Annotated in this window: 40 protein-coding genes and 2 pseudogenes (2 of these 42 only partly in view); 15 read left to right on the top strand and 27 right to left on the bottom strand. The window is 36.9% G+C overall.

The genetic code is table 11. The features are described 5' to 3' along the window. The 3 genes from AC06G9_RS21825 to AC06G9_RS21815 form a co-directional block, all read right to left on the bottom strand. On the bottom strand, nt 1–629 hold the 5' portion of the coding sequence (locus tag AC06G9_RS21825; RefSeq protein WP_031503813.1) for a (Fe-S)-binding protein. Its footprint begins 121 nt before the window's first position; the window shows 629 of its 750 coding nt (coding positions 1–629); it begins with the start codon at nt 627–629; its stop codon lies off the left edge, out of view. A gap of 178 nt (nt 630–807) precedes the next feature. Next, nucleotides 808–1551: a 3-oxoacyl-[acyl-carrier-protein] reductase gene (gene fabG / locus AC06G9_RS21820; protein WP_123249374.1), complete on the bottom strand. Its 744-nt coding sequence runs from the start codon at nt 1549–1551 to the stop codon at nt 808–810. A gap of 130 nt (nt 1552–1681) precedes the next feature. Next, nucleotides 1682–2320, bottom strand: coding sequence for an HdeD family acid-resistance protein (locus tag AC06G9_RS21815; protein WP_112375813.1), 639 nt, complete (start codon nt 2318–2320; stop codon nt 1682–1684). Between the two features lie 272 nt (nt 2321–2592). Between AC06G9_RS21815 and AC06G9_RS21810 the strand changes: the two genes are divergently transcribed. After that, nucleotides 2593–2976 carry an ISL3 family transposase gene (locus AC06G9_RS21810; protein ID WP_480957239.1) on the top strand — a complete coding sequence of 128 codons (384 nt, stop codon included), beginning with the start codon at nt 2593–2595 and terminating at the stop codon, nt 2974–2976. Between the two features lie 324 nt (nt 2977–3300). Here AC06G9_RS21810 and AC06G9_RS21805 read toward each other — a convergent pair whose 3' ends face one another. The 6 genes from AC06G9_RS21805 to AC06G9_RS21780 form a co-directional block, all read right to left on the bottom strand. Continuing rightward, nucleotides 3301–5811, bottom strand: coding sequence for a glycoside hydrolase family 31 protein (locus AC06G9_RS21805; protein WP_480957238.1), 2511 nt, complete (start codon nt 5809–5811; stop codon nt 3301–3303). Further along, entirely contained in the window at nt 5811–7568 is a 1758-nt protein-coding gene (locus AC06G9_RS21800) for an endo-dextranase (protein ID WP_480957237.1), read from the bottom strand. The genes AC06G9_RS21805 and AC06G9_RS21800 overlap by 1 nt, the downstream gene beginning before the upstream one ends. Nucleotides 7569–7576: 8 nt before the next feature. Further along, nucleotides 7577–9037 (bottom strand): SusE domain-containing protein, encoded by a 1461-nt coding sequence (locus tag AC06G9_RS21795; RefSeq protein WP_480957236.1) that lies wholly within the window; start codon nt 9035–9037, stop codon nt 7577–7579. 99 nt (nt 9038–9136) lie between these two features. Then, the gene (locus AC06G9_RS21790) at nt 9137–10624 is read right to left on the bottom strand and encodes a RagB/SusD family nutrient uptake outer membrane protein (RefSeq protein WP_480957235.1); all 1488 of its coding nucleotides are present in this window, start codon (nt 10622–10624) and stop codon (nt 9137–9139) included. Between the two features lie 18 nt (nt 10625–10642). Next, entirely contained in the window at nt 10643–13636 is a 2994-nt protein-coding gene (locus AC06G9_RS21785; RefSeq protein ID WP_480957234.1) for a SusC/RagA family TonB-linked outer membrane protein, read from the bottom strand. 210 nt (nt 13637–13846) lie between these two features. After that, nucleotides 13847–15520 carry a DUF6377 domain-containing protein gene (locus AC06G9_RS21780; protein ID WP_480957233.1) on the bottom strand — a complete coding sequence of 558 codons (1674 nt, stop codon included), beginning with the start codon at nt 15518–15520 and terminating at the stop codon, nt 13847–13849. A 1029-nt stretch (nt 15521–16549) separates the two neighbouring features. On the opposite strand from AC06G9_RS21780, the gene AC06G9_RS21775 reads away from it, so the two are divergent. Both AC06G9_RS21775 and AC06G9_RS21770 read left to right on the top strand, forming a co-directional pair. Continuing rightward, a complete protein-coding gene (locus AC06G9_RS21775; RefSeq protein WP_480957232.1) occupies nt 16550–16870 on the top strand; it encodes a transposase in 321 nt (106 codons plus the stop codon). 355 nt (nt 16871–17225) lie between these two features. After that, entirely contained in the window at nt 17226–17771 is a 546-nt protein-coding gene (locus AC06G9_RS21770) for a hypothetical protein (protein WP_480957231.1), read from the top strand. Nucleotides 17772–17853: 82 nt separating this feature from the next. On the opposite strand, the gene AC06G9_RS21765 is transcribed toward AC06G9_RS21770, so the two are convergent. From AC06G9_RS21765 to AC06G9_RS21755, 3 genes are all read right to left on the bottom strand, one after another. After that, nucleotides 17854–17982, bottom strand: a complete 129-nt coding sequence (locus AC06G9_RS21765) for a transposase (protein WP_480957230.1) — start codon at nt 17980–17982, stop codon at nt 17854–17856. A gap of 1041 nt (nt 17983–19023) precedes the next feature. After that, entirely contained in the window at nt 19024–19899 is an 876-nt protein-coding gene (locus tag AC06G9_RS21760; protein ID WP_480957229.1) for an AraC family transcriptional regulator, read from the bottom strand. Next, nucleotides 19877–20449 (bottom strand): FUSC family protein, encoded by a 573-nt coding sequence (locus tag AC06G9_RS21755; protein WP_480957228.1) that lies wholly within the window; start codon nt 20447–20449, stop codon nt 19877–19879. The genes AC06G9_RS21760 and AC06G9_RS21755 overlap by 23 nt, the downstream gene beginning before the upstream one ends. 117 nt (nt 20450–20566) lie before the next feature. On the opposite strand from AC06G9_RS21755, the gene AC06G9_RS21750 reads away from it, so the two are divergent. The 10 genes and pseudogenes from AC06G9_RS21750 to AC06G9_RS21705 all read left to right on the top strand — a co-directional run bounded on the left by AC06G9_RS21750 (nt 20567) and on the right by AC06G9_RS21705 (nt 33171). Then, the gene (locus AC06G9_RS21750; protein ID WP_480957227.1) at nt 20567–21481 is read left to right on the top strand and encodes an AEC family transporter; all 915 of its coding nucleotides are present in this window, start codon (nt 20567–20569) and stop codon (nt 21479–21481) included. Nucleotides 21482–21602: 121 nt separating this feature from the next. Then, entirely contained in the window at nt 21603–22382 is a 780-nt protein-coding gene (locus AC06G9_RS21745; protein WP_480957226.1) for an SDR family NAD(P)-dependent oxidoreductase, read from the top strand. Between the two features lie 39 nt (nt 22383–22421). Next, on the top strand, nt 22422–22895 hold the full coding sequence (locus AC06G9_RS21740; RefSeq protein WP_480957225.1) for a Dps family protein: 474 nt from the start codon (nt 22422–22424) through the stop codon (nt 22893–22895). A 61-nt stretch (nt 22896–22956) separates the two neighbouring features. After that, on the top strand, nt 22957–23271 hold the full coding sequence (locus AC06G9_RS21735; protein WP_480957224.1) for a hypothetical protein: 315 nt from the start codon (nt 22957–22959) through the stop codon (nt 23269–23271). Then, nucleotides 23246–23610, top strand: a pseudogene (locus AC06G9_RS21730) (glycoside hydrolase family protein); the annotation flags it as partial. The gene AC06G9_RS21735 and the pseudogene AC06G9_RS21730, both read left to right, overlap by 26 nt. Nucleotides 23611–23733: 123 nt before the next feature. Beyond that, a complete protein-coding gene (locus AC06G9_RS21725; RefSeq protein WP_480958203.1) occupies nt 23734–24156 on the top strand; it encodes a glycoside hydrolase family 32 C-terminal domain-containing protein in 423 nt (140 codons plus the stop codon). A gap of 600 nt (nt 24157–24756) precedes the next feature. Beyond that, nucleotides 24757–27699: a SusC/RagA family TonB-linked outer membrane protein gene (locus tag AC06G9_RS21720; RefSeq protein ID WP_480957223.1), complete on the top strand. Its 2943-nt coding sequence runs from the start codon at nt 24757–24759 to the stop codon at nt 27697–27699. A 19-nt stretch (nt 27700–27718) separates the two neighbouring features. Continuing rightward, nucleotides 27719–29428, top strand: coding sequence for a RagB/SusD family nutrient uptake outer membrane protein (locus AC06G9_RS21715; protein ID WP_480957222.1), 1710 nt, complete (start codon nt 27719–27721; stop codon nt 29426–29428). A gap of 30 nt (nt 29429–29458) precedes the next feature. After that, the gene (locus tag AC06G9_RS21710; RefSeq protein ID WP_480957221.1) at nt 29459–31663 is read left to right on the top strand and encodes a glycoside hydrolase family 97 protein; all 2205 of its coding nucleotides are present in this window, start codon (nt 29459–29461) and stop codon (nt 31661–31663) included. A 347-nt stretch (nt 31664–32010) separates the two neighbouring features. Then, a complete protein-coding gene (locus tag AC06G9_RS21705; protein WP_480957220.1) occupies nt 32011–33171 on the top strand; it encodes an MFS transporter in 1161 nt (386 codons plus the stop codon). A 553-nt stretch (nt 33172–33724) separates the two neighbouring features. On the opposite strand, the gene AC06G9_RS21700 is transcribed toward AC06G9_RS21705, so the two are convergent. The 5 genes from AC06G9_RS21700 to AC06G9_RS21680 all read right to left on the bottom strand — a co-directional run bounded on the left by AC06G9_RS21700 (nt 33725) and on the right by AC06G9_RS21680 (nt 41867). Then, entirely contained in the window at nt 33725–34621 is an 897-nt protein-coding gene (locus AC06G9_RS21700) for a glycerophosphodiester phosphodiesterase family protein (RefSeq protein WP_480957219.1), read from the bottom strand. Nucleotides 34622–34683: 62 nt separating this feature from the next. Continuing rightward, nucleotides 34684–36225 carry a calcineurin-like phosphoesterase C-terminal domain-containing protein gene (locus AC06G9_RS21695; RefSeq protein ID WP_480957218.1) on the bottom strand — a complete coding sequence of 514 codons (1542 nt, stop codon included), beginning with the start codon at nt 36223–36225 and terminating at the stop codon, nt 34684–34686. A gap of 480 nt (nt 36226–36705) precedes the next feature. Beyond that, complete coding sequence (locus tag AC06G9_RS21690; RefSeq protein ID WP_480957217.1) at nt 36706–37425, bottom strand: 3-keto-disaccharide hydrolase; 720 nt, start codon at nt 37423–37425, stop codon at nt 36706–36708. A gap of 216 nt (nt 37426–37641) precedes the next feature. Beyond that, nucleotides 37642–39327, bottom strand: coding sequence for a RagB/SusD family nutrient uptake outer membrane protein (locus tag AC06G9_RS21685; protein WP_480957216.1), 1686 nt, complete (start codon nt 39325–39327; stop codon nt 37642–37644). A gap of 863 nt (nt 39328–40190) precedes the next feature. Beyond that, nucleotides 40191–41867, bottom strand: a complete 1677-nt coding sequence (locus AC06G9_RS21680; protein WP_480957215.1) for a DUF6377 domain-containing protein — start codon at nt 41865–41867, stop codon at nt 40191–40193. Nucleotides 41868–42150: 283 nt separating this feature from the next. Between AC06G9_RS21680 and AC06G9_RS21675 the strand changes: the two genes are divergently transcribed. Both AC06G9_RS21675 and AC06G9_RS21670 read left to right on the top strand, forming a co-directional pair. Then, entirely contained in the window at nt 42151–42621 is a 471-nt protein-coding gene (locus AC06G9_RS21675) for a DUF4372 domain-containing protein (RefSeq protein ID WP_480957214.1), read from the top strand. Continuing rightward, nucleotides 42570–43043, top strand: coding sequence for an IS4 family transposase (locus tag AC06G9_RS21670; RefSeq protein WP_480957213.1), 474 nt, complete (start codon nt 42570–42572; stop codon nt 43041–43043). The genes AC06G9_RS21675 and AC06G9_RS21670 overlap by 52 nt, the downstream gene beginning before the upstream one ends. A 491-nt stretch (nt 43044–43534) precedes the next feature. Here the strand turns inward: AC06G9_RS21670 and AC06G9_RS21665 are convergent. From AC06G9_RS21665 to AC06G9_RS21620, 10 genes and pseudogenes are all read right to left on the bottom strand, one after another. Next, nucleotides 43535–43687, bottom strand: a pseudogene (locus AC06G9_RS21665) (transposase); the annotation flags it as partial. A gap of 934 nt (nt 43688–44621) precedes the next feature. Next, nucleotides 44622–45623 (bottom strand): metallophosphoesterase family protein, encoded by a 1002-nt coding sequence (locus tag AC06G9_RS21660; protein ID WP_480957212.1) that lies wholly within the window; start codon nt 45621–45623, stop codon nt 44622–44624. A gap of 411 nt (nt 45624–46034) precedes the next feature. After that, nucleotides 46035–46697: a gluconate 2-dehydrogenase subunit 3 family protein gene (locus tag AC06G9_RS21655; RefSeq protein WP_480957211.1), complete on the bottom strand. Its 663-nt coding sequence runs from the start codon at nt 46695–46697 to the stop codon at nt 46035–46037. 6 nt (nt 46698–46703) lie between these two features. Continuing rightward, a complete protein-coding gene (locus AC06G9_RS21650) occupies nt 46704–48134 on the bottom strand; it encodes a Gfo/Idh/MocA family protein (protein WP_480957210.1) in 1431 nt (476 codons plus the stop codon). 34 nt (nt 48135–48168) lie between these two features. Continuing rightward, nucleotides 48169–49854 (bottom strand): GMC oxidoreductase, encoded by a 1686-nt coding sequence (locus AC06G9_RS21645; RefSeq protein WP_480957209.1) that lies wholly within the window; start codon nt 49852–49854, stop codon nt 48169–48171. A 3-nt stretch (nt 49855–49857) separates the two neighbouring features. Next, nucleotides 49858–50571 (bottom strand): 3-keto-disaccharide hydrolase, encoded by a 714-nt coding sequence (locus AC06G9_RS21640; RefSeq protein WP_480957208.1) that lies wholly within the window; start codon nt 50569–50571, stop codon nt 49858–49860. A 68-nt stretch (nt 50572–50639) separates the two neighbouring features. Then, nucleotides 50640–51608 (bottom strand): family 43 glycosylhydrolase, encoded by a 969-nt coding sequence (locus tag AC06G9_RS21635; protein ID WP_480957207.1) that lies wholly within the window; start codon nt 51606–51608, stop codon nt 50640–50642. A gap of 78 nt (nt 51609–51686) precedes the next feature. Next, entirely contained in the window at nt 51687–52685 is a 999-nt protein-coding gene (locus AC06G9_RS21630) for a DUF4973 domain-containing protein (RefSeq protein WP_480957206.1), read from the bottom strand. Nucleotides 52686–52712: 27 nt separating this feature from the next. After that, a complete protein-coding gene (locus AC06G9_RS21625; RefSeq protein ID WP_480957205.1) occupies nt 52713–54719 on the bottom strand; it encodes a RagB/SusD family nutrient uptake outer membrane protein in 2007 nt (668 codons plus the stop codon). 10 nt (nt 54720–54729) lie between these two features. Then, nucleotides 54730–57671: the 3' portion of a SusC/RagA family TonB-linked outer membrane protein gene (locus tag AC06G9_RS21620; protein WP_480957204.1), read on the bottom strand. It continues 163 nt past the right edge of the window; only the last 2942 of its 3105 coding nucleotides appear in the window; its start codon lies beyond the right edge, outside the window — the gene reads right to left on this strand; its stop codon occupies nt 54730–54732.

Here is a 57671-nt window from a genome sequence, read left to right as displayed (position 1 = left end):
ACCTGATGTCTTGTATAATCAGCAACTTTGTCCTGCCCCATCTTGGCACTCACCGCTTCATCGGTTACACAAAACGTCCCACCAAAGCCACAGCATTCTTGTGGCCTGTCAATCGTTTCTACTTTAACTCCTGACACCTTCTTTAACAGATCTTCGGTTTTATTAAAGTAAGGTTCCTGCCACTCAAAACGGGATGCAATGTGTAAGCCGCGGATAGAACTGCAGGAATTATGGATAGCCACCGTATGCTGGAAATCTGCCCAAGGGAATTCTTCTATCTTGAGAACATCGTGTAAAAACTCTACTAATTCTATGGTTTTGTGACGGATTTCTGTAACAGTTTCGGTTTGAGGAATTGCATCCATATGGAGCTTGACGTGCTTGACACAACTCCCTGCCGGCCCAACGATATAATCAAAATTCAAATCCTTAAAATTTTCACAAAACTGAGTTTCTGTCCTTATAGAATGTTTCTGATCGCCCTCATTGGCCATAGGCTGTCCACAACAAGTCTGCTGCAAAGGTACTGTGACCTCTACGCCCAATCGCTCCAAAAGCTCAAGTGTGGCAATACCGACTTTGGGGTAAATCAGATCTATATAACAGGGGATAAATAGTGCTACTTTCATTACAAAATTTTATAGAAACTCTAAATTAGCACTTTTTCTTCTTTTCCTGATTAGGCTTAGGATGAAAAAAGCCTATACGAGAGGTTATTTATATTGAGTAAAAATAATTTACCTGGCATTAAGACAATAAAAAAGACCTTTGAAATCAAAAGTCTTTTTTATTGAATATTAAATTCTATTATGTCAGCATTCCGCCGTCAACATTCAGAACCTGGCCGGTGATGTAGGAAGACATATTACTTGCTAAGAAAACGCAGGCATTAGCCACGTCTTCCGGCTGTCCACCCCGTTTCAACGGGATACCATCTCTCCATCCCTGTACGGTTTTCTCATCAAGGGCGGCCGTCATTTCGGTTTCTATAAAACCTGGTGCCACGGCATTGCAACGGATATTTCTGGATCCTAATTCTAATGCAATCGACTTAGAAAAACCAATAACACCAGCTTTAGAAGCCGCATAATTGGCCTGCCCCGCATTCCCTTTAACGCCTACTACAGAAGTCATATTGATAATTGAGCCCGATTTGGCCTTCATCATTGGCTTGATAACCGCTTTGGTCAGGTTAAAAACAGAATCCAAATTAACTTTGATAATCGTATCCCAATCGTCTTTGGACATTCTTAACATCAGATTATCTCTGGTAATCCCGGCATTGTTTACCAGAATATCAATCGTCCCAAACTCTGCCAATACATCTTCTACCAGCTTTTGGGCAGCATCATAATCCGACGCATCGGACTGATAGCCTTTGATTTCTGTAATATTACTTAATTCTGATTCTAATGCTTTTGCTTTGTCTACAGAACCGGCGTAGGTGAATGCTATTTTTGCGCCTTCTTTGGCAAAAACTTCTGCAATACCTTTCCCGATACCTCTTGTTGCGCCTGTAATGATGGCAACTTTACCTTGTAATAATCCAATTTGAAATGTTAGATAAATTAATCTTTAAAAGACAAATATATGAAATCGCCATGATTTGGAAACCAATCACCCATGAAGAGGCGATTGTGCATGACTTCAGAAAAAATATAAATATGCCTATGAAAAAGTTTTATTTATTAAGTTCATTATGATATTCATTTTTAAGTGATTCAATTTTGTCTTTCAACTCTTTGCTGATTTTGTTTGGATAGTTTTTCAGTTTTTTGAGATTGAATGCAAGAATTATTGCAGAGATACCTGAAAAAATAAATGCCACAGCTGTTATAACAACCAGAGAAATTCCGGCTAAAACAGGATTAAGAATAAGAATAACAGACCCGATAAGGCCAAGAAAACTGATCAGCGCCAGATTCCCCCACTGCAAAACGCCATAGCTTTTGAGATCAAAGGCAAAACCAATCCCCTGTACAGAACGGAACATCAATGAAAATCCAATAAAATAGGGCAAAGCAACAAATGCCACCTGCGGCTGAAAAAATAATATAATCCCTACAAAAAGATCCAGCAAAGCACCTACCAGATACCAGCCCCAATTGTCCAGATTATCCTTGTTTTGTATTGCAAATACAAGTTCCATAATCCCGAAAACCAAAAATGACGCACTGAAAAACAGCACCAGAGACAGGTAAGTGGCTTGTGGAATGCTAAACATGTACAATCCCATAATCACCAGTAAAATACCTACAATTAAAGGTAAATACCAATACTTAACTGTGTTTTTGATAGTTTTAAAAAATGTTGTTCCCATAATAATATGTTTTTGAAATTAAATTAACTCGTAGTGCATTATAAAAGGTTATTCATAATACGAAAAAAAATCGTATATTGTATTGACTACCAATCGAACACACTATGAATAACCTAGATGCAATTTACGATTTTATTTTAAACCTATTAAACTAAAATTGAGTGATTTAGAACTTATTGCCATAAATATTTCTGCAGAATATTTATCATTAGACTCAGAATATCAGTTATTTAGATATCTTTCAAATTCAAAACTAAAAGGAATGACACCTCTTGTTCAAGCATCCCAGCCGATGGTCAGAAAGCCAGAAAAACCGGACTGAATTGCTGTTCATGCGGTTTCCCAAACTAAAGCTGGCTTATGACCTTGGAATTGCCCTGGGGGACATATTCAATAAATGCAGGGACAAAAAGATAGCATTTACCAAGCTGGGACTGTGGCATAATCAGGTTGAGAATGCGGGCATCGCCTCTTTTGAGAGCGTAGCAAGATCCATTGCGGCACATCATCAATATATCCTACACTACTTCGACAACAGAAGCACTAATGCTTCAGCAGAATCTTTCAATGCAAAGCTCAAAGCTTTCAGGAGCGTCTTCCGTGGCGTTAGGGACACAACATTCTTCCTGTACAGAGTGATGAAATTGTATGCTTAAAAATCTTTACCCCCCAAACTTTCGGTATGATCCCTTAAAAACTTTACCCCCCAAACTTTCGGTATGATCCCGAATAATTGAATGAATCAGGATGCTGTAAAAAACAAAAAGCCTGCAAACGTTTAATTTGCAGGCTTTTGTATGTTTTGACTTCAAGATGTGTAGCCCGTAGGGGAATCGAACCCCACCTACATCAATCTATTTATCAGTAACTTACTACCTCCCCATTTCTCTACTCACCGAATAACTCATTATTTTGACATACGTTTTAGCTGCAAGTGCTATCTTACTAAGATACAAAATTATTGTGATGTAAGGATAAAATTATTGAATATTGACCTTGAGATTACTTCTGTTATCGATTGTTTTGACCAGACATACTTGCTGGTCGGCATCCCACATCCAAACCGCATCGCCATATTTTGAAGCCAACAGATCATTCACTGAAAATCCTTTTACTTCTTTACAGATCTCATCTCCTATCGAGACTTGAGCAGGTTTAGTTTCCAAATGATAATAGACATATAACCCTCTACCTTTTGTGGGGCTATATCCTTGATCCAAAACCGAAATTTCTGTTTCCAATCCTGTCGTGGTAGTTGTACAAACAAATATCGTTGTCGAAAAAATATCTTTTTTATAGTTCAAGCTCTCTCCATCATCTTCATATAAGGTAAAACTCGCTTTTTCATCTTCATAATTAGGAAAAATATGAACCATTATTGGATAGCTTACGTCTTCATGAATATACTGCATGACAGGCATCATCGGTACGATCGACCCTTTCTTGACAAATATTGGAATGGTACTTAAAGGAGCACGATAAGTGACGAATTGTCCACCTAAATATATTGTTTTTTTGTCGTTAAAATCATACCATTCGCCATCTGGCAAATAAAGTTTTTTAACGCGCTCTCCTTTTTTCAAAACAGGAGCAACTAATAATTTCTCTCCAAACATAAATTGATCATCAATTTTACTGGCCTGTACATCCTGTGGATATTCCATAAATAATCCGCGCATAATTGGGATCCCTATATCGTGAGCAATTCGACCATAAGAATACAAATACGGGAAAAGCTGATATTTCAGTTCAATCGCTGCTTTCGCATTTTTCTCGGCGGCTTCACCGAACAGCCAAGGCTCTACCGCATTATCACCTTCATGGTGCGCACGGCTCAAGGGATTAAATATGCCAAACTGCATCCAGCGAGTATATAACTCGGACATAGCCGGATAGTCCGTAATATCGCCACAATACCCTGAAATATCTGTTGTCCAAAACGGTATTCCACCCAAGCCCGCAGAGATCCCTACTTGAACTTGATTTGCCAATTGTCCCCATCCTTCGCGTACATCTGCTCCATTGCCGCTATCTCCAGACCAACCAAAACTATAGCGTTGCAGACCTGCATAGGCTGCTCTGGTCATTTGAAAAACTCGTTTGTTGGGATTTCGTTTTTCAAATTGCTCTTTCACGACCTTATCCCATGTGTGACCATATACATTATGAATTTCATCGTGCATACCCGCATGGTGCTTCATATAAAGACGATCTACATCTTCTTCATTACTCCAAGCTGGTTCCCCCATATCTGTCCAAAATCCATGTGCTCCATCTGAAATGGGTTTTTGCTGCAATTGCCCCCACCAGTCTGCCACAGCTGGTATTGTAAAATCAACAACACCACAATTTCCTCCCCAGGGCCAAGGCATATCGTATGCCTTACCCGTACGGCTATCCTGCACGAAAAAATGTTTTTCATTGGCTTGTTCCCACTGTTTCTTATTTGCTTGCGCAATCACTGGATCTTGGGATAAGATCATCTTAAAGCCGTCACTTCTCAACTTTTGCAACATCGACTTCGGATCTTTATAATTTCCTTTTCGCCACTCAAAATCCTGCAGATTTTGAGTCCACCCAATGTCTTGATAAATGATATCCAAGGGAATTTTTCTTTGACGAAATTGCGCAGCAATTTCCAATGCCTGATCCTCTTTGGTATACATCCCGCGACTTTGTGCAAAACCAAAAGCCCACTTTGGAGGCATAATTGGTTTTCCCGTCAACCCAATATATTGGCTTTGAATTTCCTTATAATCCTTACCAAAAATAAAATAATATATAAATGCACCATTTGGAGCTTCAAAAGAATAAGATTCTGTTGATTCTGTACCAAATTTAAACTCAGTTTTATATGTATTATCCAAGAAAATACCATAGTTATAATTACTCATAAAAAAGGGTATACTTTTATACAATGGGTCTTCTTGGGTACTATAGCACGGCTTATCACTATTCCACATTTTATAAGAACGCCCACGTCTATTGAGAGGCCCTGTTTTTTCACCAAGACCATAAAACTGCTCATCACTACGCATTGATTTATTAGCAATTATATGGTTGCCCCGATGGATATAACCTTGATCTTTATAATCACTAAAAATGAGCTTCTGCCATTTGTCATAAATAAGAAGCTGCATCGGACTCTTATTCAGTCGTATGCGCAATTTAGAGGTATAAATCTCAAAACTAGCTGGTTCATCGTTTACATGGATTGTCCCTACATCTTCTAAATGTTCTTCAAAAACTGCAAAAGAAGGATTGCTCCTTTGCAGCTTCCCTGTCGGATCAAACCAAACCCTTACAACCGAGTGACTATTAAACTGTAACTGTAGTTTTGCTCCCGCATCGCAGTTAAATGTAACGATATCGTGTGCTATCGTATAACTATTGCATCCTTTACCTGATTGTTTTTCTTGTGCAAATGTACTATGTAAAACTCCGAAGCTCCATAGTAATATCTGTAAAATTATTTTTATATTTTTCTGCATTATTCATAGTCTAAGACAACCATATCCCAGTATTTAAGACTAGGCAATGTGATGGTCAATTCATTTCCATTTTGATTCAAAGGCAATTCAATAGCGGCTCCGACATTTATATCTGGCGAAGCCATCCATACTCTTTTTACGGTTTTAGAAACTGGAATATGAATAATAAAATCTCTCAATACATTCGGTTCTTTTTGTGTACCATTTGTATCGCGCCATTCCATGGTCGTAGCATCTTTGAAATTGACAAAATGAATCACATCTCTATTGGCCAATTTTCGCCCGTAAGTACTGATTCGTCCTTGTACAGCACTTCCATTTATAATCGAAAAGTCCGCATGCTCCCCCTTCACTTCATATTGAAAAGCTTGTCCAGCATCACGAAGCAGATTTTGATACCCAACCATAAAATCATAATATGTAATAAGCTTATCTTTCAATGTTCCTTTTAACTGTAGATTGTTATTAGGAAAATATTCATTCGTCAGATAATGCTCCCCAATCTCTAAATGTGCACCTCCATTAGCAAAAATCACCGCATTGGTCAATAAGATACCTGGTTCATTGACAAATCCAACTTGATTTGATCGCCCATAATTCATATAAGCTGCTAATACGCTATTTTTTTTATAGTTGCTGTAACGGTAATTATCCCGAATGATCCCCACTAATTGATCGAAAGAATTAAAAGGATCCCAGACCTCAGTATAAAGAAAATCAACTCCTGTTTTGGAAATGCTATTTTCCTGCCCATAATTAGTCACCGCATTCATGACGTGAAATTTTTTAGGAAATGCCGCAATTGAAGCCTCGATAAAAGAAGAATAAGATTGATCGAGTTTGACTTCATGTCCATTATAATCATATACTTTTCCTCGGTCTCCCAATTGATCAATATGAAATCCATCGAAATTGAACACATCATATACGTCCTTATGCCGATTATTTAAGTAGTGCTGCCAGCTGACATTTGCCGGATTGGTCAGGTATATGCTACTGCGAAAAGGAAGACCCAGTGGATGCATGTCTTTTTCCTGATGTTTTTGATCCTTAAAAATATACCACTCTTCGCTGACACCATCACTAAATGCATGGTCCAATGCTCCAAAAAGCAAATTGTAAAACATCGCTTTCATTCCCTTATCGTGAATCGCCTTGATGTAACCATCAACAGTAGATTTATAATTAATACGTCCGATCAAGTCCGGCCAACTTGCTGCCGGATTTTGTGGCGTTCCAGCCAGTGGCTTTTGATGATCGTATTTCCAATCATAAAACTGAACACCGTTGATATGAAAGCGACTCAGGTTTTCAATGTTTTGTTCAATCGCATCTGGCGACATTTTATCATATTTGGAAACAAAACCATATCTTGGAAATTTGGTCCATTTTGATGAAACATCAACAGCAATGCTATAAAGTGGGATTTTTTCCGCATCATCACTTTTATAAACATACACCAAATAGCCCTTAAAATCATCTGAAGGTGGTGTCCAGACCCAACTTGTGTTGGACAAACTTTCTTCGTTTAGCACTTTACCCAAATGACTGTAACACACCATCAGGTTTTTTGTCGTCTTATCTTCTAAAGTAAACTTTACCTGATCTCCAGGCTTATACACAGACATATCTGTTTTTAAAGCTGATTTGAAGTATGTATTTCCATAAGTAATCGGATCCCGTTGTACATCATCATTATCTTTACAGCCTGCTATAATGCTCGTACATATCAATAAATAGCCAATTATCTTTTTCATATTTTTATTTATTGTTTTTCTATAACTATTGTTTCTTTCAACTGATCCAATGTGATGACATAGTTACCCGCTGATTTGATCTTCCATTTATTATCTGGATTAGAACCAGGGTTGCTAAACAAGACTTGCTCGACTTGCCCCGTTGGTTCAAGACCATTTTGGGTAGGTAAAAACCAAGCACCATTCCAATCGGATTGTTTATCGCAACTCAGTTTAAATTCTCCTTCTTTAAGTGGTCCCTCCCAGGTAAATAGATATGCGGTATTACCTTTCATCATAGCAGTTGCACTACCTATATTCCAACCACTTGACACCGCGTCTCCTACCAAATACATATTTTCAAAGGGTTTAAAGGGTGCAATATCCATCGTATTGGTACGTAGATCAAGCCTAATTTTGTATATTCCCGTGTTTATTTTCCATTTATTGTCCTGCTGATTTTCATTCTCAGACCATTTCAAGACTTTCTGATTCATGCCAATACCTTGATTATTATTTTCAGGACGTAAGAAGACTACATCCTTGTTAAAATCAGGAAGAGTTGCAATTTTAAATTCATCAGTCGAATTACTGGAATTCAAAACAGCATGGTAACGAAAGACAAAAGGATCGTTGGCATCTCTAATCATAGGCTGAAATGACCATCCAGAGAAACCTCCCACAAACCACAGATCACTGTACGCTGCCTCATCTGTTGCCAAAATATCAATCGTTAAAGTAATCAAGTTGACCTTGATCTGATAAACTCCCGTTTTGCTGATCCGGAAAGGTTCATCAAAAGTATCTTCAGAAGAAGCTCGGAAATAAAGCTTTTTATCATCTAATCGATTGTAAGAAGGCGCAAAATTCTTTAAGGTGGTGATAAACTTAAATTCGCCAGGATTCATAACCCCTTGCCAAACAAATGTCCCCGGACTACCCTGCACGACGTTTAATTTGGTCGCATGATCCGCATCCCAACCATTTGGCGTAGCACTTCCAATAAGATACAACGTGTTTGTAATGGCTTTATATGTCTTTACTTTTACATAAATGATCTCCGATACCTGAGGTGCAACTCCTTCTCCTGCTACTTGCGCAGAGACACGGGCGACCAATTCAGCTTCATCACCAGGACTGACGCCAAGTGTCTGTAGAACAAGCGTATTCAATTCCGCTGTACGGTAATTGACCGAGGTGTTACCTTTATCTAATTTTTCAACTATTTTTTTTTCAAAATTACTTCCTTTCAAAGCCAATTCAAACGTATAATGAATCGCGTCATTTGAGCCATAATTCGACCCTGGTGTCCAGTTAAACCTAACAGCATCATTTTGAGCGGTGGCCACACTTAGAATAATATTTGATTCACTTGTACGCAACACCAAGGCACTATCTGGATATTGAAGTTGTTCCAAATCATCTTTACATGATGAAAATATCAGCGGTAGTATGAAACAAAAACTGATGATTTGATAAATCTTTTTCATGATCATATTTTTTATCTTTTGTAAGCTTTCAGTAGGTATTCACGTCATAATCTGTTACAAAACCCTGCGATAGCATCAATTTAGTATCTTTAATAGAAATTAATAACCTATATTTTGAGTCAATTTGCGATTGGCGTCTATTTCTACCTGTGGAATTGGTAGCAACAAGTGCTTTCTTGAAGCATTGACCTTTCCTATACTATGCAAGAAATCCAATGCATAGTCTCCGTTATCCCAACGAATTAAATCAAACCAGCGATGCCCTTCAAAAGCCAATTCGATACGTCGTTCATGACGGATTTTTTCGCGCATTTCTTCCTGAGAAAGACTTGTAAGATCATTTTTGTTATTCAATCCTGCACGTTGTCTGACCATATACAGCGGTTCGATTGCTTGCACAGTATTGCCCAACTCATTCAAAGCTTCTGCTTTCATCAATAAAACATCAGCATAACGCATAGCAATTATACTAGCTGAATTGGTATTATAATCAGGTGATACCGATAAGGGAACCAAAAACTTACGGACATTATATCCCGTAGATGACATATTCGATTTGTAAGATTTACCATCAAAAAGTGGCCCTCCCTCGTAGAGAATTGTTTTATCTTTGCGCAGATCTCCTTTTTCATACTGACTCACAAATTCTGCTGTCGGTTGGTTCCAGCCATATCCACCGCCTACCCATCCCGAATTGCGAGGCCCCATGTAGGTGCTCAACCAATTGGCTTGATTTTCATCATCCCAAAATCCAGCTTTAGTCAGACCCAAATATTGGATCTCAAAAAGAGACTCTGCAGTATTCTTATTTCGAGCAGCACCTCCAAAACAATCACTATAATCAGCATTAAGAACATACCCAAGTTTTGCCACACGGTTGCACATCGATACCGTGAGCTCGTATTGTCCTAGTGTCAAGTAGACCTTAGCTAGAAGTCCCGTTGCAGCTCCTTTACTCGCTCGGCCTTTATCCTGATCTGCGTACTCTTCCCGGCGTGGCAGTAAAGCGATTGCTTCTTGCAGATCAGGAATAATTACCTCATTGTAGATTGTACGAGTAGCTATACGTGACTGGTTCAAGTCGTCATCAGGCTTGGTAGGAATCAAACTTAGCGGCACATCACCAAAAAGTTGAACTAGTAAAAAATAATAATTTGCTCTTAAAAATTTAGCTTCTCCAATCAACCGCTTCTTGAGTCCATCATCGATAGTCATATTGGGTACATTTTCTAAAACAGTATTGCAGTATAAAATACCCGGATTAGGACCTCTCCACAAATCAACTGCAGTAAAATTATCTGCTCCAGTAGAAAAATTAGCTAATTGAATTGTTTCAATACCATCATCGCCACCTCCAGCTCCTACAACACTATTTCCCGCCATAATATCTAAGCTCCATAAGCGCATATTGTATAACTTTGGACGCTGCATCGGTTGATAAGCAGCATTGACCATTGCTATGGCAGAAGCCGCATCTTTTACCGATTCAGCACTTGGATCTTCAATAGGTTCTTTGTCTAAAAAATTAGAACAGGATCCAAATAGTAGAGATACGAACATACAGGTTGTATAAAAAATATTTTTCATAATAATTTTTTTCATGATTTAAAATCTGAGATCAATACCTAAACTCATATTCCTCGTTAATGGATAACTGCTGTTATCAACTCCCCCAATGACTTCTGGATCAAAACCAGTATACTTCGTCCAAGTCAACAGATTCTGTCCCGAGAAATAGAATCTTAAAGCTCCCAACCCCGTACGTTTGAGTAAATGAGCAGGTAGCATATAGCCTAAGGTCACATTTTTAAGACGCAAATACTTTCCTTCTTCGATAAACCGATTTGAATGGCGCGTATTTTTATTGGGATCACTATATATTGCCCGAGGCATAGCATCACTCGTTCCCTCCTCAGTCCAACGATCCAATACTTTTATCGTTTGGTTACGGATAGTGTACATTCCTTCCAATGTTACCCGATTGGCATTATATAACTGATTCCCAGCGATACCTTGTAAAAATACCTCCAAATCAAAATTGTGATAGGAAAGTCGATTTCCCAGCGCAAATGACCAACTCGGTGTCGGGTTTCCTAAATACGTCCGATCATAATCATTGACGACACCATCTTTATTCAGGTCCAAAAACTTTATATCTCCTGGAGCTGTACTATTCGTAGGATCTGCTCCTTGAAACTGGTAGGCATAGCGATTTACCTCTTCCCAATTTTGGAAAATACCATTGGTCTTCCATCCATAAAATGCACCAACAGGTTGTCCGGCTGTATGTGATTGATATCCAAAATAAATAGGTACATCATCATGCAATTTGACAATCTTATTCTTATTGTATGAAATATTAAAATCTGAACTCCACAGAAGCGCTCCTTGTAGATTTTTGGATTTAATCGACAACTCACAACCTCTGTTATCCACTTCACCAGCATTGATCATTGGGGTGTAGATATCCGAATACCCAGTTGTAATCGGTACAACCATACTCACCAACATATCTGAAGTCTTTTTTATGTAAGTATCCCATGTAATATTAATTCGATTTCGTAGTAAGCTTGCATCGAAGCCAATATTGCTTTGCTTGATCGTTTCCCAACGGATATTTTGATTTGGCATGACCAAGGGATATAGCGTTGGTACCGGAATACCATTGAATACATACTGTGATGTTTTGAGTCGTGCTGCGGCGGCATAGGTATCCAATACTGCTTGATTTCCCGTCACACCATAACCAGCACGAATTTTCAAATCACTCCAGAAATCATTTTTGTTGAAAAAATTTTCTTCCGAAATACGCCAAGCGGCAGAAAATGATGGAAATGTACCCCATCGATTGGCACTAGCTATACGGGAAGTGCCATCACGACGAACAGTTGCCGTGATGAGATACCTATCTTGATACACATAGTTGACACGTCCGAAAAAAGATAACAAAGCCCATTCATTGCGACTGCCCCCAATTATCGGATCCAATAAACCATTATTAAGTTGATTGTTATTGTCCGATAAAAACTCTTTTTTGCTACCACTTATATAATTAAATTCATTGTTTTGAGCACTCGATCCGATCATCACATTAAGATCGTGGCCACCTTGAAACTTATTGGCATAAGTCAACGTATTGTCCCATAGATAAGTTAAGCTTTTATTAAAACTTTCACCCCGGTATGAGCTCGGAACTGCAATCGGTTTCCACTCATATTTAGGTGAAAAGTTGACGTTATCCCACGTCTTATAATCCAATCCGACAATCGTTTTAAAAGTGAAATTATCTAAGAAAGATGCTTCTCCATAAATATTTCCCAATAAATTATACCCTTTTGTCGTATTTTGCTCCAAGAGAGCTGTTCCTATCGGATTACGGAGATCTCCATAAAAAATAGCCTCGCTACCAGGACCAGAAAAATGGCCATCTTCATTATAAATAGGCTGCGTAGGTAGAGAGGCCAACGTATTGAGTACACTGAAAGATCCATTTTTCTTCACATCATGACTGAGAGTCAGATTATTTCCAAGTTTCAACCACGATCGCTGTTTCGTCTCATTGTTAAACTGCAACGTATATCTTTTATAAGATGTATTGATGACAATCCCCTCCTGATTGAGCATACCTCCGGATACATAATATGTATTTTTTTCACCGCCTCCTGAATAAGCGACTGAATAATTAGACAGACGATCCCGACGCAATAACTCATCTGTCCAGTCTGTACCAACATTCCACAGCGTAGGATCAGCAAAATCGGGACGCTGCATTTGATTGTTGTTAATCATCATTTCGTTGTGCAATGATGCAAATTGACGAGCATTTAACATTTTTGAAACACGAGTAGCCTGCTGTACGGCAAAATTTGCAGTAGCTGTAATCGCTCCTTTGTTTTTATCTCCTTTTTTTGTAGAGATTATCACCACACCATTAGCACCACGCGAACCATAAATTGCTGTAGCTGAAGCATCTTTAAGAATATCAATTGATTCGACATCATTTGGATTTAAAGCATTTAATGCCAAATCAGTAGGTATACCATCAATGACTAGTAATGGCGCACTGTTATTGATCGATCCCAATCCCCTGATTTGAATCAAGACATTGCTCCCTGGAGCCCCCGTATTTACGATCTGTACACCAGAGGCACGGCCTTGAAGTGCTTCCCCAATATTACTGACAGGTCTGTCTCTCATCGCCTCAGCACCTACCGAAGACGATGCTCCTGTCAGATCTCTTTTACGAATAGTCCCATACCCAACCACGACGATCTCATCCAGACGTGCGTCCCCATTAATCAATACGATTTGATATTCCGAGGAATTATCGATCGTTATTTCTTGTGTCAGATGACCCATATTAGAAATGATCAATACCGCAGCAGGAGATACCTGCAAGTTAAATCGGCCCTTTGAATCTGTACTTACTCCTTGATTACTACCTTTAATAATGACAGAAGCCCCTGCGATAGCTTGTCCGCTCACATCACGGACAAAACCTGAAATGCTTTTTTGCTGCGCAAACACATACAAGTTGACCAATAGCAACAGTATGGTAAACACAGGATACGACAAGCGCAAATACCTGTTTTGTTTCATAATAAAAAAATTGCTTTTACTTATTTTAAGTTTATAATTGTTTCCACAAAAAAGCATAATGATCATGCTATTTTGGGATTAAAACAAAAGTAATAAGAGGAGAGATGGAAAAAAACAGGACAACTGTTAAATATAGATCAAAAAAACACATTAATATCTATATATCAATGTGTTAAAAATAAAATAGCAGTATAAAAATATAGATTGTAATTAGCAAATCTTATTGATTCGGCCTATTTTCATGACCATATTATCAAATTCTTCACGCGGCACAGCTGCTTTGCTGCGTATTTTTGTACGGTAAGTATAGATCGTATTGGTCGAATAATGTAGAAAATTTGCGATTTTAGAGCTATCAGTAATACCCAGTCGGATCAATGCAAAAATACGAAGTTCTGTATTGAGGACTTCATTGGGTTTTATGACTAAACGTTCTTCTACCATCAACAAGGAATTAAAATCATCCACAAAATTGGGGTACAACTGGAGAAAGATATAGTCAAACGTCTTATAGAGTTCTTTGATTTCTTGATCAATCATGTTTCTAGATTTCAATATCTTCAATAATTCGTCCATTTTCTTTGCCATCACCATCTTTTTCAGGCTCAGTTGAAACCGTTCTAACTTATTGATATACATCGAGCACAAATCCAAAAACTGTCCAATATAAGTTTCTTTGATCTGATTGGCTTCTATCAATTTGATGTTGATGGACGAAATCTCATCATTCGTTTCAGCCAACTTTTGATTGGATTTTTGAAGAGCATCATTCAGCTTCTGCAATTCTTCGTTGATCACAAATACCTCACGTCTTACACGAGCTATTTTTCTCATCTGCATATACATATAAACCAAGGCCCAGATCAAAAATACAGACAGCAGGCAGACAACAGTTAGAAAAGTTGTCAGTACAGCTTTGCGTTTTGTTTCATTATCTTGATATGCAGAATCAATAATGGGAAATATTTTAGAGATTTCGTAGGTTCTAAATTGGGCATTGCAAAATATGGCATCTTCCATGGAAGATTTAATACATTTATAAGCTTCGGATATTTGATCGACATCAAAAAGTAAAGAGGCCAAAGCCTGCATCGAAGCATTCTCTTTGATCGCATTTTTGATATCGCAAATAGCAGATATCATATAATAGTGTTTCTGCATAGGTATATTGCCCTCTTTACGATAGACATTAGCTAGGCTGTAAGCTAATATGGCGCGTTCATGATCTTCAGATTTAGATTGTAAAAACATATCCAGCAAAATAGACTTGGTCTCCTTCAAACGGTTTTCATCATATAATTTTTCCGCATAAACAATTCTAAAATGGTTGCTTTTAGGATCAAGCTCAGCGATTAATGAATCGCGATAGGCATTGCTTTTTTGAAGATAGGTATTTGCATTGGGGTTATTAAAAGCATAAAATTTAAAAAAACTCTTCCAAGTATCATAATATTTGATCAACAACTCGTGTGGTAATTTATTCTTTTCAATCTCGAGCAATAATTGCTGCGAGTCAACATACATACCTGCTGTCAGATACAAAGATGCAAGATCGAGTTTACTCTCGTTTATCCAATAGAAATTTTTATTTTGATAGCTAAGATACAAATTTTTTGTAGCATAGAAGATTGCCAAATCAGATTTATATGTCGCATATGCCCGATAAAGTTGTTTTTGAATTTCATACTTTGCGACATCTGCTAAGGCTTTGTTCTCAAATGATTTTCTAAGCCCCAGAAGATAGCGCTCTTTCTTCTCCATATATTCAGCCTTCCCATCGATTAATATCAAAAGATCCTCTAATTCCGTTTCTTTTTGAATAGGCTGTGCAAAGAGTTGCACCCCTAGCACAAACATGAAAACAATAAAAATTGTTCTATTCATTCTATTTATCGCTTTATTAAAATAACATTCCCTTAAAGACTAATATAACAAACTTATCTATATTTAATGAGCTTTTTAGATAAGAAATAAATATTAAAGAATTTTAAATTTTCAACTATTCGAACAATAAATAGGTAAGAAAGAAAAAGCAATATTCACGGATACCTAGCTTTTGACAATAGTCATAAATATATTTATTATATTCTGGTTATTTTAATACTTACATAGGTTACAAAGCTTATTATTGTATGTAAGTTCGACCCGACAATCATTTAACATTACAAATACTTTGCGTTTTACTATTATATATGCGTGGCTTATTCCGAAGTATCCTTGTCCGCAGGAATATCATATTCATACAAAAATAACAAGATATGATCTCTGTTTTTAAGTGCACTTTTTCGAAATGTCAGCACAAGAGGATACGCAAGATTTATGACTTTCAAACAGAGCTTGCTGAGTAGTACTCCGATTGCAGGTCATTCTCCAATAGGATTATTGTTTTGATTGTAGTTTTTTTTTGAGCGCAAAAGCTCGTATAAAGCATTAGATATCTTGCGATCCCATAGGCAATCGTATTTTCGCTTGAAGTAGTTAAGCTCCCTGAGTAAGTGAGCTACACACAAACTGATGCCTTTGGACAATTGCTGTGAGATGACTGCATAGTTTACTGGAAAAAAAGTTTCCTAAAATCTTGGTAGCCAACGAAGTAGCACAAGTATCAAATTCCCTTTCGATAAGTTTAAAAAATTTAGTATTTCCCATAATAACAATTTATATCCATACAAAAAAACTGATTTTTTATCGTGCTAATCCTAAAGAAATTGATAAAAGTTATAACGTTAAATATTTATTATTAATTAATAAAAATAACATAAGGAAATAAGACAAATCATGGAAATTTGGCTTATAGCTGAGACTGTCTACTTATAAATAAAGAGTTACCTCCATGTTGATATTTTGAGAGTGTGGAGTTGTTACCTTTGAGTAGACAGCAAGTTAAGGGAATTTGATGACTTAACAAAAATTATGTCACAAGAAAGAAAATCATACCCGAAAAAGTTCAAGATCATGAGCATCGAACTGAGTAATACCCGAACAGATTTGAGTGCACTCGCCAAAGAACTAGATATCAGCCCTACATTGTTGTACCGCTGGCGGAAAGAATTTTCGAGTAAACAAAGCAGTAGCTTTCCTGGGAATGGTAAAGTTATTCTCAGCGCAACTGAACAAGAACTGGCTTTATTGAAGAAAGAACTGCGAGAAACGCAGATGGAGCGCGACATTTTAAAATTGTTGTACAGCGACCCCAGCTGTGGAATTGCCAATACAACCAAATTAATGGACTAAATTTCTTAAATTGTCTTGACTTTTAACGAACCCCTGGCCTTAAATGGTATTTAATAAGTCCTTCTTAAAATCTGGATCGGATACTGTATGTCCATCGTTATTTTGGGTATTTGATGAATAAAATGGTGATCTTGAAAGAGAATCCCGTACAGAAAACTTTTAACTATCAAAGGAAGATATTAAAGAATTTGGAATCTACACTAAAGATCACGAAGAACTCATTACGTATTTCTATGAATAGGGAATCATAACCATCTCGATAGAAAGTACTGGTAGCTATTGGCAAATATTATTTTCATCTCTTCAGGCCGCAGGATTTGAAGTCCTACTAATATCTGGAAGATAAACAAAGAATGTGAAAGCCCGTAAAACCGATGTGCTGGACTGTATATGGATACAGAAACTCCATTCGCTAGGCTTATTGTCTGGTAGTTTACTTTTAAGCGATACCTTTCAACAATTGTGTACCTACTACTATCACCGTTACCATTTGGTGGAGCAATCGGCACGCTATACCAGCAAGATGCAAAAAGCCATGCATTTGATGAATGTCAGGCTAGATGTTGCGATAAATGATATTACTGGCCAGTCGGGAACGGCTGTAATTGAGGCGATTATTGTAGGTGTGTGCGCCCGTGAACAGCTTGCGGCTTTGGTAAGTAGCCGTGTAAAAAGATCTCATCAAGAAATCATGGATTCCCTTCATGGTTGGCGTAGAGATGAATTACTGTTTGAACTTCAAGCTTGTCTGGAGTTCTACAAACTATATGAACATAAGATTAAAGAGTGTGACAAGGTAATTCAAGAGCTTCTTATTAAATTTTCACCTATGAAGGAAATTACCCCGACTAAGCAGGCAAACTTGAAAGCAAATAAGGAAAGACGAGATAAGCATTTATAAATTTTACGACCGACTCCGAATGTCTTTTTTCTTCAAGCTGGCGTAATTATCGAAGTTTGGAAATACCTAGACCGCCGTATTTCTACTTCCAATTATAGTCTGTCGCCTCGCTGCTACTTATCTTACGACAGACTTCCTCCGCCCGAATACTAGTCTCGGATTGTTTGATCGGAAAGGTGATTTGAGCTTCGATAAATTTCGACCTTTTCATCGTTTTTCCTCCTATTAAAATTAGTAATTCAAATCCGAATTCTCTACTTTTAAATACTCTAGTTTTGGGAGGAGGTCAAAGTGTTTTTGCAGATTCAGGATGGAAAGAGGAAACACTGTTGAAATTGGCGAACATCTACCGGTTTATACGGAAGAATTTTGAAGGGGCAAGAAGCGTTTCCAGATCTTTCAAGGAATAGCCGCAGAGATAACTTTCATTAAGGTACTGCATTGTTTTAACCGTAAAAAACGTTGTCGCTTACCAGGAATATATATGCGATATCATATGTATTGACAATAAACGTTTTCATGGTAGTGGTGATCGTTAATATTTCCCTGTAAGTCGCCTCCAAAATAGACTCAGCGACGATCTGTAGTGAAGATGGATCTGGAAGATTTTTTGATTGATTTTTTGTATCAACAACAGTTCTAACTGGTTTTTTAATGATAAGAAAATGATATAGTCCGAAATAGTATAGATTTATAATCAGAAGTACTAAAGGATAATCCTTCCCAGATAAACCGTCTTGAAAATATTGATTTGTTAAATTGTCAAAAAAAGTACGACCAATAGAAAAATAACGAATGCGGGAACTGTGATCCCTAAGAGGAACTGCCAGATAAAATGCAAAAAAGCCTGTTCAACCCAACTGTACAGCCGATCCAATCTCATTGTGACAAAGTATATATAAGTTGTAATGAGAAGAATCATGATTAATCCTACTGTGAAGCTACACAGGTAATACCTGATGCGACCACCTCTAAAAAGTGTTCCGGTTCATCAAAAGTAGTCATTATGTGTGCTGTTGCAATGCTATGAACGATAAGTATTGCGAGATCGTTATAATTTACCCCTTTGTCAGCTTTCACATGTGTTGTAGCTTTTTTTATCATACTATATTCAGGTTTATTGGGAATAATACAAATTCTTGATATTTAAACGAAAAAATGTTAAAATTGTTGAGTGGTAAATCTTAAATTTCATAAATATGGTAAAGGACCTTTGATTATGGCTGGCATTGAGAACAAGAATCTGTATCGATTATGTTCTGCTTTCGGTCGTGTGCAAATAAGTAATATCCTTTTTCAATATTGAATAGATGGATGGGCTCATTCCTAAATTATTCTTATAAAAGTGAGAGAAATGACTTTCATCATTAAATCCGAATTCATCAGCAATCTGTTTTAATGTAAATTGACCTGACTCCAATCTCTTGTTGATCAGCATTATCCGATATTGATTGAGGTAATCCCGAAAAGTCATATCAAAATTCCTTTTAAAATACGCACTAAAATAACTGATAGCAATATTAAAATGAGAAGCGATGCATTTTATCTTTATTTTATCAGGATAGTAGATATTATGGTGAATATAGGAAACCAACTGCTCCTTTTCAGGCAGATGGTCATTTCCGTTAAGTGCCATTGCATGCATCGTTTCTATGATCATACCAAAAATTGAAAATATCTGATGAAAAACTATGGGGGAAATAGCAATATTATGCAAAGTATCGTACAGTAATATATTGTCTATAGTCTGCCGTAATATTTTACGAATTTCAGGGGCAAACTCCAATTTTACTTCTTTCAGAATTCTGTTGTTCATAACACTTTCAGGATTGTTGCTCATATAGTCCTGAAATTTCCAGTGCTCTTTACTGCTGAAATAGTCATCCGTAAACTTAATACAAATCACACGGGTTCTTTTCTGCATAATAAAGTTATGCTCATCTTGTGGTGAAATAACAAATAAATCTCCAGAAACATAAGGAAATTGATTTTGGTTTATCTGATGTACTCCCTTTCCTTCATAAATGTACACAAGTTCAAAGTAGTTTTGACCATGGACTGCCAGATGAAAATCTGCTTCCTCAAAATCTAATATTTCCAGAGAATTAAACTGCTTGAATTTTGTCATGGTTATTTCTTAAAAATTCTAATGACATACAGAGTTTCTTTTTTTTTATCCGCTCGATTATTATGGTAGCTACCAGAGATAACATACCGCCGGCAACAGATTCCAAAAACCGCATTAATCCCGATTGCCAAACAATATCAAAGGTTTGACCATGTGTACTCAGGCCAACAATAATTACCGTTATGCACCCTATTTTTAAGGCTCCTGCCCATTTAAAAATTGAAATAAATATGCAGGTACAGAACAGTGAAAAGCCAACTGATAAAATTAGATTGTTAGTAAAATAAATAATAAAAGTGGTCAATAAAGCACCTATAAATGTACCTAGGAGTCTGTCTCTAATCAAGCTTTTGGCATTTTTTGGGAAATCGTCAAATACGACGATTGCAGACACCGCGCACCATATACCGCTCAGGTAATCATCTGAAAGCTGCAACAATGTATTGATCCAAAGACCAAAAAAATATGAAATGAGAATTACAATTGTCAGTAAAGAAGCCTTGACCACAATATCTGCATCAGGACGATCTTTAAAGATTTCGAGTTTCATTACTAATTTGTGTTCTGGTCAGCATAACACAAATATACAAATTTTTATATTTTTTATACAAATAAATACCTAGTGCTTTAAAATAATTTTGATTCGGAAAATAACTTATTGAAAGTAATGGTCAATTTTATAATGATTGCCTTTTGTATATCTGCAGGAATGATATTCCGCAAGGCAAAACTGATAGCTCAAGATGCGCACAAAGGAATCAACACATGGATTCTGTATTTGGCACTGCCTGCGGTTTCATTTAAATACATCCCTAAGATTGAATGGAGTACCCAGATGTTGTTCCCTGCACTTTCTCCGGTTATTATATGGGCAGGAAGCTGGCTGTTCATCGAACTGTATTCGCGATACAAACAATATGGACAGCGCTCACGCAGTACACTGGAACTTGCTAGTGGATACAGTAATACATCATTTATCGGATTTCCCTTAATCATGGCATATTTTGGTGAACAGGATTTGAGCATTGCAATCATCTGTGACCAGGTGACGTTTGTCCTTTTGTCTACAATTGGGATAGTCTGTGCCATAAAAGGAAACCGTTCTGATAAAGAAGGTATCAAAACATCTATATTAATCAAAAGATTATTTACATTTCCACCGTTTATTGGCTGTTTGAGTGCTCTTATTTTATCCAATCTGACAGATTTAAGCATTGCAGAACCTTTCTTTGATAAACTAGCGGCAACTGTAGGACCACTTGCCCTGTTTTCCGTGGGATTACAGCTCAAATTCAACGGATGGAAACAGGAAATATCACAAATTTCAATGACCGTACTTTACAAATTAATGACTGCTCCAGCATTGGTATTGATCGCAGCTTTAATTTTTGGCATAAGAGGCGATATTGCCCGTATAAGTATTTTTGAAGCTGCAATGCCTACATTGATCACTTCCAGCATTATTGCTGAGCAGTTTAGACTCAACTCCCGATTGATTAACCTGATTATCGGCATTAGTATTCTTGTAGGTTTCCTTACCACTGCATTTTGGAATAGCTTGATACAATTTTTAATCATCTGATTTACTAAAAAAAATTAAATCTTTTTTACATGATTTTATCAGAATAATACAAATATCTTCTTACCGGATTGGAGTAAATTTGTTATACGAGATCAGATTTCTAACAAATAAAAATGAAAATATGAACACGTTTAATAACAAAACAGTATTTATAACCGGTGCGGGTGGTGGAATAGGAAAAGCGATCGCCCTGACCTTTGCGAAGAATGGTGCAAATATAGCTTTAGCTGATGTGAAAAAAGAATTCGTAGAAAAAGTCGCGGAAGAAATTAGATCTATTGGAGGAAAAGTCCTAGCTTTAACTGTAGATGTAACAGATTATGTTTCAGTAAAAAATGCAGTAAACGACACGGTGAATACATTTGGGAGTTTGGACGTAGCAGTAAATAATGCAGGTGTAGTAGGTGTCGGAAGTATAGAAGAAATCGATGAAGCGGAATGGGATAGGGTACTTTCAGTGAATGCAAAAGGAGTATTTATTTGTACCAAAGCAATTTTGGAGGTGATGAAACCACAGAAAAGTGGAGCTATTATCAATACTGCTTCCATTGCCGGGAAAATGGGAATGGCTCATTTATCCCATTATGTCGCTTCAAAATTTGCTGTGATCGGTTTCACAAACAGCATCGCAAAAGAGGTGGCCGAAACCGGGATTACAGTCAATGCTATTTGCCCGGGTATAATTGGGACTGGAATGTGGCGTGGTGAAGGTGGTATTGCTGACCGATGGAAACAGCTCGGAGAAACGGAAGCTCAATCCTGGGAACGCAACAAAAAGACATTGATACCGCAGGGCGTAGATCAAAGTGCGGGCGACATCGCCGAAGCTGTGCTGTTCATAGCTTCCGCTCCCCATATAACAGGACAGGCTATTGCCGTTGACGGTGGTATGACCATGTAATAAAACAAGCTTATTTTCTAATTTATAAATTATCAAAAAATGGAAACCCAGATCGGAATTAAAAATGAAAACAGACAGGCTGTTGCCGAAATACTGTCTAAATTATTGGCTGATGAATTTGTAGTGTATACCAAAACGAGAAATGCACACTGGAACGTAGAAGGTCCAGATTTTCACTCCATGCATCTTTTCTTTGAAAGCCAATACCAGCAATTGGCGGATCTAATGGACGGCGTTGCAGAACGTATCCGTACCGTAGGACATTATGCTCCTGCAACGCTGAAAGAATTTTTAGAGCTTACACATCTTAGCGAATACAGTGAACGTAAAAATGACAGTGCTGGCTTTATTAAAGACCTTTTAGCAGATCACGATGCTATCGTAGAGTTTATCAGGGGCAGTATTAATACTATTGATGAAAAATACAAAGATGCTGGTACCAGTGATTATATAACTGGATTTATTGAAGTGCATGAAAAAATGGCCTGGATGCTCAGAGCACATTTAAAATAGCAATTTGCACTGTCCAACATTTTAGTAAATTTCTTAAAAATGCAATCTGAATATCTTTAGATTGCATTTTTTATACCGCATTATTTTAGACAAAATCAATGCAGGATATGAAAAAGAAAAAATAATTCAATGTTATCCCATTTTTACCCATCACAACCATCAAGAGGAGGATAAGAAAACAGGATTACATGAATATCAGAGTCTGACCTATAGTGTCCACCAAGGTAAGAGCTGGGAGAATTATCGGGGTAATCCCGTGTTGCCTAATCCAGGGATCTTGGATTTCAGGGACCCAAAGTTGATGTGGCATATAGATGTACAAGCATGGATCATGACCTTGACAACGACGCATTGTATCACATTTTTTTTTATCTAAAAATCTCAAAGAATGGAAGCTGGATAGTGAATTTGGAAAAACAATTGGCACGCATGGTGGTGTCTGGGAATGTCCAGATCTGTTTCCAATGGATTATAATGGTGTGACAAAATGGGTGCTGTTGGTTAGCATCAATCCCGGAGGATCTAATGGTGGTTCTGCCACGCAGTATTTTGTGGGTGATTTTGATGGTAAGCATTTTACGACCGCTGATACTCAGGTGAAATGGTTAGACTGGGGGCGGATAATTATGCAGGAGTCACTTGGAATAATGTGAAAGATCGTCATTTATTTATCGGCTGGATGAGCAACTGGCAATACGCAAATGAGGTGCCTACATCCACATGGCGGTCTTCGACAACTATACCGCGGGAATTGCTGTTGACACAGGTGGATGATCGCTATTATGTAGCGAGCAAACCCGCAAAGGAGATTACAGATGCTTTTCAAGTGTCGAAACAGATGGCTTCCAAAAGAGGAAAAGAAGTCTTGATGAGCAGTAGTCTTCCTGCAGGATTTCATTTGGATATCCATAAAATGAAAACCCAAGATTTTAAGATTGTTTTATATAATAAGGAGGGCAATGAATTGGTTATCGGCTACAATCAGGTTAAAGAACAGTTTTTTATTAACCGAAGCGAATCTGGGAATATTGCTTTCAGTCACGATTTTCAAAAAAAACATATTGCTCCTCGAATATCAAAAGAAAGAAAAATCGATATGAGCTTGTTTTTTGATGTGACTTCTGTGGAGTTTTTTGCAGATCAGGGGCTATCGGTGATGACGGATATCTTTTTTCCAGATAGTCCGATGACGCATTTAAAAATTGTAGGCAATGCTCCGTTGGACTATCAAGATATCATCTTATCTACCTATAAAAAATAATATAGGCATTTGCGGTGCTCATCCCCATAGATGATGGTGCTATATACAACAAAGGGATCCTATAGGATCCCCTTGTTGTATATGTTGATTTATATATCTCGTTGAAGTCTTCTAAAATGAAAAACTAACTATTGGATTATTTGATCGTTGATAATTACTTTTATTCTGGGTCATTTATGTGGTGCTTTTATGCAAGTATGTTTGTATGGTTTACTTATTAATTATCTTATACTTTTTAAAATAATTTTCTATTAAATCCTTGTAAAGTATAAGAGTCATGGTATTTATATTTTTGTTTTAGTCTTATATTGATCAATTTTTGACCTAAAAAACGGCATTCATTTTCATATTTTCACCCCTTATTTTTATTGCTATTGATCTCATTTTTAGCACTTTGTTTGCTTTTTGTATTCATATTTTGCTTTCGTAGCCTTTTTCCTCCCACTTGATTTTTCTAGATTTGAAACTGTAACCAATGCTTCTTTTTAGCATCTGCTAACAAGCAAAAAAGGGATAATTTAATAAATTCAAAAAAACCGATTTATGAGGATCATCTATTTCAGACCATGCTCGAGTATAAGGTATTTTCTAACCTTATTGATGTCGATAATGGTCATGTTAGGAGCACAGGCTCAAGTAAAAAACATTCAAGGAAAAGTCTTTGATACCACAAGAAAACCGATGGTAGGAGTTTCTATTTCCTTAATAGGAAAAGGGAAATCCGCTAAAACAAATATGGAGGGAAGATTCTCATTATCGGATGTTCATATTGGAGATAAAATACGAATAAGCTTTTTGGGCTATAAAATAATTGAAAGAAGTATAGATAGTACTACAGTCTATAATCTGACCCTTGAAACGAATGAAGAACGACTTGCCGATGTGGTGGTCGTTGGATATGGAACTTTGGATAAAAAGGAAATTACTAGTGCTATCACGCATGTGAGTGGAAAAGATCTGAATATATTTGGAGGAAATGGTGTACTGAGCTCTCTTTCCGGCAAAGTTGCAGGTTTAAGTGTTGTCAATACGGCACAGTCAGACCCGAATGCCTCAGCAAATCTACAATTGCGTGGTGTGTCTTCTCGAAATGCAGGACTTGGTCCATTATACGTGGTCAATGGCGTACCTGGTGGTAATGTAGACAACCTTAACCAGAATGATATTGAATCGATCGATATATTGAAAGGGGGAGCGGCCTCAGCTATTTATGGAACTCGGGGAAGTAATGGTGTGATCATCATCACGACAAAAAAAGGATCTTCTGATCCCTATGCATTTTATGATGGATATGCAAGTTTTGATATCCCAAATAACCGCATCCCTGTTCTCAATGCCGAAGATTTTGTAAAATACAACAGGGGGACAGATTTTGGTGCTAAAACAGACTGGTTTAAAGCCGTATCAAGGGATTATGCATTCAACCAAAAGAATACACTTCAGTTTGCTGGTGGAAATAGTAAAACAAACTATCTAGTTACGATTGATTTGCGAAATGCAAAAGGACTTGATCTCAGATCAGATAAAAAAGAATACGGTGCTCGACTAAATCTTTCGCACACAGCAGCGAGCAATTTATATACTGCGACAATAACGCTCGCTCCTCGTGTGCTGAAGTCCAATAATTCAAGCTATAATGCTTTTAATCAAAGTTTGACACTCAATCCGACTTTGCCAATCGTTGATGCGAGCAATCCAAATCGATTTAATTATATCAATACCGGATTTTCAGGATCCTACAACCCTGTGGAGGAACTCAAAACCGTACAGAGCGGCACGGAGGGTAAATATCTGGATTGGAATGCAGCTTTCAAGCTTAATATCTTAGATAACTTATTCACACAAGTAACTCTAGCGCAACAATCTAATGATTTTTTTGATTTTCATTTTACTCCGTCCTATAACACAGGTGCGATAAATGGTAATAATGGTCGAAATTCTGCAGGAAGAGATTATAAAAAAAATGACCAGTATGTATTTGAGTGGACGACAAATTATAAGCAAAATTTTGATAGTCATAATTTAAATCTCTTAGGCGGATATGCTTATAATTATTTTGTTGCCTCTGGAATGAATGCCGGTAATCAAAACTTTCCTTCGGATGTGCTGACTTATAATAATTTGGGCTCTGGACAATATAATATTCCGATCCCTACTAATCCGCAACCTGGTGACTATACATTTAGATCAGTCGGTTCATATAAAAATGATTCGAAACTTATTGCTTTTTTCGGTAGGCTCAATTATGATTTTGGAAAAAAATATTATGCTTCTGCCAGTCTACGGTATGAAGGTTCTTCCAAGTTTGGAAATCAAAACAAATGGGGATACTTTCCTGCATTATCTGTTGGATGGAGAATAATACAGGAAAAATTTATTCCTCAAGTGCCTTGGATAAATGAATTGAAACTTCGTGCTGATTATGGAGAAACTGGGAATCAGGATTTCGGAAGCTATCTATCTCTTGATACGTATCAAGGCTATGGTTATTTCGCATTTAATGGTACATCTTATCAAGTATGGGGTCCCAGCCAAAATACCAATTATGATTTGAGATGGGAAAAAGCACGAAATTTTAATATCGGTGCTGATTTCGAGTTATTCGAAAGAAAATTATCGGGAAGCATAAACTACTACATTAGAACAAATAGAGATCTTTTAGGATCGTATGATGTACCCGTTCCACCGTTTGTGTTGACAACAACTTTTGCGAATGTCGGTACGATGAAGAATTCAGGTTTTGAATTGCAGCTAACGAGTAAGCTTGTATCGAAAAATGATTTCAACTATTCGATAAGTTTTGCGGGCGCGACAAACAGCAATAAATTTGTCTCTTTTTCAAATAACGTTTACAAAGGACAAAACTTTCAGTTCGTATCCTATATGCCTTCTCCAGGTTCACCAGGTCCAGCACAACGATTGGAAGAAGGCAGGAGAATCGGAAGCTTTTATATGTACCAATCTGCTGGTGTAGATGCCACTGGTCGATTGATGGTCTATGATAAAGATAACAATATGATACCCGGAAATACGGCGAAAGAGGATGACAAACGGTTTGTCGGAAATGGATTACCCTTGTTGACCGCTAGTTTAGGTCATAATTTTACCTATAAAAATCTTGATCTATCGGTATTTTTGAGAGGAGCTTTTAAATATGATATCTTTAATACTACTGCTTTTTATTTGGGAACTCCTGTGACGCAATCTGGCGCTAATATATTGAGATCGGCTTATGGTAATGGAAAATATGCGACATTGATCAATCCCGAAACTTACTCGACACTCTCGGATTATTTCTTGGAAAAAGGAGATTTCGTGAAGATCGATAATATCACAGTAGGTTATAATATCAAATCACCAATTAAACAGATCAGCTCCATCCGCATATATGGTGTAGCTAGAAATTTATACACTTTTACCAAGTTTACTGGTGGTGACCCTGAGGCCATATCTGTCAATGGATTGACTCCAGGTATCAATACCTCATTGTCCTATTACCCATCCACAGCACAATTTCTTGCTGGATTACAGGTCAGATTTTAATAACTTAACGGATAAGAAAATGAAATTTTCATTACAATATATACTTCCCCTAACGATAGGTGTATTTATTTGGGGTAGTTCAAGCTGTACCAAGCTTGATGAAAAATTATATGATAAGATCACTTCTGATAACTTTTTACAGAATAGAGATGATGTCATACGCGATTTTTTGAGACCTTTTGAACATGCCTATTGGTCTATACAAGGCGGAGGACTTTTTTATGCACAGGAATTGTCAGGAGATCAGTTAATGACACCTAACCGGGATGGTGATTGGTTTGACGGAGGGAAGTACCAACGTGCGCACTACCATACTTGGACTATACAGGATGATTACACCAGTGATATGTGGAATGCACTCTTTCAAGGTATCAGTTTGGCCACGAATTCGCTAGAAGATATTGAAAAAGTAGACATACAAAAAGTAGAAATTACAGCAGCTGAAAAAGTAGGTTTTGTAGCAGAACTGAAAACACTGAGGGCATGGTTTAATCTTAGGGCATTTGATTTATATCGAAATATTCCATTGGTTACTAAGGTTAAAGGTGAAACAGCTACACCTCCGCAAGCGAGTCCTGCAGAAACTTTTACTTTTATTGAAAATGAACTTAAAACAGCAATTTCAGGACTGCCTTTACGTCAGGATCTTGGAACTACAGGAGTCGGTCGATGGACGAAGGGAGGTGCTGCTGCTTTATTAGCTAGACTTTATTTGAATGCCGAAGTGTATATCGGTATAAGTAAATATAACGAATGCGCAGTCGTATGTCAGGATATCATCGAGGGTAAATATGGTAATTATCAATTAGAAAGTATCTGGTCAAAGCCTTTTGATTATGATAATGCGAACTCCAGTGAAATGATTTATGGATTTCCGGCAACTTTGGCAAGGACACATTGGCAGTATAGTTCAGATATGTATTTCTGGATGGCTCCTCATCAAGCCCAAAATTTCTTTGGATTTACTGATTTTGGAAATATGAATACGCGCTTCGGGCTTCAGCCAGGTCGGGATGTGGACAGTGTGGAATATAACCACACGATGGGTAAACCTTTTGTCAAGTTTCAAAAGTATGCAGATGATCTGAGGTTGAAAAAATATAAAAATTTAGGAAATAGCAAAAGAGAGGGGATGTTTCTTTATGGTTATTTGCCTTATTACAACGATGCAACAAAACTTGTAAAAAGCAATAGAGGATATACCATTTTTGCCCGTGATCAGGTGGGTTGGTTTAAAGATACTCCTCCTGGAACAAAAATCATTGATAAGGAATCTAATATGAACCATGCCGATGATAATTCGGGATTATGGGTAGCCAAATATCCAATATATCCTTCAAAGGATCCCAATACCATATCCTCAGCCTATGCCGAAATCAGATTGGCTGAAATTTATTATGCCTTAGCGGAATGTAAATATCGATCTGGAGATAAATCTGCCACAGCCAAATTGTTGAATGCTGTGCGTAAAAGAAACTACCCTTCAGGATCTGCTAGTCTATATCTTGCATCGGGTGAACAATTAAATGATCAGGAAATGATTGATGAATGGGGACGGGAGTTTTTAGTAGAAGGTCGCCGTAGGACAGATTTGATTCGTTGGGGTAAATTCAATACAGACAAATGGTGGGATAAAGAACCAGATAATAATGATCATACCCTTATCTATCCTATTGGTCAGAGTGTTATCAGTCTCACTCCTTCATTAAAACAAAATCCAGGTTATTGATCTCAAAAAATTACTCCATATACATATAACATGATAGAATTTAAATATATATATGCTAAAATAGAAATGATGAAAAAATCAATTTTTCTTTTATTTGTTGCCTTTTGTTGGAACGGTATCGCTGCAAAGGCCCAACAGATAAAATCACCCGATGGAAAACTGGAATTAGACTTTGCTCTGTCCCCAGAGGGTACACCAACGTATGGATTGAAATTTAAGAACAAAGTTGTTATTAAGACGAGTAATTTAGGATTAGAACTGAAGCTCAAGCCAGAAGAAGAAGCTCATTTAAAGACGCTACCAGATGGTGAGATTCAGCACAAAAAACGGACTTCGTTATATAGTGATTTCGATATTGTGGATACAAAACTTCAAACATTTGATGAAACTTGGCAACCGGTATGGGGTGAAACTAAATCGGTCAGAAATCAATATAATGAACTTGCAATAACATTAAATCAAAAAAATACGGAACGAAAAATGCTGATTCGTTTCCGATTGTTTGATGATGGTCTAGGTTTTAGATATGAATTTACACAACAACAACATTTGACTTATTTTACCATTAAGGAGGAGCGTAGTCAGTTTGCGATGACTGGAAACCATATCGCTTATTGGATTCCGGGAGATTATGATACTCAGGAGTATAACTATAATACGTCTAAGTTGTCTGAAATTAGGGGATTGATGGATAGCGCATACGAAGGCGGCAATGTTTCTCAAACATCATTTTCGCCTACAGGTGTTCAGACGGCTTTGATGTTAAAAACTAGCGACGGATTATATATCAATTTGCATGAAGCGAACTGTCTGAACTACTCGACGATGCACTTGAACTTGGATGATAAAAATTATGTGTTTGAATCGTGGCTAACACCAGATTCACATGGAGATAAAGGTAAAATGCAAGCGCCGTTTTCATCACCATGGAGAACAGTTATCGTGAGTGATGATGCTCGCGATATATTGGCTTCCAAAATGACTTATAATCTAAATGAGCCTAGTAAAATAGCAAATACTTCATGGATCAAACCTACGAAATATGTTGGCGTGTGGTGGGAAATGATTTCTGGAAAAAGTAGTTGGTCTTATACCAATGAGTTTCCTTCGGTACAATTGGGTGTAACAGATTTTAATAAGGCAAAGCCTAATGGTATGCATGGTGCTACTACGGCAAACGTAAAAAAATACATTGATTTTGCTGCAAAGCATGGATTTGATGGTGTGCTCGTAGAGGGATGGAATACAGGGTGGGAAGATTGGTTTGGCAATGATAAAGATTATGTCTTTGATTTTGTAACACCTTATCCTGACTTTGATCTTAAAGGGCTCAATCGGTATGCCCATGATAATGGAGTAAAGCTGATTATGCACCACGAAACATCAGGTTCTATCCGAAATTATGAAAGGCATATCGATACGGCATATCGTCTAATGAAGCAATATGGTTATGATGCTGTAAAAAGTGGTTATGTGGGCCATATTCTTCCCTTGGGAGAGCATCATTATAGCCAATGGACAAATAATCATTTCCAATTTGCAATAGAAAAAGCTGCAGAATACAAGATCATGGTCAATGCGCATGAAGCAGTACGCCCAACTGGTATCGCACGGACATGGCCAAATCTAATCGGTAATGAATCGGGAAGAGGTACAGAATACCATGCATTTGGTGGGATCAAGCCTAATCATGTTACGATCTTACCTTTCACGCGCTTGATTGGTGGCCCAATGGACTATACACCTGGTATTTTTGAAATGGATCTGACAAATGGTGCTCACGTGAATAGTACACTTGCAAATCAGTTAGCACTTTATGTGACGATGTATAGTCCATTACAGATGGCAGCAGACTTTCCTGAAAACTATGAGCGTTTCCCAGATGCATTTCAATTTATTAAAGATGTTGGAATGGATTGGGACGAGAGTAAATACCTAGAGGCAGAACCAGGAGATTATGTTACGGTAACGCGTAAAGAGAAAAATACTCAAAAATGGTTTCTGGGTAGTGTAAATGGTCTAAATAACCGTAAATCAACTGTAAAATTGGATTTTCTGGATGAAGGAAAGACCTATCTAGCGACGATTTATGCAGATGGTGAAGATGCCGATTATAAAAATAATCCGCAATCTTATACTGTTAAAACGCGTAAGGTAACGAAGAAAGATACGATTAGTCAGCGTTGTGTAGCTGGAGGAGGATATGCGATCTCTTTTATTCCTGTGAACAAATAGAATATACGTGCTCACGGTATCTGATACAGTTTTTGTTTTCCGAAACTTATTTTGAAAACAAAAACTGTATTTTTTTAAATTAAAAATGAACAACTCTATACCTAATCCAGCTAAACAAAGCTACACGATTCCACTTATCACCATAACAACACTATTTTTTATGTGGGGATTTATTACGTATATGAATGATATTTTAATTCCTTACCTAAAACAGCTTTTCAAATTAACATTTTTTGAGGCCATGCTGGTTCAGTTCTGCTTTTTCGGAGCATACTTTATAGGCTCATTACTTTATTTTTTATATTCCATTTCATTTGGTGACCCCATAAACAAGGTTGGGTATAAAAATGGAATCATTGTGGGCATTATTATGGTGGCCTGTGGTTGCTTTTTATTTTACCCTGCGACCAGTTTATCTTCTTACCCTTTCCTTTTTGACTGCACTATTTGTACTTGGTGTAGGTTTTACGATATTGCAAATAACGGCCAATGCATACGTCTCTTTGTTGGGTGATGAACAATCAGCTTCTAGTCGTTTAAATATGACACAGGCTTTTAATGCTTTCGGTACGACAATAGCACCTATCCTCGGAGGATATCTGATTTTTGAATTATTTTCAAGCCCAGATGAGACATTTAGTGCGATGGCTACTAGAATTCCATATACTATTTTTGGATTTATATTGCTAATAGTCGCCGCAGTGGTAGCCAAAGTGAAATTGCCGTCATTTCATGCCACAGTAGAGACCGAAAAAACAACAGGTTTAGGTACATTAGTATTTCCCCATTTACGATATGGGATGTTGGCAATGTTCTGTTATGTTGGTGGTGAGGTCGCCGTCGGCAGTTTTATCATTAGTTTTTTAGAGCTTCCTACTATTATGGGATTGTCAGAATCAATAGCAAAAAATTACCTTGCTCTTTATTGGGGTGGAGCGATGATGGGTAGATTTTTGAGATCCTTATCGCTTAATCAGCATATACCAAGTCAAAAAAAGTCATTTTATATGATTTTAACGAGTATCGCTGTCTTTGGTTTAATTTATGCGATCGTTAATCTATCTTTTTCACAGATTAGTTTTTTCTTGGTATTTGTGGTTCTTAATTTTGTAGCTTTTAGTTTGGGTAAAGCGATACCTGCACGTACATTGATGCTATTTGCATCTGTCAATATGGTACTTTTATTGCTCACAATACTTGCTAGTGGATCATTGGCGATGTATAGTATATTGGGAATCGGAATTTTTAACTCAATCATGTTTTCAAATATTTATACTTTATCCATTTCAGGATTGGGAAGATCCACAAGTCAAGGTTCTTCATTGGTCGTGATGGCTATTTTGGGAGGAGCCTTAATTCCAGTTTTACAAGGATATATTGCTGATCTGTATGGAGTGCAGATTTCATTTGTACTTCCTACAATTTGTTATTTAGTAATTCTATTTTTCGGAATATATTGCCTGAAAAATATAAAATTTTCTGGTGTACCGTCGATAACCTCGCATTGAATTTTTTATTTTTAACTGATTAATATGAATTTTATAAGTCTAATAATCATGAAGGGTATTAGTGGTGAAATCTCTATTTATATTCATAAATATTAACAAATTGCTTTAAAGATCACCTTAAATTTTTTTTATATTAATGAAGGCTGAGGAATTGATATTAAGGCTATTTAAAGAAAATGGGAAAGATAGCCTTAATAATTAAATCCAAATTGATCCGAAATCTATTGTAATTTAAATTGATAGGATTCTAGTCTTTTGTTAATGAATGCTACACGGACAGGCTATTGCTGTCGATCGCTCATCGGCTGATCGAGCTATACTCGGAATAGACCGTAAGGCCCATAAAGTGGTCAATTTAAAAGACTAAATAAAAGGACCAGTATAGGACAATTAATGGGTTATCTTATACTGGTACCTTAATTTTGTGAATTTTAGTTAGTATCAGCCAACTTTAAGTATTTTTTATAGTTCTCTATCTTTTAAAAACAGATATGGGGATTTCAATGGTGTTAAAAAAACACGTAATTCTACAAGAAAATAAATATTTATACTTTTATTTTCTTGTAGAATTTAAAGCTTTTGAGACCTCAATAGGAAAATCGGATTCGATTACTTTAGCTCCATCCTTTTCAATTGCACGATAGGCCATGGCTCTTTGCGATAATGTTGTCTCCCTATCATACGAAGGCGCGGCACTAATCATGGCCCGCAAGCCCAAGGTTCTGAGTTTCTGATATAGCAGTTGATTTTCAGGTTTGATCGCAGCACCAATATAAACGATCATATGATGCATATCTACCCCAGCATCAATGTAGTCCTGCAATGCAGACAGACTTTTCGCTTGTAGAGACAACATCTGATCAGCGTTATAGCTCCGGTAAAATAGGGCCTCATCAGGAGTGTGTACTGTCAGCATGACATAAGAATAAGCATTCCGCTTGCGCAGCAATTCGGCGATCATCCTAGGTGGCACGTCCTTTTTATCAAGGTTAAGTACAGTTTTCCCTTTACACCATGCCAATGCATCTTCAAGTTTAGGTATATGACAATGTGTTAGCTTACCATGGCGATCTTTAAGACGAATAGACTGTATTTCATTCCAACTTTTGGCTGCCAGCAGGCCACTGGCATTTGTCGTACGATCCAGCATCGCATCGTGCATCAAGACAATGGTACTGTCTTTTGTGAGTCTAGGATCTACCTCAAAAAAAGCAAATGTATGCATCAATACCTCTTCAAAAGACTCAATAGCATTTTCAGCTAAGCCAGCTTCAACACTTCCACGATGTCCACTAATAATTGTCTGCATATCACTGTTAAAAGAAAAAAAAGCACCTATTTCCTTTGCATTTGCAAATGACCTATGATGCTTTGTATCTTTCGTTTGTGCCTGTAAACCGACCACAGAAAACATCAAAAAGATTTGGATTAAAAAAAATGATTTTTTCATAATAGATTATTTAAAAAAATAGGTTGCCTCAAATAATAGCATACTTGAGACAACTAAATTCATTATTGATAACTTTTTGCTGTTAGAAGATCTGTTGTAACAGATGTCTGTTCATAAACCTTACCAAAACGATCTGTAGCCACAACCTTCAATGTACTATTGGGGTTATTGACTTTTAACGTATATAAATGCGTTGTTACCGTGTTATAGTTGGTCGGATTTCTATTCAACACGCCTAAATGGTACCCTTTAGACCAAGCATCCCGATTGAACGTACTAGACAATTGCATATCACCTAATTTCTTATCATCCATAAATACTTCTACCTTCCAAGACGGATCAGCATTCCATACATTGGCGACTAAAATATTAGATTCATTAGCATAATTGAAGTAACCATAATCCCCGCCGTAAGCAAAATCTGCCCAATGCAATCGCATTTGGAAATTCCTAGACAGTTTTGTTGGTTTATAATACCAATCTGTCAATGTATTTCCCTCAACCTGAAAAACTCCATAGCCATTTGGCGTACCATCTCCGTTTATAGTCGATTTCCACCAAGCACCGCATGTAGCCCCATGGATATGCTCAAAAATAGTACGATCCCCGATTTTATGTATGAAATTTTCAGCATAATGTGTATGTCCTACCATGATATGCGTTTCTTTAAAACCTTTTAACAAATCAAATAAGCGCGATCGCATTGCAAAATTGCTATTCCTGATCGGAATATGAGCAAACAATATCAACATATGTTGTTTATTCACAAAAGACAAATCTTGTTCAAGCCAATCGAGCTGTTCCTTACTTAAGTTCATCGTATAACTGCCATCAGCAGCAAATACGACATTGTCCATACAAACAAAATGGACATTTCCTCTAGAAAAGGAGTAGTTTGAAGGGCCAAAATGACTCTCAAATAAGTTGCCGTTCTTAATATTCGAGCCAGACGCTGTTTTATCGTGATTACCAATAGTCGTAAAGACAGGCATCGTAGTTGATCCCAAAAGTGACTTCATACCCGCCATTAATTGCGGCTGATCAGCAACCACATCGCCCAATGAGAGGCCGTAGACCGGCAAATCCGTTGTGGACATCTCGCTTTTTATATCCGCTAACGTCTCGTTGGTAAATCGATATATATCTGCTGTATTGGCAACCTGAGGATCTCCAATACCATAGATTAGAAATTTAGTATCATTGACCTTATTTTTAGTCAATATAAAATTATATTGCTTAGGGTTCGCGGTACTTTCCAATGCCGAATAAAAAATTGGATTGTTTTTGTCATTAGCTACATTAATAGCATAAGCAGATGGTGCAGAGTAATAAACAAAACGAGCGGCTAAATTTTTCTTAAACTGATATATACCATTCTTGTCGCTCTGCACTACCTTAAAGCCATCGCTAACACTCACACCTGAGATCCCATTACCATCAGTATTCATAATACGTCCGTAGACATCATTACCGGCGATCAAATTTATAACATCCTTTTTATCACCGTGAGATTCTTTATGCTTCAATTCCGCAGCTTTAGAACAGCTCAGAAGAAGTCCAAATATAAGGAGATTAAAGATCGATTTAAAGTTTAACATAATCATATTTATCTATTTTATCAGTTTTTATTTTCAATAGTATTGAATAAAAATTTCCTACAAGAGCTACTATTTGTATGAAATACTGCTTCCACTACAACCAAATTATCTAGCAAAACTTGTTGGTAACTACAAAATTTTATTGTGCGAGTAACAAAACCTCTAGTCGTCAAATAAAAATATCATTAAGCCTATTGCGTTACTTTGATTAAGTATTAAAGTTCTCTATAAACACCTATATGGATATTTCTTTCAACTACTACCTAATAATCATTTACTATCAGTGACCAATTACGGCCAAAGACTGTCACACCTTGACTCTTTTTAGTTGGCAATTGCAAATAGATCTCCAATTTCTACTTTTAAATAGGGTTATCACACACCAAATAAAGTTTTGGGAGAAATTTGAAATTTCGTTACGATATTTTCTAAGTCTTATTGACAACATTTTTTTATTTTTTCTGCAGGCTTAGATGCTCGGAAATATTACAATATTCGAACTTTTATATTTCTAAACCATACGTTGTCATTATGATCCTGCAAAGCTATGAATCCCGCTTTAGCTTCACCTCCTGGTGTCAAAAAATCAGGCCAAGCCTTAAATTTACTATCTGCGATCCTACTATTCCATTCATCGTTCCAAAGCGTATATTCAACTACCTTTTTACCATTCAAATAATGTTTCACTTGACCATCTTTTACAATGATACGTATCTTGTTCCATTCTCCGTAAGCTTTTCCTACCTGTGGATTAGCAGCAATCATATCATACAATGAACCAGCCTTACGATTACCGTTTTTGCCTTTTTTTGCATCAGGATGATTGTCATTATCCAATACCTGAAATTCCGGTGCTGCTTCGTAAATGCGCCTTCCAGGTTTTTCAGTAACTAAATACAAAACCCCACTATTGGCTCCACTATCCACCTTATATTGTAAGCGTAGTTCGAAGTCCTTAAATGCAGTCGTGAATATAATATCCCCACGCTCGCTATATGCATCCTTTACTTTGTTCTTTTTATTGATTTTTAAAGTATGGTCTTCGATACTCCAAGCATCGGGTATGTCTACACGATTGTACCCTCTCCATCCTCTCATGGTTTCACCGTCAAACAAGGTTATCCATTCTCCTTTAATTTGCCCATAACCATCATTAGCCACAAAAGCCAAAAGACCTGCCAATAAAGCGATTTTTACATTCTTCATCTTTATTTATCATTTAAATATTACAATTAATTCTCCTGCCTTACTGTATTTTCGTTTTACAAACCGGTTTATACAAGTGTTTGCCCTAATTTCCTGACTTTACCAGAACAGCTGAAAATATCATCACGGATATCTGCACTGTAAGTTTATAAATGTTTAAAATCAACAAATCATATATTAACAATATAATAACCATACCTATATTCAAAATTGATATCAAATATATTTTGGCGTTACATAACCTGGATTTTGTACCATATTTGGATTCACAGCTATTTGTTGTGAAGGAATTGGGAAGACTTTTTTCGTAGTAACAGTAGGTTTGTGATCCCACAATGTTGCTGTCTCAAACTTTCCAAAACGAATCAGATTCGTTCGACGCTTCCCTTCAAAAATAAATTCACGGCCACGTTCGGCTAACAACTCTTCGAGCGTCAAACTCGCAATTGTGTACTGTCCTATAGGCCAATCTGTAACACTGAATGCCCTCTTTCTAACTGTATTGATTAATTCGACAGTCTCACTTGTTGCGATCTTATTATTTTTACGCATCAAGGCTTCCGCTTTATTGAAATAGATTTCCGCCATGCGATAGATCACTTGGTCATTGTTCCAATAATCCTTATCCATATATGCACCAGGCACATATTTATTAAATCGTGCTCCGCTATTTTCCTCGCCCTGGCTCATGTCAGATTTAGTATCACCAGTCGAATTTCGTTGTATTTCTTTGACAAAGATCAGCGGTTTATTTTTGTATTCCCTAGCGCCTAAGATTGGGGTCGTGGTTCCTTTCTTGTATTGTGGACCGATCAACATCCAGGTACTTTTTCGAAGGTCATTATCCACAAAGGTATCATAGGCCGTAGGTATTACAACGACCCCATTATTTCCTGTCTGATCCGCATTATAAACCTCTTTTTGATTATAATGCCAAAGGTCATTATTCCATTGGAATCTATATTTGGCAGCGACATAATCGTAAGCAATTGAGAACAAAACCTCATTGGATTCATTATTGGTCGACGAAAACATCGAGGTCAGATCATTGGCATTCTTATTCGTCGGATCGTTCTTTAGATTTCGATACTGTTGAGCTGTCAACATATGTGGTCTTCTGAGTACTCCGTCATGAGAGATATAGCTTGAATAATCGAATTGACCCGCACCGGTTTTCCCCTTTTTCGTCGTAATTAAAACAACTCCTACATTTGCACGAGTTCCGTAGATTGCTGCAGCAGAACCATCTTTTAACACAGTGATAGATTCTATATCATCCTGTTGGACAAGATTTAAACTCCCCCCTTGGATTCCGTCAATTACAATTAGGGGCTGATTTGTCTCACTCAATGTTGTCGCCCCACGCAATTGGATACTCGTATCCCAATTTGGATTATTGTTACCTCCAGTCCTCGTAATACTTAATCCTGCTACGCGGCCACGAATCAAATCTAAGAGACTGCGAACTCCGCCTTGGTTCATATCCTTAACTTCAACCTGTGTTACTGCTGACGTAACGTTTGCCCTTTTTTGTATTCCGTATACGACCACTACAACCTCTTCCAAGATATCCGTACTTTCGATGAGGGTCACTTTATAAGGACCGTTTTCACCAAGTAGAAATTCTTGTTTTTTATAGCCAATCATTGTCAATAATAAGATCTCACCAGTATTGGCTTTGATTTTAAAATTTTCAGATGCATCCGTCCGCGTTAAATGATCTTTGACTTGTACCGTTACCCCTGCCACCGGTTTTCCACGCACGTCTTTGATATTTCCTTCTACCAATTGCTGAAGATCATAAGCAAAAGCCCTATAAGATATTTCATACGAATGGGCCAGGCTCGGGAGAACAAGCCCCAGCAGCAATAGCCATGAAAATTTGTTACTCGAATTACTCATTGTCATTTTTATTAAATCAAATTAATTAATTGTCTCTATAAAATTGCCCAAACTACCAACCATCTTAATAAGCAAACTCAACATTCAATTTTCTAAATACCACATTTCATGAATAGTTAATAAATGGAATTGTAAAAATCAGGCACAAAACTTCCGAAGTCATTTCCTCATTATCAACCTTTTTCAGTGTAAAGATTCAATTGATCCGGAATATTGGATAATGATTTCATAATTTCCATCTTAAGCAATTCCTTTGCACGATATTTTTCTGGTATAGACTGAATTTGGAAATACTGATATTAAAACTATCTCCAATGGCAAAATAATCAGTTCCACCTAGAACTTCTTGGTACATGAGATCTCTAGATGTCTCCAAGTGAAGGCTATCGAATTTAACTATTGTTAATTGTACCTTTTTACAGAAAAACAGAGCTAACACGAAAGTGAAACCATCTGAACACAGCTTAGTAAACACGCGTTTTTCTTTCATACAAACTAGCATCAAATTGTTGTTGCTACAAAGATGATTATTTGGCTAGTCAACTATTCATCAATCAGTTCTTTAATCTCTAAAATCAAAACAACATAAAACGCAAAACATTAAAAAACAAATAGTTAACTAAATTGTCTAACTTATAAATCTAAATTAATTTTTACATGGAATCAAAAGATAACTACAGTACCTCATGAAAAAGTATATCATATTCAGCTCTAAAACATAATAATAAGATGTAATTCAATTCTAAGCAGTTTATAGAATTTACTTCCTAGGAAAGAAGAGCTTCGAAAGGATGGAAATTGAGAAATTTAAAAAATGGTGGAAATAGAAATTTTAGAAAGAAAAAGTAAGCTTGCTTTTTTCCTTATATTTCTCTTATTCTGTTCTCGAACAATTCAGGATATAAGGATCTATTTTTAATTTTCGACCTATAAGTATATATCGTTGATATAGAACATCGTAAAAATCTCGAAATTTTATTACTATCTGTAATTCCAAGTCTTATTAATGCATAAATACGTATTTCTGTTGTCAATTCGCACTTATGCACCTCTTGACGATCAATTTCCGGAAACAGATTATTAAAATCAATGACAAAATTGGGATAGATTTTTAGAAAAGTTTCGTCAAATTTTATTAAAAATAGTTTATACTCTTGATCAATAAATTCGGTTGAATTGAGCTCTTGCTGAATCTTATCTACTTTTCCTCCTTTAACCAACCGCTTTAAGTATACACGGTGATCGTTTAGTTTATCAATATAATCAGAGCACAAGTCAATAAACTTCGCTAAATACATCTCTTTCATTATATTCGTTGAAGTTAACTCCTTATTCAGATAAAGTAATTGAACGTTAGCCAACTGAAAATCAGCGTTGGAAAGATTCAGAAGCCTACCAGCTTCATTAAGCTCAATATTGCTGGCAATTAAATCATTATTCAATTGCTTTAAATTCTTTTTAGCTTTTTGTAATTTCTTATATTGAAAATAAACACCCAATGAAAGACACAAAATAATGGAAAATGCAATAATGAGTTCATTTCTTTGTCGAATAATCTTTACATTGTATGCATTGTAAATTTTAGGGAGTACTTTAATGATTTGTTGTGTTCGCCTATAAGCTCCACTGTACCTCGAATCTTGCAAAGAGGTTTCAATAAAACTATATGCTGTTTCAATATCTCCTGACTCATAGAGCAATATTGCCAATTTCCAAAGAGAGACATACTCTTTTACACCATGTTTAATATCTGTAATCGCTGAAATTGTTAGGTATCTCTTTTCATTTTCTTCATTATGTTTAGAACGCTCCAACATGGCCATAAGATATGCCACATGAGCCATATCTCGATCTTCAGTCGTTAATTTATTGTAAGAAACTGTCAGTATATTCAACGCCTTATCATATTCGCCGTTTAGACGAAGCCTATTCGCCTTATGGATAGTATACCATATTGGATTTTTCGAAGTATAAAAAATAAGAGAGTCAGTATACACTGCAATCGCATCATTATATGTATCGGTTGCTTTTCTATCAATAGTCAAACGTTCAGCCATTCCTTTACTAAATTCAAGTCTAGTAGTAAAATAAAGGAATTTTAAACTCTTGGGTATTTCTCTAGTCTTCAGATAAGGACTTTTAAGTAGTTCCTCACACTCACTATACATACCGACATAATTATAGGCTCTCGCAATGAGAATAAGTGACTCAATTTTATAATGCGGATAAGCCCTCAACTCATTTTCCGAATATGCTAACATTTGTCTTGCATAAGAAAGGGATATATCGATTTTTACATCAAAATACTTTTCATATAATATTCGATTTATGTTGAAACATTTTGCAGGATCTTTCGTTGTGTTCAGTTTTGATCGAATTAGTCTTATGTCATCCAGCTTTTTCTTAAAATACTCATTACGCTTTGCTACCACATTTTTCAGGTCAGAAAACGCACTTTTATAAGATAAATCTGAGGCTGTACGGGCTTGATCAACTTTCAAATAAGTAGTTAAAGCAAATAGAATAAATACAATTTTCATAGCACTTTGGTAATATTATCCGAAAATCATTTAGGATTTATATTTTCTAGATGTTATTCAACAGATATAAAAGATAGGTTATTTCCCCTCTATACTTTTATTTAACAGGCTTAAAAATAGCAAAACTAAATTAAGGAAATATCTCCTTTATATTAAAAAATCATAACCATACCATTGAAGTTTAAAATTATTATTTTAAATATTTGAAAAAACAATTAGTTATATGGGTTTTTAGATTAGACGGATTTCAATTCCAACTTTTGCAACTCTACATATATTTGCTATGCACAAGGATAAATTCGTTTTCTCTCAGCTTATTTTGTTTTTGGACAGAAATAAGTTCAATTATATTGTCCGCAGCTATCAGGAAGACAAATATGTGAAGCATTTCACCTGTTGGCACCAATTGCTCGCTTTGATGTTTGGTCAACTTTCCAGTCGTGAAAGTCTAAGTAATCTGATCATTGCCCTTGATACCCATCAATCTAAATGTTACCATTTGGGAATGGGCAAGAATGTCTCCAGATCATCGTTGGCTAGGGCCAATCAGGGCAGGGATTATCATGTATTCGAAGAATATGCCTACTATCTGGTAAACCAGGTAAGAGAAAAGCATTCTACCAATATCTTTAATCTCGGACGCAATGTTTATACCTTTGACTCACAACGATTGATCTGTGCCTATCTGTATTCTAGTAGGCAATGTTTCGCAAGAGAAAAGGCGGCATCAAAGTACATACATTATACGGTGTAGAAACACAGACACCTGGATTTTTCCATATTATAGAAGCTTCCGTTCACGACTCAAAGATCATGAAGGAAATCCCTTATGAACCAGACTCATATTGCGTATTCGACCGGTCTTACAACAACTTTAAGATGTTCTATAAAATCCATCAGATAGGAGCTTACTTCATGATCAGGGCAAAGAAGAACCTTCAGTACAAATCCATCAGATGGAAAAGTAAATTGCCCAAGGAAGTTCTTTCAGATTTTACGATCGAATTGGCCGGATTTTACGCGAAACAATACTATCCAGAGCCACTTCGCTTGGTCAGATATTGGGATGAAGAGCAGAAACGTGAGTTTGTATTCTTGACCAGTACCACCCATATTTCAGCTTTACAGGTTGTAGATCTTTATAAGAACCGTTGGCAAGGAGAACTATTCTTCTAAGCACTTTAAACAGCGCTTAAAAAATATCAACCTTTGTGGACATGTCTGAAAATGCCGTAATGATCCAGATATGGACTTGGCTGACCGGCATATTGTTGCTAAAATATCTTCAGAAGAGGGCTAAATATAACTGGAACTTGTACAACAATCTGGTGGGATTTATCAGGATGAATATTTTCATGAAAATAAATATCTGGCAATGGATAGATCATCCTTCTATTAGGCCGTCAGTAAATGGAAAAAATGAACAGCTACAGGTCTTTTCGGACTAAAAAATAAAATCATATGGAAATGATCTCAAAATCTCTGTTCTTTGAAGGATAACTTGTGTTTAAAATTTACTTAGGATTGTTATGACTTAATCAAATTTATTTTGATATAGTTCTATTTTTTTTTAAGGTATGGATGTTGCCCTTTGATAACAGAAGTCATCCTAAGAATTATCTTATTTCTAATTGCATTTAATACACTTATATTATGTTTCCGCTCTGCTATCTTCCGCTCATAATAAACTCTAATTCGTCATAATATTGTATAGCTGACATGGCACATAAATGCAACATTTTTTTAAATTCTTTATTGGCCATGTTACTCCCTCTATTCTTGCCTTTTATACTTATACCACTACTATGTTCAAAAGGAACTACTCCTGCATAGAAGGAAAGCTATTTACCGTTCTTATAGTTCTTGAAATTTGATGTACAACAAATTAGGTAGAGAGCTGTAAGATGACCTATCCCTGGTACACTTCTCAAAAGAGTATAGCTATTTTTGATAGTTTCACTTGCAATTCCGAAACTCCATTTAATATGTGCTGAATTTCCGATATAGATTGACAACTTTACAGATCCGCAAAAAGACCAGATTAGTCTGTGGTAAATTCTGGTATTCTCTACCACTTTTGAAATAACTTAAGTCCACCAAGATTATTTTCAAATCTCATTGTCTAAATTGGGCGTCTGTTTATTCCAACAACCTTTAGTAATGATGCGTCAAAATGAGGCTTTGAGATATCAAAACCTATGAAAAATTTTGTAGTTTCTTCCATTATAATTAAATTTAGCATGTCAATGATCTAACTTTTTTCTCCTGTAATTCAAGCCCTTAACAGTGGATAATGAACCCGAATTATTATATGAAAACTAAGAGAAAAAAATCGGCGATGGATTCGATCCTAAAATAGGTATTAGAAGCCTTAACGGAAGTAAAATGACCCACCGCCGATATTTAGTCTTTTTATTAGTAATATATACTTTTTAATAATAGCAAATTTAAAGAACGGAACTGAAGTTTAACTTACGGCTAAAGCACTTTCCGAACAAAAGAAGAAAGTATTTAAATTCTATTATTACGAAGGTAAAAACCAAAAGAAATTGCCGAACTCCTCTTGATATCATTAGAAACTGTAAAAGACTATCTTAAAGTATCAAAAAACAGATCGATGAATATAAGCGTAATACGCACCAACAATACTCCTTGGGAGCATTTGTATCCCTTTATTCAACCCTACTATCCTATAAAATCCTTCTCTATGTCTCATAGAGGAGGATCGTACAAGGCAAATAAATTTAGCCGAATCTATAAAAATGTGAGAGCCTCAACATTTTTAAGCTTCCGAGTCATCCGAATTGTTTTATCCCGAATCTCTGCCCTCAGTTCGTAATCATAGTCGCGAGCCAATCCTTTCTCATACGGCGAAGCACCTCGAAATTTCGATTTTTTCCCAGTTAATTTTACTGTGCCATCTGGCGCAATTTCTACAAAAGCCCACAACGGATCCTGGTAATGGTTCATGCGATTTAGCAATGGGTACTGCCTCAGAGTCTCTTCATCAAATGGGGCATCGCCAAATTTACCTGTCCATGCATAACACATGCTGTTGATCTGAAAATAGTTTATACCGTTGATATTGTTATAAAAGTCATTGTGGTGATGACCAGAAAATACTAGTTGAATTTTCTGAAAACCACTTTTCTTGTTCACTTCGTCAAACAAAACCCGTAGTTTCATAGCATTATCCAAACCATTGACATCGATACCGTAATGGCAAAATATAATGGTATATAAATTTGTCGACTCCAAGTCCTTTTTTAGCCAATCCAATTGTTCCTTTCCGACATGATTTTCGTAAGCGCCGCGTTGGTTATGTTTAGGGTTTACATCGTTTCCATCCAATACGACGATATGATATCCACTCATATCCACCGAATAATATGAGCATTCCAATCCCCAAAACTGGGCCACTTCCTGTTGACTAAATATCATTTCCGGATCATGGTTGCCCATAACGTGCAAACCTGGTCCATCAAAGCTATTCCAGATATCCATGATCTCCCTATTTTCAGGCTTTGGAGTACAAAAGTCCCCGAGCTGTACAATAAAATCAGGTTTTTTTCGGTTCATCTCCTTAATAAATAAGCTTAGCTTCTGAGGAACATCCGGGTAAAAGTCATGGTGTATATCCGCACACAATCCAAATCTGACAGCTGGAAAATTACTTTCCGCTATTCCATCTCGTTTAATAAGGGGTATAGCAGCCATTGCCATCACTCCCTTTTTTAAAAAATCAGTTCTATTCATCTTTTGATAATTTTATTGAGCCGGAAAAGGATCAGGATTTCTAAAATTATCCGTTCCTTTAATTAAGCCACATTTTTGCGTTGACAACGTCACCTCCTTCTAGTCTTCCGATAGCGTCATTCACGTATTGGTTATTATCTGAAATCTCAACCATCGGATTCTGAGAAAGATTATTGACAATTTCCTTAAAGAATTTATTGTAAGGCTGCAATTTATTATACTTTATTTCTGCAGTCTTACAATAATTCAATAGGAGTCAAAATGCAATACTCTTTACAACTGTTTTAAAATTTAACATCATTGTATATATTTATTATACCACTTTTAAAATTCAATATTATCTAATGCAAACCTTTCACTAGAAGGAGTTTATCCTCGAGAAAAATTCCTTTTGTATACAAATATTATCCGCTAGAGTGCCCAGGCCCGATCTCCTTTTTGATAAGGAAAATCTCCATCAAAACGTCCAGGAACCTTCACAAAGCGCAGCCCTCTTGTCATACCTACTTCCGAAGTAAAATATCCAGTTAACGTTATTTGTTTAAGCAAGGTGAAAAAATGATTTGCCACATCCTCTTTCATCTGATCAATTTTTTGTTTTATCACAAATGCATCTTCAAAATTTTTATCGGCTTCGTTGATTTCTTCCTCCTTCAGCTTAAGTTGTTCTTTACGTTTCTCCTGAAACTCCTTTGCTTCTTTATCTTGTGTTTCGACAAATTGAAACCTTTCAGCTGTAGTCAATTCCAAGAAGTTTTTACCAAAATCCTTCTTTGCTCTTACATTGACATTCTCTAGTCCACTCACAAATGCTATCTGATTTGTGGTGGAATAACAATCTCGGACCATCACTGGAATAAAACTACCAACTGCAGCATCTTTAGCACCTGGTGTACTGGTCTGGGGCAATATCGCCTCTGCAAGCTCCGTCAATAGATTGATATTTTCTTGATCAAACAGGACTTGTACTGTTTGATTTGTTGGTCGTGTACAACCTTCTAAAAAAAACTTGGCTCCTACAAAAGTACCTCCCATAATCATGGCTACACGTTGTATTGCTTCTCTTCTGTTCATTTATAGTTATACATTAAATTTATAGTTCAGCTCCCAACCTTTGCGATATGTCCGTTTGACAAACTGGTTTACTGCCTCAAAATTGGTGACACGCATGTTCTTATTATCCCAGATCAATTTCAGATTGCGTCCCGGATATTTGCCATCCACATTTAAATCTGCAGCACGTATTGCTAAATTCGCCATTAAAAGAGCTTCTGTAAGGGGGCCTGATATTTCAATCGGTGCACTAACCTCTTTTTTACCATAACCTGCCAAACAAGCATCAACCCATTGTACCTGATGCCCCTTAGCTTCATTTAAGACGCGATCATACCTCATCTTAATTAACTTAGCTTGTTCATTCAAATCCATAGGAAGCAAACGAGCATTAGCTCCATAGGTATCCAACAATATTTTACCTTTTGTACCTACCATTAAAATACCATTACCTCCGTCACCAAACTTATCATTCGCTCCCAACTCTTCAGGTCGGCTTGGCTGTATACCTCCATCCATCCAATGCAATTTAATTGGTCCTTGTGTACGTACTGTTTTAGGAAATGTCAATGTCGCATGCGATGATGGAGGACAGCTTTCAGGGAAATTACTTCGCTTAAAGCTATCTACGTATACACTGGTCACACTCGCTTCAACGTCTTGCACGTATTGTAAACCTAAAACCCGGAAAGGTACCTCTAATAAATGACACCCCATATCACCTAATGCTCCTGTTCCATAATCCCACCAACCTCGCCAGTTAAACGGAACCAACTTATCGACATAGGATTTATAAGGCGCAGTTCCCAACCATAAATCCCAATCAAGTTCTTTAGGTACTTCTGCGATTTGCTGTGGCCAAGATATACCTTGAGGCCATACAGGCCTATCGGTCCAGCAATATACGGTGTGGATATCACCAACAAGCCCTGCCTCAAACCATTCTTGAGCCAAACGAGGTCCATTATTAGATGCTCCCTGATTTCCCATCTGAACAATCGATTTATAACGTTTAGCAGCATCTGTTAGCACTCTAGCTTCCCACACATCATGAGTCATTGGTTTTTCAATATAAAGATGCATCCCTCGTTCCATAACAGCCAAACTTTGTAGTGCATGTTGGTGATCTGGGGTAGAGATAGCAACAGCATCAATATGCTTGTGTTCCTTATCCAACATCTGACGATAATCCTTATAATACTTGGCTTTTGGATATTTTGCCACACTTTTTGCAGCTCTACGATCATCTACATCACATAAAAAAGCTATGTTAGTTTGCTTATGAGCAGCAATATTATCAGTATTAACAACACCTTTTCCTCCTACCCCGATACTCGCAACCTGTAATGTATCACTAGGTACAGTGAAACCTTTTCCTCCTAATACATGTCTGGGCACGATCGAAAATGCTGTCGCTGCTATCGCTGCACTCTTTATAAAATCTCTTCTGTTCTTCATTTTTTATTATATATTTATAATATCTTCTCCGTATCTATAGATTTCCTTTTTTCAGTTCTTCTACGGCAAAATCTACTGCACGAGCCGTCAATGCCATATACGTCAAGGACGGATTGATACAAGCTGCTGATGCCATTGCTGCACCATCGGTTACAAAAACATTTTTTGCATCCCAAACCTGATTATACTTATTTAGCACCGAATTCTTAGGATCCGTACCCATACGTGCGGTCCCCATCTCATGAATCCCTTGCCCAAATCCATAACCATTATCGTAAGTCTTTACATCTTTGACACCTACAGCTTCTAGCATATCCTTCATTTCGTTCATCATATCTGGACGCATCTTCCATTCGTTATCTTTGATTTCCATATCCATCGACAATACAGGTAGTCCCCATTTATCCTTTTTTTCTTTATCTAAAAAAATCTTGTTTTCGTGATATGGAAGTATCTCTCCAAATGCTGTAAAGCTAACTCCCCAATCACTTGGTTCCAATAAAGCATCTTTCCAATCTGTACCAACTGATTTACCATCAATATCTCCAGACCAACGACCTCTGCTAGCTCCTCCTTGATAGCCAAATCCACGAACATAATCTCTTGATTTTGTATCATCTGGGGTATTTACAAATCTAGGTACATATAAACTACTTGGACGACGTCCAAACATATATTTGTCTAGATATCCCTCAATACGCCCTCTTGCACCAAGCTTAAAATGATGATCCATGGCATTATGCCCTAACTCTCCACTACTACTTCCTAGTCCTCCATCCCAGATATCTGTCGCCGAATTCATCAATAGCCAAGTGGAGTTAAACGCCGAAGCATTCACAAAGATGATTTTGGCATAATATTCATATGTTTGATTAGTTTCTGTATCCAGCACTTCTACACCTTCAGCCTTTTGTGTATCTTTATCGTATAATATACGGGTTACAATAGAAAAAGGGCGTAAGGTCAGATTTCCTGTCTTTGTAGCTGCCGGAAGCGTTGCTGATTGTGTACTAAAATAAGCTCCAAAATTACACCCAAGCCAACATTGATTCTGAAACTGGCAATTGATACGTCCTTCATGTGGAACAGTAATATTGGCAGAACGCGCATGAATAAAGTGTCTTTTACCACCAAATTTACCTTTCAAACGTGCTGCTAAATCCCTTTCTACAATATTCATCGGAATAGGAGGCATATACTCTCCATCTGGCAGAACATCCAATCTATCCCTATTACCTTGTATACCTGCAAATCTCTCTACATAACTATACCAAGGTGCTATATCTTTATAACGAATGGGCCAGTCCGTACCATGACCATCTTTCAAATTAGCTTCAAAATCCAAGTCTGAGAACCGATAACTCTGACGTCCCCATGTCAGCGAACGTCCTCCAACCTGATAACCACGATACCAGTCAAAGCGCTTGACCTCGGTATAAGGGCTATCTTTTTCATTGACCCAAAAGTCTAAGTTTTTCTCATTCAGTGCATAGTCTCTTCGTAGAACCGAATAGTCAGTCTCCATTTGCTTGGTCTTTCCCCCACGATGCTCATAGTCCCACAGATTTTCATTCGCATGATAATCCTTTACATGTTCTACATTTCGACCACGCTCCAGCATAATAGTCTTTAATCCTTTTTCTGTCAGCTCTTTTGCTGCCCAACCACCACTAATACCTGATCCAATCACTATAGCATCGTAAAAATTCTCTTGTCTCATTATTTATAATATTCTTATCTTAATATTCCTAAACCACACATCATCATGATGATCTTGTAAAGCTATGTACCCTGATTGTGTAGATCCTCCCGGCGTCAGAAACTCATTCCATGAATTAAATTTGCTTTCTGCGACCAAAGCCTTCCAATCCTCACTCCATAACTGGTATTTTACAACTTTTTCCCCATTGAGATAATGTTCTACATGTCCTTTTTTCACGATTATACGAACTGAGTTCCACGTATCATAAGGTTTTGATACCTGCGGATTAGCCGCTATCAGGTCATAAAGTGATCCTGCTTTCCTATTGCCATTTTTTCCTCGTTTGGCATCAGGATGATTTTCATTGTCCAGAATCTGAAATTCGGGTGCGCCATGATAGATCGGTTTATTGGGAACTTCTGTTACTAAATATAAAATACCACTGTTAGATCCTTTAGCTACTTTATATTCCAGTTTCAATTCAAAGTTTTGATATTTCACGGGATATATAAGGTCTCCACGGTCTGCATGGAATTTATCCATAGAACTTTTTCGATTTATTTTTAGAGTACCATCTTCTACACTCCATGCCTTAGGTGCATAAACACGATTGTACCCTCTCCACCCCGAGACAGACGAACCATCAAAAATATTTATCCATCCTTTTTTTTCTTGAACTTGACAAATCGAGATCTGCCAACAAAGAATCATTAACATACTTACAAATACTCGCATTAATTTATTTTAATATTTTATCAATAAATAGATTTCTCATCTTTTAATTCATCAAAAAAAATTCTTTCTTAACGAATAAAAGGAGCTTTAGCAGTCTTTTTTGGAGAATTGCCATCTACATAAGGCCATCCTTCCTGATCCCATTTCAGTTGACTCAACAACAAATAACGATCTAATTTTTTTGAATTATCTTCATTTACAAATCCATGATAAAACAACCAGTCATTACTATCGTCATCCTTCAAAATCTGCGCATTATGTCCATTGCCTACGAAACCTTCATTTTTTCCAATCAATACATCATGGTTATTGTTTATTAATAAGCCTCCTCTTTTATTAACGTAAGGTCCTAACAATGATCTGGATCGTCCATAAACGAGCTGATATGTGCTATTGAGTCCCTCACAACAGCTCCCTGTTGATCCAAAAAAGTAATAGTACTTCCCTTTCTTATAGATATACGCTCCTTCATACGCAGTCCCTGCTATCTTTACCTTATCTGTTCCTTTTTTTACAGCAAGTCCATTTTTGGTCAATTCAATAGCATATATACCATGAAAACTGCCCCATAACATATACTTTTTCTTACCATCGTCAAAGTAGGTTTGATCTATTGAGTTTTCCACCTCTATCGATTTACTATCAAAAATCTTTCCTTGATCCGCAAAAGGACCTTCAGGATTATCGGAAATAGCTGCCCCAATACCTGCAGTCCAATGTCCTCCCCAAGTGCTCATCGAATAATACAAGACATACTTCCCTTGTATATAATTAATCTCAGGAGCCCATATACCTCCTTTTGGAAGAAACGAAGGGCGTGAAGTATCAGTAAACGCCGTACCTACAAAAGTCCAATCAATCATATTTCTTGATTTCCATATCGGTACATTGCGTGTATCTTCGGTCGCATAAAGGTAATACCACTTGTCTTTAGCCCGAATCGCAGTAGGATCGGGCAATCGTTTGGAAATAACTGGGTTTGAAAAAACCTGTTTATCTGGTCCTTCAATCTGTCCCCAGACTCCCTTACAAGCCATACAAAATAATATAGCGCTAATTAATCGAATCTTCATCTTATCTTTTTTGTCTATGTATCAATCTATAACCTGTTATCACTACCATTGAATAGCCTGATCCTCGTCTGGAATCTTGGTATTACGTTGACGTTCCAATGTCATAGATCCTTTAGCAACATAACGAATAGGAAAATTAGGTATGGATGTGATATCACTGTACTCATATTCCATTATCACGGTACAATATTCGCGAACGAGATATGGTAGAGTTAAATCTGCCATTTTTCGAATATGATAAGTTGGTTGTCCTTTTACTACAAAATTAATAGCAGGAGTAGTACTCTCCAATTTCAACAGACCACGTTTACTTCCATCTTCTTGTTCTACTCCTTCCTCGAAGCGCATGATAATCTTATAAATTCCCCTATCCTCTGCCTCATCTTCGATCATTCCTGCATAAAAGAACACTGCATTTTCATCAACGACCCATGCATTTCTTGTACTCATCACCATATTCTTGTTGTCATTCAGAAAATTTACATTCATTGCTGTGGATGAATACTTTCCAGAATAATTATTAAAAGGAATCACGTGCAATAGTGCTTTACGCCAACCTTTACGGTTATTTGTCTCATATGAAGGGTCATCCAAAATAGTCAATGGAAGAACCCACTTATCGACAAGATCCAAGTTTTCGAACTTAAACCTAATTTTGTGAGTCGCGGTATTTGAACCTTCAGGAACCACGCATGTACCTGAAGGAAATTCATAAAACTCCAAAGGTAACTGCTTATAATAAAGGTCACTTCTATATTGAAACCTTTCATTGTTCATAATACTTAAAGTATCATTATCCACACCTATTTTAACAGAAATACGACGGTCATTTGTTTTAGATCCACTCACAATTACGGGTAGATCATATTCATATACACCATTAGCCTCATAGCGAAGATAAATTGGGGATATCCCCTGCGCATTTAATGGGGCTTTCAACGATATCAATTCTTTATATAATTCATCTTTCCATTCGTCATTACATGACACCATCGTCAAGGCGATTAATGATGCCACTATCGATTTATATAATCTCTTCATCTTAAAAACTTTCTAATTATTAATTTCTTAATCAAATGATTGCCATCCAGGTGCTTGTGTCATCCTTTTATTACGTTGCAGTTCATCCCAATGAATTGGCCAGAAATACATCTTACGTGAAAATGAAGCTTGTAATAATGGTACACGTATAGGGGAATAAAACAATGCAGCATTATCTTTTGTCATTAGTGTACTATAACCGTAGATCTGCTCTCCTTCCTCAACTGGAGCATCTTTCCAACGTCTTAAGTCATAATACCGTTGGTTCTCTCCCAATAATTCTATCTGACGTTCCTTTTTAATTTTTTCACGTAAAATAGTCTGACTTCCATAATCATTTACATTATAATTAGGCATACCAGAACGGACACGTATGGGCTTAATAGATGCACTCATTTCATCCACATTACGGGCGATTATATAACTAGCGGCACCATCCCAGGACGGCAAATTATAGCTACCTTTTAACTCGTTTAGTGCTTCAGCATACATCAATAAAATATCGGCATAACGTATGGTGATTTCTACTCGCGGACTAATACTTCCCCCATTTGTATTATTGTCTTTGGGGTTAATGTACTTCATCATACCAATACCTGTTGGTAACCAGTTGTCTCCATTAATGCGTCCGTCATTTTCATTTCTATAGTAAAAAATCTGTTTATTGGTCACGTTTGCTGTATTAGTTGTCGCACTAGACATTGCCCAGAAAGCACCGCTAAATGCCACTGAAGCATAGAAACGAGGTTCACGATTTGCAAACTCCTTCCATACATTGGCACGCAAGGGTTTGAAATTATTGATCTCTGTACTTTTTACAAACATATTATTAGCCCCAAACTTATTTATAATAGCTTCTCTATCAAAGAAAGTTCCATCATTCATATCATAAGCATCAGTTTGCTTTAAAGTCAATCCATGACAACTGTATCCACCTGCTACTTTTGGCATTTGATGTCGGGTTAATGCGATTACTCCGTACGAAGAATTAGTTTGATTTTCGCCCCTTGTGAATATCATTTCAGGATTTTCTGATGCATATAAATCCCCATTAAATAATGCTCTGTACGATTCGAACGGATCTATATCTGCCCAACCATCAGGAAAATTTCTATCTGAATATTCTGCATGATAAGGAGGAGTGATCGTTGCTGGATAAGCATCTGTTCCTTTTGTTCGCTTATCAGCTACATACAATTTGTAAACATTAAGATTGATCACATCTTTGGCAGCTGCAGCTGCTCTGGCCCACTTCTCTTCATTATATTGTTGTGCAATTAATTTATTTCCCTGATCGTCTACAAAATCAACCATTTCTACATTGCCATTTGCCAGGGGACTCGCAGCAAAGAGAAGTGCTTTTGCACGTGTTGCTAACGCTGCACCTTTGGTCGGACGAGCAATATTACGGTTATCACGTTTGGTAGGTAATTCTTTCGCTGCAATCGCCATTTCTGAAGCAATAAAATTGACCACTTCATCATAACTATTACGCGGGAATGATAAATTACTGTAAGTATTATCATAATCTACACTTTGATCCGGCATAATAGGGACAGGTCCATATTTACGCAACAATAACCAATATAAATAGGCCCTTATAAAACGAGCTTCGGCTTTATACTCTGCAACCTGTTTTTCAGAAAAAGCACTGCTTTCAGCAATACTGCGTATCATAATCGATGCCTGTCGAATACCTGTATAAGACTGTGACCAAGATTGATAATACCAATTGTGTGTATACTCTCCAAACTTAAACTGTCTATAGACTAAACCATTGCTTCCTTCGTTGAAAAACATATCATCCGAGTAATTGGAAATCGTATAATCACGATGCCCTATCTCAAGGTTATAGTTTAGCAGCTGACCATAACAGTTGGCAAGCCACTGCTCGGTATAATCCTTGCTTTTAAAAATTTTTTCTTCGCTCTGCCTATCTTGAAAATAGTGTTCAACATTGAGATAATCTTTACAAGAGTTCAATAAAAGACCTGTTGCAGATAGAAGTATAGCAATTATATATATTCTTTTCATTTGCCTGATATTATAAATTAGTAGTCAATCCCAAAGTGAACGATTTGGCCAAAGGATACCCCTGACCATTGCTGCTATTCATTTCAGGATCCCAAAGTTTAAAGGTCGAATAAGTTAAAAGATTTGTTCCTAGGAAGAAAAAGCGTGTGTTTTTTAAATGGAAACGATTGGTGAAACTTTGCGGTAATGTATAACCCACCTCCATTGTTTTCAAACGTAAATATGAACTTTCTCTTAACCAATATGTAGAAGCCCTGTAATTATTCGGATTTATATCATCATAACTTAATCTAGGGTAGGTAGCATTTACATCTTCATTTACTCCTTCTATCCATCTGTTTGACTCCACGACATCAGTGAGGATATTTCCCCAGCTTCCTTGACTGAATGGGTATACTGTAAAACCATTGATAAAGAAGGATGACTTGCCGGCTCCCTGTAGGTGAATACTTATATCAAAAGCTTTCCATCTCGTCGAAAGTCCAAAACCGTAAATCAAGTTCGGACGGGAGGTTGCTCCAATAGGTACAATATCGTTATTATCAATTACTCCATCGCCATTGATATCTTTGTACTTAATATCTCCTGGCATTACCGAAATGTCAACAGGATCTTGAGCAGCTTTACCGGTACGTCGAAAATCTTGAATTGGACTGTTTCGAATATCTTCGTAATCTTTAAATAAACCTAGAGCAATAAGTCCTCTATTTTGATTTACTCTAAAACCTGTATTACCAACATAAGGATAATTACTGAACTGTTCATCATACTCTAATATCTCACTCTTACTGTAAGTCATATTTGTTCGCAATGTAAAATCAACCTGTCCTATCTTTTGAGCAAACTTCAACTGTCCATCAAAACCTTTAGAAAGTGCCGATCCAACATTCGTACGTGGTTTAGTATCACCTAATCCAATAATTGACGGGATATACTGCCTGTCCATATAAATGCCATCACGTTGCTCATGGAAGAAGTCTATCGCTCCGTCAATCTTACCATTAAAAAAAGAGAGATCAAGCCCCATATTATGCTTGGTAGCGATTTCCCAAGAAGCGGAATTCGAAGCTATAGTCGAGTAAGTTATCCCTGTATAACTATTAGTGCTTTCAATATCACCCCAGTTATACCCCGTGGCAGTATTGGAAAAAGATGCTAAATATGGAAATCGTGAGGTTGTATAATCATTTCCAACCTTTCCATAAGAATAACGAATTTTGAGCATATTCATCCACATCAGGTTATCTTTAATAAATTTCTCCTCAGCTAAATTCCATGCAGCAGATACTGCTGGAAACAAGTCAAATTGATGTCCCGTAGCAAAATTCTCAGAACCATTATACCCAAAATTGAAATCAAAAAAATAGCGATCCATGTAACCATAGGTAAATCGACCTGCGAGACGCTGATTGCGTCGTTGTATGCCTTGAATTATGTCTGTCCCCAGATTCTGAGTATTTACTTTCTTCTCCTGGCTATACTGAAGAACTCCACCTAGTTTATGGTAATTCAAATTCTTATTATAATGCAGTTCACCCTGCAAGAACTCCGATCTGTCTCCCTGCGAACTCGATTCTTGCTTTAGTAATTGTTCAGTAACCACCCGTTTTAAAACCAGATCGCCATTCGAATTACGTAAACGCTCCGCCTCCCAGGCCTCTGGCCATTTTACTCGCCTGATATAGTTTTTATTGTTCGTATCAAAGCCAAAACGACCAATAAATTGCAAGCCTTCAGTCAATGAAGAGAGATTTTGTTCTAAAGTAACATTGGTCTGGATCTTATTGTCCCAATTTTCAATAAATCCCATTTGGGTCATTAATACCCAAGGATTATTCTTACCAGCGGTACCACGAGAAGCAATACGTCCATCCGCATATTGTATTGGTATAGCAATAGGATTCTGCCCCATCAATGATTGCCAAATCTCACTATACGTACCCCCTGGAAGATTCTGTTTACCCAATGAACCACTTAGTCCGACCTTTACCAGAGTAGAGTTTGTCAAGTTGATATCCACATTTGACCGGTAATTCCATCTTTTATAATTAGCATTGGTATTATAACCATTCAACATATCATCTATATCATACATCCCTCCTTCATCGATATAACTACCTGAGACGAAATAACGTGCTGTACTACCTCCTCCCGAAAAATTTAATGTCCCTCGATTGGTCATTGCACCATCTTTCAAAAACATATCCATCCAGTTGATATTAGGAAATAGCTCTGGATCCAATCCATCGTGGATTAGTTTAATATCTGATTCACTGTAAAATAACTCTTGGTTACGTGTCCGACGAGCTTCATTCATCAGCTCAGCATAGCTTACACCGTCCACAAAACGTGGAGTAAATGTACGTGTATTATATGTACTCTCTCCTTTGGCATTAATTGATATCTTTCCATCTTTTCCACGCTTTGTAGTAATCAAAATAACTCCATTAGCTCCCCTGGAACCATATATAGCAGTAGTTGAAGCATCTTTTAATATGGAGAAACTTTCTATATCCTCTACACTAATTTCATTCAAACTACGTTCAAAACCATCAATTAATACAAGTGCTGAGTTACCTGCACCAAAAGTAGAAATACCACGAATCCAAAATTCTGAAGAGTTACTTCCGGGTTGACCATTACCTTGCATGGCTAATACTCCGGCGACATTTCCAGCTAAAGCATTGGTTATACTGGATGTCGAGGTTTTTATGGTATTCATCTCTACGGTTGTTACAGCACCCGTAACTGATATTTTCCTTTGTGTGCCTAGCCCTGTCACAATCACCTCGTCTATTACGTTTTCATCCTCTTCTTCCAGCACAACATTCATTATAAGATCTTCTTTTATCAAGACCTCCTTCTTTACATAACCTACAAAAGAATAAACTAACCATTGGTATTTTTCGGATGAGATACTATACTGACCTGATCCATTTGTAGCAATTCCTA

This window comes from Sphingobacterium sp. MAE, assembly GCF_056711605.1.
Note: the sequence above shows the minus strand (reverse complement) of the source record. Positions and strands in the feature narration are given on the sequence as shown.

Coding starts and splice junctions, on each gene's coding strand:
- AC06G9_RS21815 (WP_112375813.1), bottom strand. CDS start 2,320: ATGGGAACAACATTTTTTAAAACTATCAAAAACACAGTTAAGTATTGG.
- AC06G9_RS21805 (WP_480957238.1), bottom strand. CDS start 5,811: ATGCAGAAAAATATAAAAATAATTTTACAGATATTACTATGGAGCTTC.
- AC06G9_RS21800 (WP_480957237.1), bottom strand. CDS start 7,568: ATGAAAAAGATAATTGGCTATTTATTGATATGTACGAGCATTATAGCA.
- AC06G9_RS21795 (WP_480957236.1), bottom strand. CDS start 9,037: ATGAAAAAGATTTATCAAATCATCAGTTTTTGTTTCATACTACCGCTG.
- AC06G9_RS21790 (WP_480957235.1), bottom strand. CDS start 10,624: ATGAAAAATATTTTTTATACAACCTGTATGTTCGTATCTCTACTATTT.
- AC06G9_RS21785 (WP_480957234.1), bottom strand. CDS start 13,636: ATGAAACAAAACAGGTATTTGCGCTTGTCGTATCCTGTGTTTACCATA.
- AC06G9_RS21780 (WP_480957233.1), bottom strand. CDS start 15,520: ATGAATAGAACAATTTTTATTGTTTTCATGTTTGTGCTAGGGGTGCAA.
- AC06G9_RS21775 (WP_480957232.1), top strand. CDS start 16,550: ATGTCACAAGAAAGAAAATCATACCCGAAAAAGTTCAAGATCATGAGC.
- AC06G9_RS21765 (WP_480957230.1), bottom strand. CDS start 17,982: ATGAAAAGGTCGAAATTTATCGAAGCTCAAATCACCTTTCCGATCAAA.
- AC06G9_RS21760 (WP_480957229.1), bottom strand. CDS start 19,899: ATGACAAAATTCAAGCAGTTTAATTCTCTGGAAATATTAGATTTTGAG.
- AC06G9_RS21755 (WP_480957228.1), bottom strand. CDS start 20,449: ATGAAACTCGAAATCTTTAAAGATCGTCCTGATGCAGATATTGTGGTC.
- AC06G9_RS21750 (WP_480957227.1), top strand. CDS start 20,567: ATGGTCAATTTTATAATGATTGCCTTTTGTATATCTGCAGGAATGATA.
- AC06G9_RS21745 (WP_480957226.1), top strand. CDS start 21,603: ATGAACACGTTTAATAACAAAACAGTATTTATAACCGGTGCGGGTGGT.
- AC06G9_RS21740 (WP_480957225.1), top strand. CDS start 22,422: ATGGAAACCCAGATCGGAATTAAAAATGAAAACAGACAGGCTGTTGCC.
- AC06G9_RS21725 (WP_480958203.1), top strand. CDS start 23,734: ATGGCTTCCAAAAGAGGAAAAGAAGTCTTGATGAGCAGTAGTCTTCCT.
- AC06G9_RS21720 (WP_480957223.1), top strand. CDS start 24,757: ATGTCGATAATGGTCATGTTAGGAGCACAGGCTCAAGTAAAAAACATT.
- AC06G9_RS21715 (WP_480957222.1), top strand. CDS start 27,719: ATGAAATTTTCATTACAATATATACTTCCCCTAACGATAGGTGTATTT.
- AC06G9_RS21710 (WP_480957221.1), top strand. CDS start 29,459: ATGATAGAATTTAAATATATATATGCTAAAATAGAAATGATGAAAAAA.
- AC06G9_RS21705 (WP_480957220.1), top strand. CDS start 32,011: ATGGAATCATTGTGGGCATTATTATGGTGGCCTGTGGTTGCTTTTTAT.
- AC06G9_RS21700 (WP_480957219.1), bottom strand. CDS start 34,621: ATGAAAAAATCATTTTTTTTAATCCAAATCTTTTTGATGTTTTCTGTG.
- AC06G9_RS21695 (WP_480957218.1), bottom strand. CDS start 36,225: ATGATTATGTTAAACTTTAAATCGATCTTTAATCTCCTTATATTTGGA.
- AC06G9_RS21690 (WP_480957217.1), bottom strand. CDS start 37,425: ATGAAGAATGTAAAAATCGCTTTATTGGCAGGTCTTTTGGCTTTTGTG.
- AC06G9_RS21685 (WP_480957216.1), bottom strand. CDS start 39,327: ATGAGTAATTCGAGTAACAAATTTTCATGGCTATTGCTGCTGGGGCTT.
- AC06G9_RS21680 (WP_480957215.1), bottom strand. CDS start 41,867: ATGAAAATTGTATTTATTCTATTTGCTTTAACTACTTATTTGAAAGTT.
- AC06G9_RS21675 (WP_480957214.1), top strand. CDS start 42,151: ATGCACAAGGATAAATTCGTTTTCTCTCAGCTTATTTTGTTTTTGGAC.
- AC06G9_RS21670 (WP_480957213.1), top strand. CDS start 42,570: ATGTTTCGCAAGAGAAAAGGCGGCATCAAAGTACATACATTATACGGT.
- AC06G9_RS21660 (WP_480957212.1), bottom strand. CDS start 45,623: ATGAATAGAACTGATTTTTTAAAAAAGGGAGTGATGGCAATGGCTGCT.
- AC06G9_RS21655 (WP_480957211.1), bottom strand. CDS start 46,697: ATGAACAGAAGAGAAGCAATACAACGTGTAGCCATGATTATGGGAGGT.
- AC06G9_RS21650 (WP_480957210.1), bottom strand. CDS start 48,134: ATGAAGAACAGAAGAGATTTTATAAAGAGTGCAGCGATAGCAGCGACA.
- AC06G9_RS21645 (WP_480957209.1), bottom strand. CDS start 49,854: ATGAGACAAGAGAATTTTTACGATGCTATAGTGATTGGATCAGGTATT.
- AC06G9_RS21640 (WP_480957208.1), bottom strand. CDS start 50,571: ATGCGAGTATTTGTAAGTATGTTAATGATTCTTTGTTGGCAGATCTCG.
- AC06G9_RS21635 (WP_480957207.1), bottom strand. CDS start 51,608: ATGGCTTGTAAGGGAGTCTGGGGACAGATTGAAGGACCAGATAAACAG.
- AC06G9_RS21630 (WP_480957206.1), bottom strand. CDS start 52,685: ATGAAGAGATTATATAAATCGATAGTGGCATCATTAATCGCCTTGACG.
- AC06G9_RS21625 (WP_480957205.1), bottom strand. CDS start 54,719: ATGAAAAGAATATATATAATTGCTATACTTCTATCTGCAACAGGTCTT.